Source organism: Microcoleus sp. PH2017_09_SFU_O_A (assembly GCF_020738625.1).
Taxonomy (GTDB): domain Bacteria; phylum Cyanobacteriota; class Cyanobacteriia; order Cyanobacteriales; family Microcoleaceae; genus Microcoleus.
In genome coordinates, this window is record NZ_JAEQCF010000001.1 from 115,343 (window position 1) to 156,152 (window position 40,810).

At 46.4% G+C, this 40,810-nt stretch carries 37 protein-coding genes and 1 tRNA gene (2 of these 38 cut by a window edge); 19 read left to right on the forward strand and 19 right to left on the reverse strand.

What is annotated here, in order from left to right; genetic code table 11:
• Positions 1–22, reverse strand: partial view of a hypothetical protein gene (locus tag JGK16_RS00535; protein ID WP_293189211.1) — the beginning only. It extends 4,016 nt beyond the left edge of the window; only the first 22 of its 4,038 coding nucleotides appear in the window; the start codon lies at positions 20–22; the stop codon falls past the left edge of the window.
• Positions 1–195: the 5' portion of a hypothetical protein gene (locus tag JGK16_RS00540; protein ID WP_293176582.1), read on the reverse strand. The gene continues 12 nt to the left of window position 1, outside the view; the window shows 195 of its 207 coding nt (coding positions 1–195); its start codon is at positions 193–195; its stop codon lies beyond the left edge, outside the window. Before JGK16_RS00540 ends, JGK16_RS00535 begins: the two co-directional genes overlap by 34 nt.
• Before the next feature lie 22 nt (positions 196–217).
• Positions 218–757, reverse strand: a complete 540-nt coding sequence (locus tag JGK16_RS00545; RefSeq protein WP_293176754.1) for a redoxin domain-containing protein — start codon at positions 755–757, stop codon at positions 218–220.
• 131 nt (positions 758–888) lie between these two features.
• A complete protein-coding gene (locus JGK16_RS00550; protein ID WP_293176580.1) occupies positions 889–1,488 on the reverse strand; it encodes a peroxiredoxin in 600 nt (199 codons plus the stop codon).
• Positions 1,489–1,615: 127 nt separating this feature from the next.
• A tRNA-Met gene (locus JGK16_RS00555) sits at positions 1,616–1,688 on the reverse strand.
• Between the two features lie 138 nt (positions 1,689–1,826).
• Entirely contained in the window at positions 1,827–4,250 is a 2,424-nt protein-coding gene (locus tag JGK16_RS00560; RefSeq protein WP_293189213.1) for a peptidoglycan DD-metalloendopeptidase family protein, read from the reverse strand.
• Positions 4,251–4,841: 591 nt separating this feature from the next.
• Positions 4,842–5,303: a tRNA (cytidine(34)-2'-O)-methyltransferase gene (locus tag JGK16_RS00565; protein WP_293145927.1), complete on the reverse strand. Its 462-nt coding sequence runs from the start codon at positions 5,301–5,303 to the stop codon at positions 4,842–4,844.
• A 241-nt stretch (positions 5,304–5,544) separates the two neighbouring features.
• The gene (gene gshA, locus JGK16_RS00570; protein ID WP_293176576.1) at positions 5,545–6,696 is read right to left on the reverse strand and encodes a glutamate--cysteine ligase; all 1,152 of its coding nucleotides are present in this window, start codon (positions 6,694–6,696) and stop codon (positions 5,545–5,547) included.
• 61 nt (positions 6,697–6,757) lie between these two features.
• A complete protein-coding gene (locus JGK16_RS00575; protein WP_293176574.1) occupies positions 6,758–7,075 on the reverse strand; it encodes a hypothetical protein in 318 nt (105 codons plus the stop codon).
• 370 nt (positions 7,076–7,445) lie between these two features.
• On the reverse strand, positions 7,446–8,261 hold the full coding sequence (locus JGK16_RS00580) for a cobyrinic acid a,c-diamide synthase (RefSeq protein ID WP_293176572.1): 816 nt from the start codon (positions 8,259–8,261) through the stop codon (positions 7,446–7,448).
• A 175-nt stretch (positions 8,262–8,436) separates the two neighbouring features.
• On the opposite strand from JGK16_RS00580, the gene JGK16_RS00585 reads away from it, so the two are divergent.
• From JGK16_RS00585 to JGK16_RS00645, 13 genes are all read left to right on the forward strand, one after another.
• The gene (locus JGK16_RS00585) at positions 8,437–8,607 is read left to right on the forward strand and encodes a hypothetical protein (protein WP_293202689.1); all 171 of its coding nucleotides are present in this window, start codon (positions 8,437–8,439) and stop codon (positions 8,605–8,607) included.
• Complete coding sequence (locus JGK16_RS00590; protein ID WP_293176570.1) at positions 8,579–8,893, forward strand: Mo-dependent nitrogenase C-terminal domain-containing protein; 315 nt, start codon at positions 8,579–8,581, stop codon at positions 8,891–8,893. The genes JGK16_RS00585 and JGK16_RS00590 overlap by 29 nt, the downstream gene beginning before the upstream one ends.
• Before the next feature lie 388 nt (positions 8,894–9,281).
• Entirely contained in the window at positions 9,282–10,145 is an 864-nt protein-coding gene (locus JGK16_RS00595) for an Npun_R2479 family HD domain-containing metalloprotein (RefSeq protein ID WP_293176568.1), read from the forward strand.
• Positions 10,146–10,363: 218 nt separating this feature from the next.
• On the forward strand, positions 10,364–11,269 hold the full coding sequence (locus JGK16_RS00600) for an Rpn family recombination-promoting nuclease/putative transposase (RefSeq protein WP_293189215.1): 906 nt from the start codon (positions 10,364–10,366) through the stop codon (positions 11,267–11,269).
• Between the two features lie 252 nt (positions 11,270–11,521).
• On the forward strand, positions 11,522–13,447 hold the full coding sequence (locus JGK16_RS00605; protein WP_293176564.1) for an alpha-amylase family glycosyl hydrolase: 1,926 nt from the start codon (positions 11,522–11,524) through the stop codon (positions 13,445–13,447).
• A gap of 286 nt (positions 13,448–13,733) precedes the next feature.
• Complete coding sequence (locus JGK16_RS00610; RefSeq protein WP_293176562.1) at positions 13,734–14,618, forward strand: inositol monophosphatase family protein; 885 nt, start codon at positions 13,734–13,736, stop codon at positions 14,616–14,618.
• A gap of 531 nt (positions 14,619–15,149) precedes the next feature.
• Entirely contained in the window at positions 15,150–15,830 is a 681-nt protein-coding gene (locus JGK16_RS00615; RefSeq protein WP_293145897.1) for a Crp/Fnr family transcriptional regulator, read from the forward strand.
• Positions 15,827–17,725 carry a M61 family metallopeptidase gene (locus JGK16_RS00620; protein ID WP_293176560.1) on the forward strand — a complete coding sequence of 633 codons (1,899 nt, stop codon included), beginning with the start codon at positions 15,827–15,829 and terminating at the stop codon, positions 17,723–17,725. The genes JGK16_RS00615 and JGK16_RS00620 overlap by 4 nt, the downstream gene beginning before the upstream one ends.
• A gap of 287 nt (positions 17,726–18,012) precedes the next feature.
• Positions 18,013–18,486 (forward strand): TerB family tellurite resistance protein, encoded by a 474-nt coding sequence (locus JGK16_RS00625; protein ID WP_293189217.1) that lies wholly within the window; start codon positions 18,013–18,015, stop codon positions 18,484–18,486.
• 641 nt (positions 18,487–19,127) lie between these two features.
• Complete coding sequence (locus JGK16_RS00630; RefSeq protein ID WP_293189219.1) at positions 19,128–20,207, forward strand: glycosyltransferase family 4 protein; 1,080 nt, start codon at positions 19,128–19,130, stop codon at positions 20,205–20,207.
• A gap of 43 nt (positions 20,208–20,250) precedes the next feature.
• Positions 20,251–21,012 carry a type I methionyl aminopeptidase gene (gene map / locus JGK16_RS00635; protein WP_293176554.1) on the forward strand — a complete coding sequence of 254 codons (762 nt, stop codon included), beginning with the start codon at positions 20,251–20,253 and terminating at the stop codon, positions 21,010–21,012.
• A gap of 324 nt (positions 21,013–21,336) precedes the next feature.
• The gene (locus JGK16_RS00640) at positions 21,337–22,233 is read left to right on the forward strand and encodes an LD-carboxypeptidase (RefSeq protein ID WP_366517150.1); all 897 of its coding nucleotides are present in this window, start codon (positions 21,337–21,339) and stop codon (positions 22,231–22,233) included.
• A 329-nt stretch (positions 22,234–22,562) separates the two neighbouring features.
• The gene (locus JGK16_RS00645; RefSeq protein WP_293189221.1) at positions 22,563–23,363 is read left to right on the forward strand and encodes a hypothetical protein; all 801 of its coding nucleotides are present in this window, start codon (positions 22,563–22,565) and stop codon (positions 23,361–23,363) included.
• 406 nt (positions 23,364–23,769) lie between these two features.
• Here JGK16_RS00645 and JGK16_RS00650 read toward each other — a convergent pair whose 3' ends face one another.
• A complete protein-coding gene (locus JGK16_RS00650) occupies positions 23,770–23,973 on the reverse strand; it encodes a hypothetical protein (protein WP_293189223.1) in 204 nt (67 codons plus the stop codon).
• Positions 23,974–24,243: 270 nt separating this feature from the next.
• On the reverse strand, positions 24,244–24,552 hold the full coding sequence (locus JGK16_RS00655) for a hypothetical protein (protein ID WP_293185476.1): 309 nt from the start codon (positions 24,550–24,552) through the stop codon (positions 24,244–24,246).
• A gap of 51 nt (positions 24,553–24,603) precedes the next feature.
• Between JGK16_RS00655 and hemE the strand changes: the two genes are divergently transcribed.
• The 3 genes from hemE to JGK16_RS00670 all read left to right on the forward strand — a co-directional run bounded on the left by hemE (position 24,604) and on the right by JGK16_RS00670 (position 29,093).
• Positions 24,604–25,668 carry a uroporphyrinogen decarboxylase gene (gene hemE / locus JGK16_RS00660; RefSeq protein ID WP_293189225.1) on the forward strand — a complete coding sequence of 355 codons (1,065 nt, stop codon included), beginning with the start codon at positions 24,604–24,606 and terminating at the stop codon, positions 25,666–25,668.
• 479 nt (positions 25,669–26,147) lie between these two features.
• The gene (locus JGK16_RS00665; protein ID WP_293185478.1) at positions 26,148–27,110 is read left to right on the forward strand and encodes an NAD(P)-dependent oxidoreductase; all 963 of its coding nucleotides are present in this window, start codon (positions 26,148–26,150) and stop codon (positions 27,108–27,110) included.
• A 390-nt stretch (positions 27,111–27,500) separates the two neighbouring features.
• Positions 27,501–29,093 carry a B12-binding domain-containing radical SAM protein gene (locus tag JGK16_RS00670; RefSeq protein ID WP_293189227.1) on the forward strand — a complete coding sequence of 531 codons (1,593 nt, stop codon included), beginning with the start codon at positions 27,501–27,503 and terminating at the stop codon, positions 29,091–29,093.
• A 98-nt stretch (positions 29,094–29,191) separates the two neighbouring features.
• Here the strand turns inward: JGK16_RS00670 and JGK16_RS00675 are convergent, their stop codons facing one another.
• The 5 genes from JGK16_RS00675 to JGK16_RS00695 all read right to left on the reverse strand — a co-directional run bounded on the left by JGK16_RS00675 (position 29,192) and on the right by JGK16_RS00695 (position 36,512).
• Entirely contained in the window at positions 29,192–30,613 is a 1,422-nt protein-coding gene (locus JGK16_RS00675) for a hypothetical protein (protein ID WP_293189229.1), read from the reverse strand.
• 2 nt (positions 30,614–30,615) lie between these two features.
• A complete protein-coding gene (locus tag JGK16_RS00680) occupies positions 30,616–32,364 on the reverse strand; it encodes a hypothetical protein (RefSeq protein ID WP_293189231.1) in 1,749 nt (582 codons plus the stop codon).
• Positions 32,365–33,242: 878 nt separating this feature from the next.
• Positions 33,243–35,108, reverse strand: coding sequence for an ATP-dependent zinc metalloprotease FtsH4 (gene ftsH4 / locus JGK16_RS00685; protein ID WP_293189233.1), 1,866 nt, complete (start codon positions 35,106–35,108; stop codon positions 33,243–33,245).
• Between the two features lie 325 nt (positions 35,109–35,433).
• Complete coding sequence (locus JGK16_RS00690; RefSeq protein ID WP_293189235.1) at positions 35,434–36,279, reverse strand: M48 family metalloprotease; 846 nt, start codon at positions 36,277–36,279, stop codon at positions 35,434–35,436.
• The gene (locus JGK16_RS00695) at positions 36,276–36,512 is read right to left on the reverse strand and encodes a hypothetical protein (protein ID WP_293185494.1); all 237 of its coding nucleotides are present in this window, start codon (positions 36,510–36,512) and stop codon (positions 36,276–36,278) included. Before JGK16_RS00695 ends, JGK16_RS00690 begins: the two co-directional genes overlap by 4 nt.
• Positions 36,513–36,561: 49 nt before the next feature.
• On the opposite strand from JGK16_RS00695, the gene JGK16_RS00700 reads away from it, so the two are divergent.
• The 3 genes from JGK16_RS00700 to JGK16_RS00710 all read left to right on the forward strand — a co-directional run bounded on the left by JGK16_RS00700 (position 36,562) and on the right by JGK16_RS00710 (position 39,032).
• The gene (locus tag JGK16_RS00700) at positions 36,562–37,926 is read left to right on the forward strand and encodes an ATP-binding protein (protein ID WP_293185496.1); all 1,365 of its coding nucleotides are present in this window, start codon (positions 36,562–36,564) and stop codon (positions 37,924–37,926) included.
• A 171-nt stretch (positions 37,927–38,097) separates the two neighbouring features.
• A complete protein-coding gene (locus JGK16_RS00705; RefSeq protein ID WP_293189237.1) occupies positions 38,098–38,679 on the forward strand; it encodes a hypothetical protein in 582 nt (193 codons plus the stop codon).
• Between the two features lie 152 nt (positions 38,680–38,831).
• A complete protein-coding gene (locus JGK16_RS00710) occupies positions 38,832–39,032 on the forward strand; it encodes a hypothetical protein (protein WP_293185499.1) in 201 nt (66 codons plus the stop codon).
• A gap of 26 nt (positions 39,033–39,058) precedes the next feature.
• Here the strand turns inward: JGK16_RS00710 and JGK16_RS00715 are convergent, their stop codons facing one another.
• Positions 39,059–40,255, reverse strand: a complete 1,197-nt coding sequence (locus JGK16_RS00715; RefSeq protein ID WP_293189239.1) for a GNAT family N-acetyltransferase — start codon at positions 40,253–40,255, stop codon at positions 39,059–39,061.
• Positions 40,256–40,372: 117 nt separating this feature from the next.
• Positions 40,373–40,810, reverse strand: a 438-nt coding sequence (locus tag JGK16_RS00720; protein WP_293189241.1) for a dihydrofolate reductase family protein, incomplete at its 5' end; no start/stop codon positions are given.

The following is a 40,810-nucleotide window of genomic DNA, read 5'->3' on the forward strand; positions in this document are numbered from 1 at the left end:
ATCGACCTTTAGGAGACGACATCGGCTTAAACTGCTACTAGCTACATTCCAGCTATAGCCTAGATTTCTGCCGATCGAACATCCGAGTATTCCGCCCTGAAAATTGGCACAATAAGTATCGATCGCAAAACCCAAAAATAACCGCGTACATCTGCGTGTATCTGCGGTTAAAAACTCCAAATTAGGAGACAGCATTGGAGCCAGAATTGCCGTGTTCTTACTTATTGATAGATTTCAGCAAAGTTTCCACACTAGCATTGTGGTCTATGAACGAAAACAAATGTTTAAATAGGAGTTTGCCCTCTGCATCCAAAACAAACTGAGCCGGCAAAGGAGCACCCAAAGCCTGACCGGTTTTATAGGCCCGAAACACTCTTACGCTTGGATCGGACAGCAGAGGCATTTTCAAGCCTAAATCTCTGACAACTATTTGGCTTTGCCTGTCGTCGGTGCTGGTTACCATCAATAATTCTATATTGCGATCGGCAAACTGTTCCCACTTTTCATTCAAAGCTTTAATGTGAGGAAAACAGAAAGGGCAATATTGCTTTTCAGTAAAAATCCGCGTAAAAGCCAGAACTACCGGCTTATCGCCCCGATAATTCGACAGCCGCACTAATTTGCCATTATTAATATCCGGCAATTCAAAATCTGGTGTCCTCTGTCCCAGCTTCAGAACATTAGTCGCGGGAACAGGCAATAAATTTTGGAAAAACCGCTGATTTAACAAGCCGCTAAAATCAGTAGAAGTCAGCATATTTGCTAATTTGGGAATGGGGAATTGAGCATTGGGCAATGGGCGAAGCGAAGCGGAGGGATTGGGCATTGCACCGAAAGTTTCGAGGGCGGGCACTCACAGGCGCCGCCCTACAACTCAAAACGATCGAGTTAGACAGCAGCAAAGAATACTTTCGACTTAACTGGATCGGGTGTCATGGTTTTGTCACCGGGCTGCCAGCCAGCGGGACAAACTTCATCGGGGTGAGACTGAACGTGTTGGATAGCTTGCAGAGTGCGGAGAGTTTCGTCTACGTTGCGGCCGAAGGCAAGGTTGTTGATAGTAGAGTGTTGGATGATGCCTTCTTTGTCGATGATGAACAGACCTCTGAGGGCAATACCTGCTTCTGGGTCGAGGACGTTGTAGTCGGAACTGATGGTTTTTTTGAGGTCAGCAACTAAAGGATAGTTGAGGTCGCCGACACCGCCGGATTTGCGGTCTGATTGTATCCAAGCAAGGTGAGAGAATTCGCTGTCAACGGAGACGCCGAGGATTTCGGTATCGATTTTTTTGAAGTCCTCATGGCGATCGCTAAATGCTGTAATCTCTGTGGGGCACACAAAGGTGAAGTCCAAGGGGTAGAAGAACAGGACTACATACTTTTTGCCTTTATAGTCTGACAGTTTAACTGTCTTGAATTCCTGATCCACTACGGCTGTTGCTGCGAAATCGGGTGCAGCTTGACCAACCCGGAGGCATTCACTTGTCATAGATTTTGTTTCCTTTTTTACGAACTGTTACAAATATATCATACTCATAACGACTACAAGTATGTTCTCGGCAAGTCTAAAAAATCACGCTCTCAAAATAGAGAGCGTGATTTTTTCCATTAAATTATGGCTCAGGCGGGATTTGAACCTGCGACCTTGGGCTTATGAGTCCCCTGCGCTAACCACTGCGCCACTGAGCCAAACTTACTTCACGATTTACCATCGTAGCACGGTAGGTGGAAGTATGTCTGTATTCCCAACAACCGAATTTCTAATACCTTCCGATCTAAGTTATGAGTTTTGGTAATGATTCAAAACCCATAACTTGAGACCAGTCGTTATCGAGAAGCACTGGACGTATCGTTAGGCAGAAAAGCCATTGGATTGACAGCACCCTGTCCGGCGGGATGGATTTCAAAGTGCAAGTGCGGCCCGGTACTGAAGCCGGTGCTGCCCATTTCTGCAATCTGTTCGCCGCGATCGACCTGCTGACCCTTTTTAACCAAAATTCGGTTGTTGTGGGCGTAGATCGTTTCTGATCCGTCTGGATGGGTAATTTCCACCAGATAGCCGTACCCTCCGTCATTCCACTCTGCATAGGTAACCACCCCGCTGTCGGCGGCCACAATTGGCGTGCCGATCGGCCCTGCAATATCAATTCCCTTGTGCATCCGTCCCCAGCGCCAGCCGTAGCCAGAAGTGAGAACGCCCTTAGCCGGCCAAATCAATCCGTTAGCCGACTGCTGTTTGCCGCCGCCGTTAGGCAGATAAGTATCAGCGCCCGAAAGTGGAGGCAGTTCTGGAGAAACCATGCGTCCCAAAGACGGGTTGCTCAGGGGGTCATAACCCTCGGAACCCAAAGGAGCAGTTGCTACCACCGGCCGTTCTTGAGTAGAGGTAGGCGTTAGGTTGATCGGTTGCAGTTCGGCTGCACGAGCGGGATCGAAACGCTCTTGCTGCTGTTTCTGAACTTCCTGGGACCACCCTCTCGACGGCGGTCTGCCGATTTCATTCTGCACCGCTCCAGCGTATTCGGGGGTGTAGAGGTCGGGATTGACGCTTGGGAGTTCTTCAGACGGGTTGGAGGCGAGTTTCGCTTCTGGGCCCTCAGTTGGAGCCAGGGAAACCGCATTTGCCCCGATCGAATTGCGCTCGGCGCGATATTCCTCTCGCAGTCTGACAACTTCTGCTCTCAAGCGTTCGGAATAAGGGTTGAGAGCGGTAGCGGTGGGTAGATCCTCCGCATTCGACTCAATTACAGCGTTCGTGGGAGCGGGATTTAAACCCTGGGCGCTAACATTTTGCAAACCGAAAGGCTGCGGGTATGCAGCAGCGAGGTTGGTAGCAGTTGCACTTGCTGGCTGGGGCAGGGCGCTGGTGTCAACGGCACCTGTAAATGTTGGTTCGCCTTGAAGTTCCAGCTTTCTGTTGTCGCTAATGGTTTGAGAAACTTGAGTTAGCGGAATGCTGTTAATTTTGGGAACCATCGGCGCTGAAATATTGTTCAGACCTTCCAAGTTCGCCAAGGGAGAGACAACGGCCACTTTTGGGGCGGGTGCTGCAACGCCAGCACTGGTTATTTCCGAGGTAGACGAACTGGGGTTCAAAGATGCGGGAACCGAAGTCGCCGACCAGACAGATGTAGAGTTAGAGGCAGAATCAGATGCTGCCGCCTGCACCGCTGGATTATTTGACCGAACGTTGGGAATTTTCAGCCGTTGATTGACATTCAGCAAGTTGGGATTGCCCAGCTTGTTGATGGCGATCAGCTCTTTGGGCGATACCCGGTAATTAGAGGCGATCGCATCTAACGTATCTCCCGGGCGCACGTTATAGAGCCCCTGGGCTGGCCCTGCGCTACTGCCTGCTGGGGACACTACCACAGCGGAGGGCAAACTAGGTGTTGCGAGAGACTGTTCAATGGACTCCAACGATCGATCGGGCGATGCTGCTTGACCCACCGAGGCATTGGGAATTACAGGTGTGGCCCTGAGGTCAGGAATTGCTGGCGAGGTGGCATATTCCGGGGATGCCAGCGTCGGTACAGCAGGTGTAGATGAATTTGGTCCCACCTCAGAGTCCAACAGGGGCCGACCTGATGCTGTAGTGCGGTTTTCCTGTTTTTTCAAACTGTCGATCGCCCCGTCTGCGTTCGGGCTGTCGATCGAGCTTTGCGTCGGTACAGTCGTCGCCATATCTGGCGCTTCCGTTGACTGACCGTACTGGGCTGCACTATCCAACGACTCGGAGCCAGTTAGATTTAATTTTTGTTCTGGATTGACTGTGGCAGTATTGCCAGGGTTCTCTTGTGGCGAGGCTTCTAGAGCCTCCGGAATTCTGAGTTCTTGGCCGACTTGGAGTGCGGTATCGGGTTTGATGCCGTTGGCAGTTGCTAGTGCCTTCGGTTCAATTTCATAGTCCCGAGACAGATCCCAAAGGGTTTGTCCCTGCTGAACCTTAACCCCTGCCTGTTCGGCTGAGGAGCCGTCAACTTGTCCGGTGGTAGCGGGCCCGTTGGTCGATACAGGCTTTAATTCAACGGTCGATTCTGCTGTCGGTGTGAGTTCAGACGCGCGAGCGCTGTCTCCGTTTCTCGGCAGCAGGATGCCAGAAGCACCTACCGATATTGCCAGCCCGATCGTGGCGAGAGAGCGAAAGGAGCCTGTGCTGAGCGTTGTCTGCTTGGACGGTTCCGCAGAACCGTCTCTGTCGATTTCACTAGCCTGAACAGGCTTATTTTTTTGGGGATATGTTCGTTTCAAAAAAACGACCTCCTACTGAGAAGCGCTAACTGTCCTTGGAAACACTCAAGGGATTGCATGATGCTGAATTTAAATCAACAACCAAAAATATTCTGATTGTTGAAAGCGATCGTGCTTAGGCAAGATTACCTTGCTTTTTTAATTTAGACAAGCTCGAACCGTAATAATTTTTTAAATTCTCGGTCAAACCCGCTGCAATTACACCCCACAAGCCTTACACCGCAATAGTTGGAACGAATACATAAAATATCCGTTCCCGCACAGGCTAAGACTCTCACCTATTGTCCGACTCTATGCTAATTTCCGGACAACCTACAACCGTATATTCACTAGATATCAATAGCCTTCAGGCACAATCAGGCGATCCCTGGCGCCTTAAATCGCTGAAATCCTCTGTTTTTGTGGCTACATCCTCGCAGCGACTAATTTGGTATTACTGATAACAATCTGTTTTTGGATGAATAAAATATATTAATCTCCGCTATCTAGATTTTCACCGCTTTGATACAAATTTCTTATATTTAAAGCGAAAGTTGGTTGTACCCGACAGCTATTAAATATCTATATATGTATGTATCTGTCGATCGCGATTTATCCGAGTTCGCCCAACTGTCGTTTAGCCTCAAATAAACCTACAGCGGCGCTGACAGAGAGATTCAAACTCCTGACTCCAGGCTGGCTCATGGGAATAAAAACTGTGGCATCGCAGGCATCCAAGACCAATTTAGGAATGCCGACAGTTTCTGAGCCAAACATCAACCAGTCGCTGGGCTGAAATTGGAATTGGGTATAACTGCATCGTCCACCAGTGCTGAATCCGATCGTTCGCCCTCCTCGCTCCTGCTGAAATATCTCAAAAGCAGCTAAGTCTTCGTGACAGTGGAGATTGACATAGGGCCAATAATCTAAGCCGGCCCTTTTCAGGTAGCGATCGCTAATTTCAAACCCCAGCGGGCCGACTAAATGTAATGTCGTGCCTGTGGCAGCGCAAGTGCGGGCGATATTGCCAGTATTCGGGGGAATTTGCGGGTGAATCAAGACAAGTTGGGGCATGAAGCTTTAAACAGTTGACAGTTGACAGTTGACCTGGGACAGTTGACAGCCCCCATCGCCCCAAGGATAGCAATGGTTTCAGCGATTAAACACGTCTTGGCAGTTGCTATCAAAGCAAAAAATACAGCTATTGGCACATTTAGAAATCTACCCAAAGGTAGATACTATTCATAGCTTTTATTTATAACAGGTGCCGGCTGCCATTGATTAAATATTCTGATTTGTTTTGCACTGCTACTGTTCAAGCGACTAACTGGCCGCACAAATTGTCTTCCAGCTCCCATTCCTGGTGAGCCATGCCATCAATCCCTTGCAGAATAATCGTGCGCGCATCCAAACCGCCCTCATACAGTTTCAACCACTGTTGGGCGGTGTTGCCTTCCCGGAGAATCTTTTTGAGCGGCGAGAGAAAGCAACTAAAGCCACGTTTTTTGGCGATCGGCCAGACTTCCTGGTAAATTTCCTCAATCCAATCTCGCGCCAAAATCTTTCTGCCGTCTTGCCAGTGAGTGAGTTCGGCATCCAAACTTTGCCGGGATGCAGCAATTTCGTTGGCGTCGGTGAGGGCAACTAAGTCTTGATTGCGGGTGGCGGCCGGTAAGGTGCTGAGTGCTAAGGGGTCTAAGCCGGGGTCTTCCATCATCTGCCAAATACGAGCTTCTAGCAAGGCAGTGATGGCCAACAAAGCCAGAGGATTGACTTCAAGATCGCAAATTCTCAATTCGAGGCGGTTGAGACAGTAGGGGCGACGATCGCCATTTGGCCGCACAGCAGACCACAAATGGCGGACGTTTTGCATACTGCCGAGTTCTAGCTGTTCTTCAGTCCACTGGATGTAATGCTTGTGACTTTCAAACAGGGGGACGATCGCGGGAGTTTTGGGAAACAAACCCCACCGGGTAGAATGATAGCCCGTGACTTCGCCGTCGAGGAACGGGGAAGAAGCGCTCAATGCCAAGTATAGCGGTGCTTCGACGCGGGCGAGGCGGATGGCGCGCATCAGCATTTCTGGTTCGGAGATGCCGATGTTGATGTGAATGCTGGCAGTGACGACTTTGGTGCCGTAGGTTTGCTCGATGTAGGTGTGATAGGGGTTGTTGGGATCCGATCGGTAAAATCGATCGCTCCCACCGAGAGATAGCGTACTTCCCGGGAGCAAGGTATAGTCGCCCAACTGTTTGAGATACTCGCGCAGCCGGACTCGCGGCTTGACTAGGGCGCACAGCAGGCGATCGTAGCTGCACAGCGGGGCCGTCGTGTACTCCACATTGCGACTATCAGGCTCCCGCACAAATCCCTCTAGATCGGCGACTATGCGATCGGAGAGACCGACAACCTCACCTTCGGGCGTGCCGGTATACATTTCTACTTCAAAGCCTTTTGATAGCAGCACGTTTGTTCCTCAGCTAAGTTGAGTGCTAATTTCTAGTATCCCAAAAATTGAGCTGTTCGTACTATCTGCCACAAGGCAGAGTTAAAATTTTTGGAGGCTGGGACTGAAACCGGGTATTTGGGCGCCAGCTTTGTTTGAGCGTTTGTGTGTTAGTTGCGGCACCCAAAGCGGCAAATGCTGGCACCGCCAAGAGTTTCCGAGGCGGTTTTCGGGTGTCAAAGGCTGTTTGTGCGATCGCCTTTGTGTTTGATGCGGCATTCGGGGCGCGATCGTACTTATCGTAAACAGAACCCACCCTTACCACAGACAGAAGTGAGAAAGCACTGCATTCTTCCCTCTTCGCTGTTCCTTCTTCCCTCTTCTTTCTGTCACAGGTCAACTATCAACTGTCAACTATTTCAAGATAACTTTATTCATCCGAGACTCAAGCAAAATCCGCTTAACCTCAATCCGGTAGTCGTATTTTTTGCACTGTGAGTAGGCGCGAGAGCGACAGGAATTTTAGGAATATTTCTGGCTATTCCGTTAGCGGGAGTGATAGTTAGCTGGTTTGAAATTGAACAAACGCAAGCGTAAGGCCAATTGATAAAGCCGTCCCATTTTAGAGAAAGTCAGGCTGAACAACCGGTTTTAAACTGCAAACTAGAAGTCCGATGCTCCAAAAACTATCCTGGGCGCAACGCGAAACTAAAAGTAAAGAGAAAAAGCAACCTAGGGTTTACGCGGAGCATACACTTTACTGCGTAGAGTCAATTCATAAATTGCAAGTCAGTAGGAAATCTTGCTTCTTCTGGTTGGGGATCGTAAATGTAATCGCAGTCAAAGCGCATAGCTTGAGAGTGGCGGCTGATCGAAAATCCGCAGTGAGTCACCATTTCTGTAGTAAAAGTAGCCATGACTAACTCGATAAGTTTTGTGTAAGAAATGTTAGGCTGTTGAACGTAATAAGCGCGTCTAGCAAAAAAGATTCTCTCATCTTTCGGTACAATTATGGCATTAATTTTGTGTGCGTGTTGAATTGGCTTGATATAGCTTTCAATAAACTGCGACTGATTTTTTTGAAGTCTGGCTAATCTTTCGTGTTGCAACCAACTCATTTGAAACACAATTTTAATAAATTCAAAACCCAAAATGTAGTTAAAAACATTATTCCGTTCTTCTGTACTCAATACGAAACGCAGTGCAGATTCTAAATATTGGTCTGTTTCCCGGAGCGCTTGTTGAGATGAGTGGATATAAAATTGTTTGATGTAGCTTCTTAAATCAGATTCGTTTAATTCTTTTTTGACTCGGAATCTGATTAAATACTCTTTAACTCGGTGTAGAGTATCTACATCTTCAAACATTTTTGAGACTAAGCCGTCGGCTGTGTACTCATCTAAAAATTTGGCTTGAAAATCGGGAGTAGATGCACACAATATGTAGGAGAGGGACAAAACGTAGCGTCGCTGGTTCCAAGGCAAGCTTTCTGCCCACTCCTTAACTTCTACAGGGAGTTTTTCCAGCACGGTATCTGTGTGGGGACGTTGAGAAAGGTCGGCATATTTATATTTTTGTTTAATCATTGCCTGAAACCTTGTATTAGTTAATTGACCGGGTAATATATGGCAGGTAAGTACAGTAAAGTAGAGGCCGGCAGTTACCACTTATGTAATTTTTTTATATACCTCTAAGGATACAGGATTTAGCGGGTAAAGGCGGTGATCTGTCTCACATTTTTGCGGACTTACTATCACAACTATGAACTTTATATATCACATTTTTGGGCCGCGAGTGTCACAGGAAATAATTATTCACGTCACTGGGATAACGGTGGGTTTGGTTGATGATGTAATCAGGGTGATTTATAACTTTTTGTTAATCCGGATTACTGAGGAAAATCATGAACTCGACTACAAGTATTTTACCTAAAAATCAGTGCCGATACTTAAGTTTTGGCCAGATCCTCGTTCAACCAGTGCGACACTGGTTTGATAGCATTGCAGTGGGCGATCGGCAAATAGCTAAGTGGTTGTGCCAAGTTATACCCGCACGGTGTCCTTTTGAGAGAAATATCCAGTTATTCGGACACCATTTTTTCCACATACCCCCGATGTGCAAGCTAAATCCTGTATATGAAGAATTAGTGGGGTTGCGTTTTCGCTCGCTGTCGTTTTTGGCTGATGTATCCGGGGAAGATGTAACGCCGTACTGCTGATTGAGGGGTTTCATACCTCGATCGCCGATCGATCGACCGTAGTGCATCTAGATTGTCTATGATAGTCGATGGAGAGGGGGAGAGACCTATAACAGCTTCGCTCTTCGGGTAAACAGGGGGAGAGCATTTGAGGCGTTTTAATTAGGCATTGAAATATACAATTTAAATGCTGTAGAGCTTATCAATTATTTATGGGTGCAGCACTATGCCAATTGTTCGATCGCCAATTTAGACCACAATCGTTAATATCAGTGGATGCTTTGGATGCTTTTAAATTACAGCGGGCTTCCATCATTACGGTCAAGTCAACAATAATATCAAACCGTAGCAGCGAAAACAACAGATATAACAATAATTTAACAAATTACTTTGCCTAATGGAAGTGAATATGTTTAACGCAACAGAACTGCTAATTAACGATTTTGTAAATCGGCTAATTGAAGGCTACCGGCACACCTACGGTGGCTTCAAATCTGACTATGGCGAAATTATTGCTTGGGTAGCCGATATGGCTTTGGAAAATATTGCTAATAGCGATGCTCTTTACCACAATGTGGAACACACTATTTTAGTGACATTGGTGGGACAAGAGATTCTGCGCGGGAAGCACATCCGCGAGGGCGGTGTTTCCTGCGAACATTGGCTGCATTTCCACATTGCTTTGCTGTGTCACGATATCGGGTATGTCAAGGGTGTTTGTCGGCAAGATAGAACAGATTTAGGAGTGTATGCGACGGGAATAGGTGACACGAATTTAACGCTACCGAGAGGGGCGACTGATGCGAGTTTGACCCCTTATCATGTCGATCGGGGAAAGATGTTTGTTGAGGAACGCTTTGGGGGTCACAGACTGATTGATGCCAACCTGGTTAAGCAGAATATTGAGTTAACTCGTTTCCCGGTTCCTCGGGATGAAGACTATCAAGATACTGTGAATTATCCGGGTTTGGTGCGGGCGGCGGATTTAATTGGTCAGTTGAGCGATCCGCGATATTTGCAAAAGGTGACTGCGCTGTTTTATGAATTTGAGGAGACTGGTCAAAATCAGGTGTTGAAGTATCGCAATCCGGCGGATTTGCGGGAGGGGTATCCTAAGTTTTATTGGAATGTGGTTTATCGGTATGTCAAGGATGCGATCGGCTATTTAGAATTGACGCAACAGGGGAAACAAATTGTTGCTAATCTGAACGCAAATGTGTTTCGGGTGGAGCATTCTGAGGCGGGAGTTGAGGAGGTGGCTTCTGTTAGTTAGGCTTGGAGTTGACTTGGGGCGGGCGCTCTGGTTGCTGATCCGAGCGAAAGGGCGATCGTCCTATTTAATGTTAAGCTTGTGAACTGTGCTCGATTGGGCGATCGCCATATAGTAAAATATAGCTATACCCACAGCCGCCAGCAAATTTTAAAATATTTTGATTGTCATTGCTCGATAGATTGACTCGTTCAATTCTTAAGAAATAGAGAAAAATCACCATGAGATTCATTAACCCCAAAACCGATTTCGCCTTCAAAAAAATATTCGGTGGCAAGGAAAGCAAACCAATATTGATCAGCTTTCTCAATGCCCTAATTTACAAAGGCCATCCCACCATCACCGATTTAGAAATTATCGATCCGTATTTACCATCAAGAGTCTCATATCTTAAAGAGTCTTACCTGGATGTCAAAGCAAAGCTTGCATTAGGTCAAACTGTAATTATCGAAATGCAAGTTTTAAATGTGGCATCTTTTGCGAAGCGGGTGATTTATAATGCTGCAAAAACTTACTCTACTCAACTGATTCGCGGTGAAGGTTACTTTAACTTAAAACCTGTAATTGCTTTGACCATTACAGATTTTGAAATGTTTGAAAACGACCGAGAAGTAATTTCTCACTTTGTGTTCAAGGAGAAAAAGCGTTTATTTGAGTATCCAGATCCAGGGATGGAAATGATATTTATTGAATTGCCGAAATTCAACAAACAATTGGATCAGTTGGAAACTTTGACTGACAAGTGGGTTTATTTTATGAAAAATGCCCCCAGTTTGGAAGTAGTACCGTCAACAATGGAAAATGTCTCGGAAATACAACAAGCTTTTGCGATTGCTAATGAAACTAACTTGAATCCTGAAGAGTTGAAAGATTTAGAAGATCGCGAGAGGTATATTATGGATCAGCAGGGAATCTTGCGAAAGGGAATTCAAGAAGGCAGAGAAGAAGGACTCGCACAAGGGCGAGAAGAAGGCAGAGAAGAAGGCAGAGAAGAAGGACTCGCGCTAGGAATGAGAGAAAAGGCTCTGGAAATTGCTAGGCAACTTCTCAATGTGCTTGACAATCAAACTATTAGTCAAACTACTGGTTTGAGTGTAGAAGATATCGAAAATTTGCGGGAGGAATAGGAAGGAAGGACTGAAGTCCTCACTACAAACTACATCAAATTGGTTTGTAGTGAGGACTTCAGTCCTCATCCAACGAGAGAGGACTGAAGTCATCACTATGAACCTATAGACGACTCTGCCATCTGTCTAGAGGAAGATTTTATTAAACGAGTAAATTACGTATTATGCTGTAAAAGTCAGGCAGAGGGAAAAGCTATCTCCGACTCTCACTCCCAATAGCTGACCAATCTTACAGTATAAAAAATAAATCTCATGACACCAGTCACTCCCAATCAAACTTCATCTCAATACGAAACTACCCAATCTGAAGAAAAAATTGACTCTCTGGTAGAAGAAGTTAAGCCAGAAACCGAACTCGATTTAGAATTCCTGTACACCAGAGATATTGAATTCCGCCAAGAAACAATTTATTTCATTGTAGTCGATCGCTTCCACGACGGCGACTCCGCAAATAATGCAGGCCCAAACCCAGAACTTTACGATCCAGAAGGCAAAGATTGGGGCAAATATTGGGGCGGCGACTTGCAGGGAGTTATCGACAAACTCGACTACTTAAAAGATATGGGTGTTACAGCAGTTTGGCTGACTCCGCTTTTTGAGCAAGTAGAAGCATTATTTGTCGAACAAGCTGCGATTCACGGCTACTGGACAAAAGATTTTAAACGACTAAATCCCCGATTTATTGCTAAAGGTGATAATCCTTCTGTCAACCAAACACAAGAAACTAAAGATACCGTATTTGACAAATTAGTAGACGAGTTGCACCAGCGAAAAATGAAACTGGTGCTCGATATTGTCTGCAATCACAGCAACCCGGATTTTAGTGGCAAAAAAGGGGAACTCTACGATGATGGTGTCAAAATAGCTGACTTTAACGATGACAAAGATAACTGGTATCACCATTATGGAGAAGTCCAAAATTGGGAAGATGAATGGCAAGTTCAAAACTGCGAACTGTCTGGCTTGGCTACTTTCAATGAAAACAATATTGCCTATCGCAGTTACATTAAGTCAGCAATTAAACAGTGGCTAGATAGAGGTGTTGATGCTTTGCGGGTTGATACAGTTAAGCATATGCCGATCTGGTTTTGGCAAGAGTTTACTGCGGATATTTTGACACATAGACCTGATGTTTTCATCTTTGGGGAATGGATTTACAGCGATCCTAGAAATGACCTTTCTGTGGAATTTGTCAATGAGTCGGGGATGACTATTTTAGATTTTGGGCTGTGCGTGGCAATTCGAGAAGTATTGGGACAGGGTGCGGAAGCCGGATTTCAGTTAATTCAGGATGTGCTGAATTTGGATCACCGCTATTACGGGGCGACGGAGTTGATTACTTTTATTGACAACCACGATATGCCGCGGTTTCAGTCGTTGAATGCCGATCGACAAATGCTCCGGTTGGCGATAAATTTAATCATGACAAGTCGTGGCATTCCGTGCCTTTATTACGGTACTGAACAGTACCTGCACGATGATACAGAAGGGGGAAATGACCCTTACAACCGCCCGATGATGGAAAAGTGGGATACTGATTCGCCGATTTACCGCGATGTGCGGTTGCTGTCTGGGTTGCGGCGGCTGAATCCTGCTATTTCGATGGGGAGTCAGTGGCAAAAATATCTAACTGCTGATGTTTATTGTTACGTCCGCCGCTATCGCGATTCTGTGGTGTTTGTGGCGATGAATCGGGGCGATTCTGTGACTGTTGAAGCGGTTGATACGGAGTTGCCGGATGGAGAGCATACGGAGGTTTTATCGCGCCGCAAGTTTGAAGTTAAAGACGGGATGCTGTATAATTTGGAGTTGGGCGATCGCGAAGTAATGATTTTTAGCCGCGTGGGAGAGCGAGTTAAGGGGAAAACTATTGTGCGGGCTCAGCTTAACAGTGTTAAAAGTCAGCCTGGGGAAAGAATTGTGGTGGTTGGAGATTGTCCTGAATTGGGGAATTGGGATATTAGTAAGGCTTACCCGCTGGAGTATATCAATACTAATACTTGGTTTGGGGAAATTCCTTTTAATGAAAGTGCGGGGAAGTTGATTTCTTATAAGTATGCGCTGCTGCGGGAAGGAAGGTCGCCGCTGCGAGAAAATTTGGTTTGTCGGCGCTGGGTTTTGGCTTCGGAAGGGACTGTGAAATGGCGCGATAAGTGGGTTTCGGGACGGGAGTCTTGACAGTTGACAGTTGACAGTTGACAGTTGACAGTTGACAGTTTGGAAATTTTAACAATATCAATGCAACCGGAAACGATAGATTATTGATTGTTGACTGTTGGGAAATTTGAATAATACCCATGCAACCGGAAACGATATGAGTAGGGTGCGCCGAAGAGCATCTGATCGCCATAAGTAGTGCGTCAAATTAATTTTTGCGCCTAGGGCTGACACCCGGGCGCCAATCTTGTAAGAGTCAAAAATAGTCACAGGGGTCGATCGCTCGATTCCAATGACTTAAGCTTTTATGCTGAAGTTAGCTGAAGCATTTATGTTTAACCTGATGTATATTTCTCCAGAGCAAGACCAAAAAATTCGCTACATCATCCGAGAGTGCGGTCAAGAAGCCCACAAGCTTGCAGCGGAACCTTTTGAAGTTTCCGAGAAAGGCCCAGATGACTACGTGACGAGTATCGATCGCTACTTAGACGGACAACTATCAGCAGCATTTAGCGCTTTGTTTCCTGAAGATGGCAGGATCACGGAGGAAAACACGTCCTCCAGAGCAGCTTACCAGGCAAATTACCAGCGCCTCTGGTGCATCGATCCCCTCGACGGGACGGAGGGATTTATTCAGGGAAAACAGCACTACGCTGTGATGGTGGGGCTGCTGTTGGAGGGGGAACCGGTGGCCGGCTGGATCTACGCCCCGGCTTTTGACCAAATGTATTTTGGCGGTAAAGATTGGGGATTGTTCCAAACTGTGGGAACCTCTTCGCCGCAGCCGATCGGCCTTTGCAAACCCCCCGCTCCGACACCGTTCAATTGTAAAATTATTCTCGGCGACAGAGACCAGAAAAACTATGCCGGGGCGATCGCCCAAAGCATCCCAGGAGTAGAATTTTACTCGCTGGGAAGCTTTGGCTTAAAAGTTATGGAAATCATACAAGGTCGAGCCGGTTTGTACCTGTATTTCAACGGTAGAGTTAAAGTGTGGGATACCGCCGGCCCTCTGGCCCTAGCAAAGGCAGCCGGATTGGTCTGTTGCGACTTGCAAGGTCAACCGCTGAGGTGGACGGCAGACGCCATAGAGCCGGAGTCTCTGGCCCACACGCAGTCGATCGCGATCGGCTGGCCGGATTATATAGAAGCTCTGTTGGGGAAAGTTCAACAGGCAGTGGGACGCCTGTAAACCCGTTTAAGATTGAAAAATCTGCCCATAATTTTAGGTGAAGCGGGCCCCTGTACCCTGATTGGAGAATTGGGTTTTAAACCCCATAGTTCTAGGACAGCTTTGCATTAAAATTGAAATGTCTACAGGCTCAAGACACGTTGAAACAGCTACGGTGAGAGCGCACCTAGACAGCTAGAGGGGCAATGGTTGACTCCAACCCTGAAGGCATACAAGCATTTGACTTGTGAGGAAAACAAAAAGTCAACCTAGGGCATTGGGAGACTTAAAACGAACGTGGAGACTGAGTGAGACTTGCTTCTTGCAAGCATTAGTCTGTGAAGCGTTAAGGAATCCTCTCTCATTCAGGAAGAGGAGGTATGTCAAAGGAGCTATGAGACGAAGTAAGTTTCGCCTGTGTCTGAGATTTGCGTCTCGTTCGCTTTGTGTCAATCTTATGTAGCAGCAACAGATTGTTTGTTTTCTCAAACAGCGATCGTTCCCTAGCTATTGGGTGTCGCCTAATCTAATTTCCCACCTCCGCGAGTTTGCATGAAGACAGAAGCTTTCAGTGAGCTGTTCCCTCTATTTAAGGGTGCTAACCCAGAAACCTTGGGAGGGCTGCTATCCAATGCCGTTAAGCATGAGTATCCCCCAGGCCGAGCTGTGGTGATGGAGGATTCTTGGGGTAACGCAATTTATTTTGTTGTGTCGGGCTGGGTCAAAGTCCGCCGCCTGTCAAACGATCGAGCTGTATCAATGGCTATTTTAGGACGGGGAGCTTTCTTCGGCGAAATGGCCATTCTTGATGAATCTCCCCGATCGAATGACGTACTTGCTCTATCGCCCGTGCGGCTGATCAGTGTCACGGCTCAGCGATTTATCCAAACCCTGTTTAAAGATCCGCAATTGCATCACCGGATGCTGCAACTGATGGTGCGGCGCCTGCGCCAAACCAATCTCCGCTCTCAACTCCAGAACCGCCAGCCAGCGGTTAAACTAGCAAATACTTTAGTTGAGCTGGGAGAAAACTACGGTCAGAAAACTGCTGAGGGCAGAGATATCTTCAATATCCCTTATGAAGATTTAGCTGACGTGACAGGTATCGCCCTAGATGAAACCAGCAAAATTATGGAAAAACTAGATAGTAAAGGCTGGATCAAAATCGATCCAGAGCACCAAACTATCCATTTGATCAACCTCAAGCACTTGATGAATTTGGCAAGTCAATGACCGATGTCACTTATGAGGATACCTCGTCCGCTGCCGATCGCGCGATCGGACAACTAACAGCACCGACCATTCACTATTCGGTGGCGATGCCCAATCCTGAATCCCACCTGTTTGAAGTGACTTTGCGCGTGCAAGGTTGGTCGGAGCCGGTGCTGGATTTAAAAATGCCTGTCTGGACTCCCGGTTCTTACTTGGTTCGAGAGTACGCCCGCCACCTGCAAGATTTTCGATCGCTAGGAGGCGATCGAGCTTTACTTTGGCGCAAGATTAGCAAAAATCACTGGCAAATCGAGACAAATTCAGTGTCAGATGTCACGGTTTGCTACCGGATTTTTGCCAACGAACTGACAGTACGAACCAATCATTTAGACTCGACTCACGGTTATTTTAATCCAGCGGCTCTGTGCTTTTTCTTGCCCGGTTTTGAGCGCAACTGCTATACGGTGACAGTGGTGCCACCGCAGCCGGAATGGCGCACAGTTACTACTTTGCCGCCTGTTTCTGGGGAAGATTTTACTTTCGCTGCTGCGGATTTTGACACCCTTGTCGATAGTCCTTTTGAGATTGGCTGTCACGAGTCCTACGATTTTGAAGTGATGGGAAAACCCCATCAGCTTGTAGTTTGGGGACAAGGCAATTTAGAACCAGAACGGGCAATTCAAGATATCAAGAAAGTCATTGAGGTAGAAGCAGAAATGTTCGGCGGTTTGCCTTACGACCGCTATGTGTTTTTGTTGCATTTGTCTGGCTCTGGTTTTGGCGGATTGGAACACAAGGATAGTTGCACTCTTAACTATTCGCGTTTTGGTTTTCGGAACAAGGACAAGTACGAACGGTTCATTCAATTGGTGGCTCACGAGTTTTTTCACCTCTGGAATGTCAAGCGCATTCGACCGAAAGCTCTCGAAATATTTGACTACGAACAAGAGAATTATACTCCTTCTTTATGGTTCTCTGAAGGCACGACCAGTTATTACGATTTGCTAATTCCTTTTCGAGCGGGTCTCTATGGCGTGAAAGGTTATTTCCAAAATCTTGCCAAAGAAATCACTCGCTTGCAGACGACTCCGGGGCGGAACGTGCAGCCTGCGAGCGAGTCGAGTTGGGATGCTTGGATTAAACTTTATCGGAGGGATGCTAATAGCGATAATTCGCAGATTTCCTATTATTTGAAAGGGGAATTAGTTTCGTTTCTGCTGGATTTGTTGATTCGAGCTAAACACGGCAACGCGCGATCGCTCGACGATGTGATGCGTTTGATGTGGCAGCAGTTTGGCGGTTGTTCTCCTGAAAATGAAGATTTTGACCAGAAGTCGGGAACAGAGGCAAAGCCTGCGTATCTGACATCAAATGGTAAGTTAAATGCTCGCTCGCGGACGGCAGAAATAGGCTTTACTCCCGAAGAGTTGCAAAGTGCGATCGAGTCTGTAGCCGGCATGGATTTGAGTGACTTTTTTGCGCGCTATGTAGACGGCACAGAAGAGTTGCCTTATAACGAATATCTGGAACCTTTCGGGCTACAAATTTGGGTAGATGAAAGCGAGCAAACGCCTCGGATGGGTTGGACGTTGGGAGCGGAAAACGGGCGGCAAATGGTTAAATTTGTCGAAGCAGGATCTCCGGCACAATTGGCCGGAATTGACGCTGGAGACGAGTTGCTGGCGATCGCAGGTTTTCGAGTAAATGCCGAACAAGTGGCAGAGAGGCTGAAAGACTATCAGCCGGGGGACACGGTAGAAGTGACAGTTTTTCATCAAGACGAACTGCGGACTTGTTCTGTTACTCTCGCCCAGCCGCGCCCCGGCCGTTATTCGATCGTACCAGTCGATCGGCCAAGCACTATTCAGAAACAAAACTTTACTGGATGGCTGGGTGTTCCTCTGTCGAATTTGTGACATCATTGTTAGTAGTTAGTTGTTATTTGTTACTTGTTACTTGTTGGTTGTTATTTGTTAGTTTTAATAACCAATAAGATTGTGTCCGGTTAATTACCTATCATAAATTTTGTACTGAGAGCGCTCGTCCTCACTGCAAAACTATAGGCCAATCGGGAAGGACTCAAGTCCTTACTAAAAAAGACTTTTATGATGGTTGTCTCACCGGATATGACATAAAAAATCAGCAATAACCAGTAACAAATAACTCATAACAAATAACCCATTAGCAATCACCAATTTTAATTATGCAAACCCCACCTCCTCCATCAATTACGCCTCGCCAGATGAACCTGCTGCGAATCGTTTCCTCTATGGCCTGGGCTGATGGCGAACTCGCAACAGAAGAAGTTAATTTAATGCTCGATCGCTTTTGTCGTTTGTTTGCCGCAGATGACGACGCCCAACAAATGCAACAGGAACTGCGGGATTACATCATGCAAAATATTCCCCTTGATGAGTTGATTCACCAACTAGAAACTCAAGAGGAAAAAGAATTAGTCTTGCAACTCGGCTATGAAGTGATTGCATCTAGTTCTCGCACTCCCGACGAACCAAACATTAACTCTGACGAAGCCGCAGCTTATCAAAAATTAGTGCAGTTGCTGAATCTTCCAGAAGATGCAGTCAAGCGTATTGAAGCAGAATCATCGGCGACACATACTTCGGAGGGAATTATAGAGAAGATAGCTCACAAATTAGAACAGTTCATCAAACGCTAGTTTGCGACTGGCGCGCGGCTGATTCCTGGTTGATTCCTGTATTTCTCGTTACTAAACCTGAAATTTTTAAGAGCAACCGGGAATAATTCGCCATAGGTAAGTCTTTTTTACTTAATACTTTTGGACTGGGTAATATAGCCCTTCTCAGATAGGTGAGGTACGTTGTTGGGCTTCAGCCCTCTTCGTTTGGGCTTCAGCCCTCTTCGTTTAAGCGGTTATATAAGCAGTCAGTCATACCTCATCTTTCTGATAAATGCTATACAATTTTTCCCAAATAATGTAACCTAACAATTGTTGTGCAAGAGTGTTAGGGAAAGTTGTTGATTCTCCCGGATGTGTAAGATCAAATCCGGCTGTACCAGAATGATTAAACCGCAGAGGGCGCAGAGGACACAGAGGGAGAAAATAGAGAGAGGTACTCATGGGTATAGGGCATAGGGCATAGGGCATAGGGCATACCTCACTTTTTTTGAGAAAGGCCATATCATCTTCGGGTAAAGATCGATCTTATGATTGTTGAGAATATTCTCAAGTAAGTGACTAATAACTAATAAGCAATAACCAATAACTAATAACTAATAACTAATAACTAATAACCAATAACTAATAACTAATAACTAATAACCAATAACTAATAACTAATGACTAATAACTCTTTAAAATTATTGTTCCTATCAACTTCTGTAGGTCAACTCGGTTCGGGGTTGGGCGGCGGAGTCGAACTTACAGTCTTCAACATTGCTAAAGAATTGCAGCGTCGAGGTCATAAAATAACAGTTGTAGCGCCGGCAGGTTCAGTCTTAGAATCAATTCCAGTCATCGAAATCGCGGGGGATTTGCAAGTAACTGCCCAAACACAAGATTACCACGATCCGATTGTGATGCCTGCCGATTCTGTGCTGGCAAATATGTGGGAATACGCTCGCCAAGTTCAGGATGATTGGGATCTGATTGTTAATTTTGCCTACGATTGGTTGCCTTTTTATTTGACGCCATTTTTTAACACTCCGATCGCACATTTTATCAGTATGGGCTCCATGTCGCGATCGTTCGATCGCATCGCCGGACAAATCGCCGTCAAATTTCCCGGTACGCTGGGAGTTTGCACCCTTACCCAAGCCCAAACCTTTGCCTTTGCTAGCGAGTGCGAGTTGGTGGGAAACGGCGGCATCGATTTATCGCTGTACGACTTTTGCAGCCAACCGGAACCAAAATTAGCTTGGCTGGGCCGCATTGCCCCGGAAAAAGGCTTAGAAGATGCTGTGGCGGCTGCAAAAATTACAGGCATTCCCCTAAAAATTATGGGCAAAATGCAAGATGAGGATTATTGGCACAAAATTTGTACAGATTACCCGGATGCTCCGGTAGAATATTTAGGGTTTCTGACAACAACCAAAATGCAAGAACAAGTCCGCCAGTGCCGAGCATTGTTGATGACGCCGCGCTGGGTGGAAGCTTTCGGAAATGTGGCGATCGAGGCTTTAGCGTGCGGTGTGCCTGTGATTGCTTACGAGCGCGGGGGGCCGGCGGAAATTGTGCGAGACGGGCTGACGGGCTTTTTAGTGGAACCTGATAGTGTAAATGGCTTGGTAAGTGCGATCGACCGTTTAGACAAAATTGACCGCAGTGCTTGCCGGCGACAAGCAGAGGTAGAATACAATTTAGGAGCCGCGGGCGATCTTTTTGAACGCTGGTTCAAGTCTATTGTAAAATTGAGTTAAATAAACTCTTAATTGACCACAACAAAAGACCACAAAAATAACTATGGCAACTGAACGTTTAGTGCTTTTATCGAGCAGAGAAATCGAAAAAATGCGTCAAGCTGGCAGCTTAGCAGCTCAGCTTCTTCTGCATCTCGAACCAATGATTAAACCGGGTGTCAGCACTCTGGCAATTAACGACGAAGCGGAACGCTGGACTTTAGCCCACGGTGCAAAAAGTGCTCCGTTAGGTTATAAAGGATTTCCGAAATCTCTGTGTGCTAGTGTCAATGAAGTTGTCTGTCACGGCATCCCGAATGCAAAACAAATTCTCAGAAAAGGTGACATTATTAACATTGATGTAACGCCTTTAGTTGATGGCTATCACGGCGATACTTCTAAAACTTTTTTTGTTGGGGAACCTTCACCTGTAGCTAAAAGGTTAGTTGAAGTAACTGAGGAATGTCTCAGAAGAGGAATTGCGGAAGTTAAGCCTGGTGCTCGTACCGGTGATATCGGTGCGGCGATTCAAGAATATGCTGAAGCGCAGGGTTTTTCGGTGGTGCGAAATTTTGCGGGACACGGCGTGCATCGCGTTTTTCACACGGAACCGGAAATTTTGCATTACGGTAAGCGGGGGACGGGAAAGAAGCTCAGACAAGGTATGGTTTTTACGATCGAGCCGATGATTAATGAGGGTACTTGGGATGTGGAAATTTTGGCGGATGGTTGGACTGCTATCACTAAGGATAAAAAGCTTTCGGCTCAGTTTGAACACACTCTGGCTGTGACTGATTCTGGGGTGGAAATTCTGACTTTGCCGTAGGTATGAAAGGTGGAATTCCGCCGAATCGAATTCGGAATTAGGTACGTAGTTGCGCTTCAGCGCTCTTAGTATTATATACGGAAAGAGCAATCCTAAATCATTTTCAAGCTCGGGAAATTATCAAATCCTTGCTATAAAATGAGTTTAGCAAGACGAGAGGTAGTCGTACCTTGAAACTTAGATAGGATTACTATATTTACGAAAAGAGCGCTGAAGCGCAACTACGTACCTTTGAGCGCTGAAGCGCAACTACGTACCTTTGAGCGCTGAAGCGCAACTACGTACCTTTGAGCGCTGAAGCGCAAATGGCTGCAACCGGGAGATTTGCTGCGGGCGATCGCACCTAGCGGCGCGCTGCGAGAATTGACTAATTTTGAACGCGGTTTGGAAATTTGGAAATCCCGCGGCTATCGAGTTGAATTAACACCGGGTTTTGCCGATCGCGCTGGCTACTTGGCCGGTTCCGACGAAAACCGCGTCCGACAGCTCGCAGATGCCCTCAGTGACCCGGATTGTCGCGGTATTCTGTGTGTTCGAGGCGGTTTCGGCAGCACTCGACTTTTGGAAAAAGGTAAGGTGGGCGATCGGGCTAATTCCGGGTTTCCTACTCCCGATTCCCATGCGCCGAAATGGTTGATCGGCTTTTCCGATATTACGGCTTTGCTGTGGAATGACGACAAATTGGGGATTTGGGGCGTTCATGGGCCGCTGCTGACGACTTTGGGCGCGGAACCGGATTGGTCTGTCGATCGACTTTTTGACTGCGTAGAAGGCCGTCCGTTACAATCTTTGCAAGGTAAGGGATGGGCTGGTGGAAAGGCTTCTGGGCGGTTGTTTCCGGCGAATCTGACGGTGGCTACTCATTTGCTCTCCACCCCTTATCAACCGGATTTGACTGGTGCTATTCTCGCATTTGAGGATGTTTCGGAGGCTCCTTACAGGGTCGATCGGATGTTGACTCAGTGGCGGATGGCGGGGGCTTTTGCGGGGGTGCGGGGGATTGCTTTGGGACGGTTTAGTCGCTGCGAGGTTGGCCCGGATAGTCCTAGTTTTACTATAGAAGAGGTTTTGCGCGATCGGCTCTTTGACTTAAATATTCCCATTGTCTCGGATTTACCGTTTGGCCATGAAGGGGTTAACGCTGCTTTACCGATGGGAATTGAGGCGAGTCTCGATGCTGAATCGGGATTGCTGATTTGTGGGGATACATCGCAACTTTAGATGCGGCATCAACGTCTGTAAGTTGGTAGGGTGCGTCAGGGAGAAATTATTAGTCTGTGATTAAAACACTCAGCCCTGACGCACCGTACAGTTGGTAGTCAGTTGGTAGAGTGCGTCAGGGAGAAATTATTAGTTGGTAGGGTGCGTCAGGGGAAAAATAATTAGTCTGTGATTAAAACACTCAGCCCTGACGCACCCTACGATAATTCCTAAATAGTCCAGTTGGGTGAGGTTAACACGGTTGGCATAAATTAGATTTAAAATAGAGTGTGTATGCAAATGTCGGCGCCAACAAGGCAAAAAGATTTTAAAACTTTTGAGAGGTTGATATGAAAGCACACAACTTGTTAAACAGTATTGCTGCCGCAGTCCTAGTTACCGGATTGGCACTTACGGCGATTCCGTCAAGTGCGGTTGCCGAATCGATACAAAATAACGATCGCATAGATGGAGTAATCCGCCGCACTTCCCCGATTTACCGTTTCCGAAATATGTGGACGCCCGGAACTCCGACGGAAGAATTGCGCGGTCAAGAATATACTTTCACTGCGCGGGAAGGCGATAACATTCAAGTGTTTTTAGATACGGATAGAAGTCGCGGTTTTACTCCCGTTATGGTACTATTTTACGGGAACAACAAGCAAGTCGCTTTTACCCAAGACCGTTCTTTTAATTATGTGATTCCCCGCAGTGGCGATTACAAGCTTTTGGTGTTAGCGAAAGATGCTGCGAGGGGCGGTAGCTACACGGTGGAAGTTGCGGGAATTGATGGCGGCGACAGACGTGCTAGTAATAATAGATGGGATGACAGAAGCGATAGGGGCCGTAACAGCAGCAGCTACGATGGAGAACGGATTTTGCGTGATGATTTTGGCTTAAATCCGATCGACTGTCGCCTCAGACGTACTATGGTAAGAGTAAGATTTGACGATACCGGGAGAGACGGGACTTATTGCGCTGTACCGACTAGGGCTGTTCCGGCGGGCGATTATTATTACAATTCGCGGACTAGGGATTTAGATTCGGCGAGGGCGGATGATGGTAGATTCGATCGATCTAATGATAATAGCAGGTTCGATCGTCCCGATCAATGTCGCGTATCTGTAGGCGGAGTGTGTGTGACTAGGTAAGCCCGAAAAAATCATCTTTTCCGAGGAATTGTAAGGGCGGGTTCACCCTGATTTGTAACTCAAATCAACAATATCTATAAACCCGCCCCCACCCAACTAGATAAGCCCGAAAAAATCATCTTTTCCGAGGAATTGTAGGGGCGGGCTCACCCGGATGTGTAACTCAAATCAACAATATTTATAAACCTGCCCCAACCCAACCAACCAACTCTGATTGGGGACAAGTTTTTCTGGTTCTGCGATCGGTGGGGGCGGGTTTTTGAGTCCGTCGATTTCATTGTATATTTGGGTGAACCCGCCCCTACAAATCTTGGTATTTTAGATGTAATTTTGTATTCGTGAATCAGTTGCTGCTTACCAGCTAAAATTTGTGAGGCAATTAATTCAGTTCCAAAAATAATGGATACTATTGATATTTAAGGCTTCCGTTTTCATTGTATTCAAGTTCATGATACTTGCCACCTAAACCTAAATCATGTAAGCACCTCTGGTAGTTTTTGGGGCCCATATCAAAAGCATTAGTCTGATTCAATCTTGCCCATTCAGCTACTTTGAGCTGGCTAGTTACCCCTGAAGCATCAGCTACGGTTTTGACAATCCAATCAAACATCTTTATTTACTCTTTAAGTTCGTATAATTTAATTATATTCCTATTGATTTTTTTGGGTCAAGTTTCCATTCAATTATTTTCCCCAGCGAGTGGGGAGATTTGCAAGGGTTCCCAAAATTATCCGTCAAAACTCCTTCAACCCCGCAGAAAAACTCGCTGAAACCCTTGCCCAGCAATGCTGCGAGGGTTAGAACGAAACAGCGTATTTTCAGCCATTTTCCCGACCCCTCGCAAACTACCACAGTTCGATCGCAAATCAAGCTCTACCAATTAATGAATTAATTCAGTCCAGAAAACAGAAGCGCTGAAAAAATAGATGCGGAGATTGCTTTCATAAGAGATCGCTTCGCTAACGTTCCTCGCAATGACAGATAGTGCCTCGCAATGATAGATAGTAGGGAATTTACCCATCAAACCCAAAGAAACCGGGTTTTTTTGCGAATCTGCCGACTGCGACGAAGAATTATCGCCAAAAACCCGGTTTCTGAGCCCCGCGTCAGTCCGAATACACATACAGACATCAGACAATAGCTGCTGCGGGCCGATCGCCGAATTTTCGATCGAAAAGGACGATCGCACAGTGGTAAGCTACCAAAGACATTAAAAGATCTAAATTCGAGAAAAGTTAAGATGTCATCATTAAATGAAGTTCCCTTGCTGTTGCGGGCAGCCCGCGGCGAAACCCTAGACCGCCCGCCCGTGTGGATGATGCGCCAAGCCGGTCGCTACATGAAAGCCTATCGAGATTTGCGAGAAAAGTATCCCTCCTTTCGCGAACGTTCCGAAATTCCCGAAGTTGCGATCGAAGTTTCCCTTCAGCCGTGGCGCGCGTTTCAACCCGACGGCGTAATTTTATTTTCCGATATCGTCACCCCCATGCCCGGTTTGGGCATCGACATGGACATCGCCGAAGGTAAAGGCCCGATTATCCACGCACCCATCCGCACTCAGCAGCAAATCGACAACCTGCAACCGCTGAACCCGGAAGAAAGTTTGCCCTTTATCAAAACAATCCTCAAATCCCTGCGCGCGGAAGTTGGCAACAAATCCACCGTGCTCGGTTTTGTCGGCGCGCCCTGGACTTTAGCAGCCTACGCCGTTGAGGGCAAAGGTTCTAAGGATTATGCCGTCATCAAAAACATGGCATTTTCCGATCCAACTTTACTACATCAATTGCTCTCGAAATTTGCAGATGCGATCGCAGTTTACGTGCGCTATCAAATCGACTGCGGCGCCCAAGTAGTGCAAATGTTCGACTCCTGGGCCGGCCAACTGTCCCCGCAGGATTACGACACCTTCGCTCTACCATACCAAAAACAGGTATTCGAGCAAGTCAAAAAAACCCATCCCGACACACCGCTAATCCTATTAGTCACAGGTAGCGGCGGCCTTCTCGAACGCATGGCTACATCCGGCGCAGATATCGTCAGCGTCGATTGGACGGTTGATATGGCCGACGCGCGCAAGCGTTTGGGCCCCAACATGAACGTTCAGGGAAATCTCGATCCCGGCGTATTGTTTGGTTCTCAACCGTTTATTCGCGATCGAATTCTTGATACAATTCGCAAAGCGGGCGATCGCGGACACATCCTCAATTTAGGACACGGCGTATTGCCGGGAACCCCCGAAGATAACGTGCGTTTCTTCTTTGAAACCGCCAAACAAGCCGACAAATTGCTCGCAGTTACCGCTTAAATTTGACAGGAATTCAAACCCCAAAAACCTCATTCTCCAAAATCCGTAGGGGCGGGTTCACCAACAACCTTAAAAGTTGCAAACAGGTGAAATAAACCCGCCCCCACTACTTAAATTTGACAGGAATTCAAACCCCAAAAACCCGTAGGGGCGGGTTCACCAACAACCTTAAAAGTTGCAAACAGGCTAAATAAACCCGCCCCCACCCCACCGAAAATCCCTGTTAACTACTGGTAACGAATAGAATCCGGAGATCCCCCCTAACCCCCCTTAAGAAGGGGGGAACAAGAGCATTCAAAACCTCGGTTTTTAAGACGGGACAAGTATTCTCAAAGTCCCCCTTATTAAGGGGGATTTAGGGGGATCAAACCTCAACTGTCACCCAAATCTATGGCCGACTAAAGCCTCAAATTCAAACCAATAACTCCCCCTCTCCCCCTCTCCCTCTCTCCCCACCTCCCCCCCTTCCCCTTCTGCAAATGACAAAAAAAATTTTCATAACGGGTGCAAGTGGCTGTATCGGTCACTACATGGCCGAAACCTTGATTCAACAGACAAACCACGAACTCTACCTATTAGTTCGCAACCCCGATAAGCTAAAATTTGACTGGAAAGCGCGATCGGGCATCAATATCATACAAGGCGACATGAAAGATATCGATCGCCATTCCGAACTGCTGCAAACAATAGACGTAGCAATTTTAGCAGCCACAGCTTGGGGAGGAACCCAAGAAGTTTTTGATGTCAACGTCACCAAAACTCTGCGCCTCATTCAACTACTTTCGCCCCAGACTTGCGAACAAGTAATATACTTTTCAACCGCCAGCATTCTCGGTAGAGATAACAACTTACTCAAAGAAGCCGGAGAACTGGGGACAGATTATGTTCGCTCCAAATACGATTGCATGACGCAATTATCAACGTTAACAAACGTGCCTCCAATTACCGCACTTTACCCAACCTTAGTATTAGGAGGAGATGCCGAAAAACCAGTTTCTCACCTATCATCCGGTTTGCCGCTTGTCGCCAAATGGATTGGTTTGATTCGCTGGCTGAAAGCAGATGGCAGTTTTCACTTCATCCACGGTGCAGACATTGCCACAGTAGTTAATTACTTAGTCGAACATCCGTCCGATTCCGAAGAACCGCGACATTTTGTACTCGGAAATCCGGCGATTACCGCGAACGAAGTTGTCGAACAAGCTTGCAAGTATTTGCATACAAAAATATTTTTTCGGATTACTCTGTCACCTTGGCTTGCCGATTTCTTTATTTGGTTGTTCCGAATTCAGATGGCTGCTTGGGATAGATTTTGTATCAGCTACCGCCATTTTACCTATCAAAATCTGGTCAATCCCGAAAGCATTGGATTGCCGAGTTACTGCGGCACAGTTGCTGATATGTTAAGAACTAGCGGAATTCCAGATAAAAATACAAAGTAGTCCGTACACTCCGCACCAATAATCGGACAGGCTAGAAGCCCATCCCACAATCTTTCTTGTGGGATGGGCTTCTAGCCCGTCCCTAATTCTTTATCCTATTCAACTCTACTATTTCAAATTCTTTTTTGCCTGATTCGGGCACTTTTGAAGCGATTATCGTCAATCAATGGTGAGATACGATAAGATATCAACATTTGCCAACTATAACAGGGAACTGCAAGCTAAAAATTGCGCCCATTATCTTTGTGTTAGGGGGTGTCGCCCCTTTCTAGATAGTCGATCGCGGGCAAGATCGTAATTTTAGCCTTAACATTAAATATTGAGAGTCGATCGAACTCTCAAACGCCAGCCAGATCGCAAGTCTTTTAGTGATGTGAGGTTTAACATACTATGCGAGTGCTTCTAGTTTACCCCCTGTTCCCGAAAACATTCTGGTCTTATGAGAAAATCCTAGAATTAGTCGATCGCAAAGTGCTGCTTCCACCGCTGGGTTTGGTCACAGTAGCAGCCATTCTACCCCAAGAATGGGAATTCAAGTTAGTCGATCGTAACATCCGACAAATCACCGAAGCAGAATGGGAATGGGCAGAGCTCGTTATTCTGTCAGCGATGATTGTCCAAAAAGAAGACTTGCTAGACATCATCCGCGAAGCCAAGCGGCGCGGTAAATCCGTAGCTTGTGGCGGCCCCTACCCAACTTCCGTACCCGAAGAGCCCCAAGCAGCCGGCATCGATTACCTGATTCTCGACGAAGGCGAAATCACCCTACCGATGTTCGTCGAAGCCATCGCGCGCGGTGAAAAAAGTGGAATTTATCGATCGGACGGCGTAAAACCCGATGTTACCACAACCCCTGTTCCCCGCTTCGACCTGCTGGAATTAGACAGCTACGACTCAATGTCGATTCAATTTTCCCGAGGCTGTCCCTTCCAGTGCGAATTCTGCGACATCATCGTCCTCTACGGGCGCAAACCCCGCACCAAAGAACCCCAACAATTAATAGCAGAACTAGACTGTCTCTACAACCTAGGTTGGCGGCGCGGCGTCTTCATGGTAGACGACAACTTTATCGGCAACAAACGCAGTGTCAAACTATTGCTAAAAGACTTAGAAGTCTGGCAAATAGAACACAAATTCCCCTTCAACTTCAACACAGAAGCATCCATCGACTTAGCCCAAGACCAAGAATTGATGGACATGATGGTGAAATGTCATTTCAACGCCGTATTCCTAGGAATTGAAACCCCCGACGAAGAAAGCTTGCAAATGACCAAAAAATTCCAAAATACTCGCAACTCCCTGATAGAATCAGTAGAATTAATTGCCAAATCAGGTTTGCGAGTAATGGCCGGATTCATCATCGGATTCGACGGCGAAAAACCGGGCGCAGGCCAACGCATCGTCAACTTCGCCGAAGCAGCAGCAATTCCCAGTACAACCTTTGGAATGCTGCAAGCTTTACCGCACACTGCATTATCGCACCGACTAGCAAAAGAAGGCAGATTGCGCGACAAATCCGGCAACTTGAATCAGACTACATTGATGAACTTCATTCCGACGCGGCCGCTAGAAGACATCGCGAGAGAATATGTTCAAGCATTTTCTGACGTGTACGATGCTGAGAAATATTTAGACCGCACCTACCGCCACTTCTTGATGTTAGGTGCACCTACAGCAAATATACCATCAAGAATCCCCAGTTGGATCGACTTGCGAGCACTGCTAACCGTAGTTTGGCGCCAAGGAGTCAAGCGTTCAACTCGCTGGAAGTTCTGGCATCATTTGTTCAGCATTCTCAAACGCAATCCTGCCGTTTGGGATCACTATTTAACAGTGTGCGCCCACAACGAGCATTTCCTGGAATACCGCCAAATTGTGCGGGATGAAATCGAGGCTCAATTAGCCGAGTTTTTGGCTAATGAGTCTCAGACAGTGTATCAACAACCTGTTGCTACTGAGGAAAAGGAAGTGCAAGTGGTTTAGGGTTGAAGAATTCAACCGAATAGCCAGATATCCGACTTATTTAATTAAGAAGTCGGATATCTAAAAGAAGAGCATTTTACGGCGAAACTGTAGTCTAACTAATTAAGTAGCGCGATCGCAGTCAAACCCCATTGATTTTTCTTTTTATCAAACCTTTTGACAACAGCAAGATTAACTGTTTGATCATTTTGCAACTGAGAAGCTAATTCATGAGGAACATGAACATCCTCTACAAACCCAAAACCCTTTTGATGCAAGCGAAACCGACCTGTTTTACAAGACATACTATCAAATAGTTTGCCCGATTCGCGTTTCTCAACAGCAACCACCGTTAGCCGATCGCCATTCTCATCAACAGTCACTATCACCGGCGCGCCCATTAGTAGATTTAAATTCTTCAGCATTCCTCGTTCTGGACTAACAACTTCTTCAGATACACTATCAGAATGCAATCCAAACTTGAGCATCATCTTGCCAGTTTTTGCTGTAAACGAGCCGAGGTAGTTAGCATTCAATTGCGGGCAATTTTGCCAAATCACCTTTTCGGCATCAGCAGCTATATTTTCTAACACTTCCTCTGCGTTAGATATATTTCCAGCACCAGCATACCAACTAGCAGTCAAGAGATTACGGAGCGATTGGGGGATTTTCCATTTGTTACTGTTACGAACATTAAAAGCTCGATCGGCAGCCCATTTAGCCACTTTCCATTGTCCTTTATTTGCTGCGAGTCGGCTGAGATCCTCAAAAACGCCAACACCAAAATTTTCATCCCTGCAAGTCAAACACGCTTTTGCACAAAGTGCCAATGCTAGTGTAGGATCAGAGGTTTCCACGACTTTAGCTAATGCGTGCCACGCCCAGTAATCGCTACGCTTCTGCTTCACAAAGGAAACCAGAAGTTTTTGAGCTTCTGTCGATCGCCCCAAACGATTTAGCAATAAAGCCTTGCGATAATTTAGCCATTCCGGTTTTTGAACTTTGGCGCGATCAAGTGCAACATCGATCAATGTAATGGCAAAATTTTGTAATTCTGTTGCATCAAGATAATCTTGAACAGTCAATTCACAAGCAATCTTTCCTACTTCTCTTGCTGTTTTCTCAACCAGCGAATCAAAAACTTTACCATCATTAGCAGTAGAAACCTGAAAGTCTTCCGCTTGAAAACTATCAACACCAGCCCATTTTAGGAACTTTGGTAAAAACTTGATTTGCTTTGGAAATCGTAGAATTTGGGATAGCAAACGACTAAATAGCAAATCCGGTCGATTCAGCTTGAGTTTGTAATATTCTCCCAATATTTCCTTGATCTGGCTGACAGACGACTCTGTATCTATGGATTCAGATTGATTAGCTGTATCTACCAGTTTTTTTACTTTGTCGTAGAGAACCCAACCAACACTGCTAGCCAGAAATTTGTCGTTTGGATGCTGTTTTAGCAGTTCGTACCCTCTGGAATAAGCTTCATCTATCTGTCCAGCTTTTCTCAAATTTTTGATTTCTTCTGTTAAATTCGACATTTTTATAACTCCAGTGCGAGGTGAACTAATTCTACAACTTGTACATTTGTGTATCCGATCGGGAAAACTTGCGTCACAAAACCATCTCCATCGTAGAAAACTTGCATTTTGAGAGCGCCCATGTCTGATTTGAGATAGTAAATTTCGTGATAATCATGGTGTTCAATTCCCTGAATTACTATTTTGTGTGGGTCGAGTTTGGCTTTAATTAGATCGTGAACTGTTTGCTGAAATTCATTTCCTAATCGCAGTTTTGATGTGATAGCATCCACAACGACAGTGGCAAATTCCATCGGCTCAGATTTCACAGTTTCAATTCGCGTCACCTGAAATTTGCCATTATAATGCAAGCGAAGAGAACACATTTCTGTATCGTCTTCTGAGCTAAAACCATAAACTTCCTGATAACTATTATGCTTGTATGAAATTACCTGAATTCTATGAAATGTAAGACTTTCCGCGATATGCAAGTAAAGATTTTTTAAAGGTTTTTCCAGGATAGGGAAAGCCGAAATATTTGCATTACCTGATTCTGAATCAGGGTCAAATGCAATGATATCCTTGAAAACAACAGAATCTAGCTTGCCTTGACTGCCGTTCCAAGTTGCTTTAAAAAATGGTGTAATCGAGGGAAAATTCAGGATAAAAAGTCGATTTTGAACTACAGAAAACAAGGTATAAACCAATCGAAAATAAGTGGCATTTGTTTGTCCCTGGCCAGTCTCCATATTCGCGATCGCAGTTTTAAACTTCTGCCCCTGGGCGCGATGCAGAGTCAGCGCGTAACCAAACCTCAGACGCGCTGCGTTTAAGTACGGATCGTTGCGTAGAAACTTTGCTTCGCTAGAATTGTCCGATTCGTCTGATTCTCTTACCTGTTTCTGCTGTTGTCTAAATTTGCTAATTGCTGAAACCCGCAGAGCTACAAGTGTGTCCTTGTCAAATTCTGGTTTGTCCGCATATAAATAATCGCTCAAGCAGAGGAACTCGACCTCTTTACCGTTCTCAAGTAGCCGCACTCTAATCCGCAAAAAATTTATCTGAATTGGCTGTTCGCGTCCTTTCAGCGGTTGGATTAAGGGTGTATTGGGATTAACTTCTATGACTTCAGCAAAAGAGTTATTTGATATATAAGTTTGCTCTAGCTTTTGTTCATCTACTTCGACAGGACTATTGTGGATATGTACAATATCACCTGCAACGATCTCTTTACCTCGACCAAAAAACTCTTGTCTAACCTGATGATTAATGCGGTTAACCAATTCGTTGGTGAAAACTATAAACTTGGTAAATCGGGAATCTTCCAGGAATACAGCTTTCGATATCTCCTGTTGGCGATCGCGATCGACTATTTGGATGCAATTCGAGTCATCGGCGATCGCTCTGAGCTGATTAAATCTGCTAAAATGTATGCTTTGAGCGATTTTTTGACAATTTTTGACAAACAAATTTTGCTGTTGGTCTGGAAGTATAAACTCAAGATTGATGCGATCGATCTCACCGTCTATCGCAGCCTGCAATCGCTCGTAACACAGTGCAGATTCATCTGTTTTGCCTCTCGTTAGCTGAAACGGATCGCCCAGAAAAATCACCTGTCTTTGAGTCTTTTCAATTTCCGTATATTCCAAAAAATCCGTGAGAAGTTTCCCACTACCGTAACGAAAAACATCAGTTTCAAACTGTGAATCGGATATCAGGTGGGCCTCACCGACGATGTAAACCTGTTGCTCTGTATCCTGATTTTTGTTCAATCCATAGATCAGCTGCTCCTTCTCTACTTTATAGTTTTTTGTGAAGATATGCGAGTAAATACTCTTTGACTCTACTGGATAAAGAGACGCAATTTTACTATTAGGAGCAAGAACAGAGTAATTTCGGCTTAAGGATATAGATGTATCGACCATAGCTTTTTGTAGAAGATGCAGGCCAGTTCCAATCATGCCAGTAACGATTAAAATCTTCTTTGAGGAACCTAAAAATTCCTCAACGCGAGCGAATACAGATTCTAGAGACTCAGGTAACTCAAGTTTAGCCATAGCTCAATGACGATTAACTTTACTAGCCGAATATTCTCACAGGTTGAGTAGCACTAGCAATAGTTTTCAGGAAAAAGCTGTTTTTCTCAGTAATTCAGTAACCATCTCAATTTTTTTGTAGCCTATGTTACATGGAACTATCGGATTATTTGTGGCGGGCAAAAGTGCGGAGGTTCCCGCAATCCTAAGAGCTGTAAACCTTAGCTGCGAGACAAATCCGGCGTTCCGACTCGCATCGGAACGGCAGGTTGATCGGCATAGGAGTTACCTCGGAGCGCGCGGTGTCCGTTGATACTGGTTGGTCGGGCAAACGGCTGAACTCACCCGCATACTAAAAAACGCAGATGATTTAGAATCATCTGCGTTCATATGCGGTTTAATTAAACAGGAATTACGCACTGCGAATAAAGAAACCGGGTTTTTTACCGAATCTGTCGCTTACAGCGCGTCTTCTCGCAAAAACCCGGTTTCTGGGATTCCACTCCGAATAAAGAAACCGGGTTTTTTCCGAATCTCTCGGCTACAGCCAATTATTCTGGTAAAAACCCGGTTTCTGGACCCTCATGGGCAAGTCCGACTCAACCCTGTGAAACTCAAGCCGCAACCTGATCTAAAGGCCGCACTTCAGCCAGTAATTTGTGCAAAGCCTCACCTTCAACTACTTCAGTTTCCAACAGCTTCTGCGTGATTGTTTCCAACAATTCCCGATTAGTTTTCAGAATATCCAAAGCTTGCTGATGTGCAGTTTCGACAATTTCTTTGACTTCTTGGTCGATCGCCTCAGCAGTCTGGGCACTCACCGCACGGCGCGCATTTCCCATACCATCGCCGAGGAACGATTGTTGAGCGCGATCGTACGCTAGAGGCCCCAACACCTTGCTCATCCCGTAAGTTGTCACCATCCTTTCCGCTAAATCAGTCGCCCTTTGCAAGTCATTTGAAGCGCCGGTAGTGATGCTACCAAACACGACTTCCTCAGCCGATCGCCCGCCAAGCAGTGTAGCAATTTGCCCGCGCAACTCCGATTCATCCAACAAGAAACGGTCTTCAGTCGGTAATTGCAACGTGTAACCCAATGCAGCCATACCGCGCGGGACGATCGAGATTTTCGCCACTTCGCCGCCGCCAGTCATCACAGCGCCAACCATGGCGTGCCCGACTTCGTGGTAAGCCACAATCTTTTTCTCTTTTTCGTTGAGCACCCGGCTTTTCTTTTCCAAGCCAGCTACAACGCGCTCAAACGCTTCATAAAAGTCTTCTTGCGCTACAGTGAGACGCTTGTTGCGGGCAGCTAGCAAGGCAGCTTCATTGACCAAATTTGCCAAGTCTGCGCCCGAAAAACCGGGGGTACGAGTGGCGACTGCCTTCAAGTCAATATCCGGGCCCAACTTCACTTTTTGAGAGTGAATGTTCAAAATTGCTTCGCGGCCGGATAAGTCCGGGCGATCGACTAAAACTTGGCGATCGAAACGGCCTGGGCGCAACAAAGCAGCATCCAAACTTTCCGGGCGGTTAGTTGCAGCCAGCACAATTACCGTAGTATTGCCCGCAGCAAAACCGTCCATTTCAGTTAATAGTTGATTGAGAGTTTGTTCACGCTCATCATTGCCGCCGAATGCCGCATTTGTGCTACGAGATTTGCCGATCGCATCCAATTCATCGATGAAAATAATACAAGGAGCCTGTTTCTTAGCCTGCTCAAATAAATCTCGGACTCTCGCAGAACCAACACCGACAAACAGTTCGACAAACTCCGAACCAGAGATGCTAAAAAACGGCACACCAGCTTCACCAGCCACTGCTTTTGCTAACAGAGTTTTGCCAGTTCCCGGCGGCCCGACTAACAGCACGCCCTTCGGAATTCGCGCGCCAATTGCCGTGAATCTGTCGGGAGTTTTCAGGAACTCAACAACTTCGACTAATTCAGTTTTAGCTTCCTCTACTCCGGCGACATCAGCAAAAGTAATTTTCGCAGATTCGCCTTCTACGTAGACCTTAGCCTTGCTTTTGCCGATCGACAGCGCGCCCTGTGGCCCGCCACCGCCCCGGTTCATGAAAAATTGAAATATTGCTACAAAAATCAGTGGCGGAACGACCCAGCTTAAAACACTGCCGATCCAGCCATTTTTAGAAGGCGGAGTTGCCGCAAATTCAACGCCTTTTTCTTGCAAAAGTTTAGGCAGTTCCAGGTCAAAAATTGGCGTAGTTGACAAAACTTGTCCTGGTTTGTCGCCTTCGCCTTTGAGTTGGTAGCGGATTTCATTTTGACCTACCGAAGCTCTGACTACATCTTGTTCTTGGACTTGATGGACGAACAAACTGTAAGGCACTTGGGGAATTTGTGGCCCTAACAAATTGGGCAAAAAGATGTTTGCTAGCAGAAACAAGCTTGATAGCAATAACACGATATTGCTGATTTGGCGAAAACGAGGGGGTTGGGGCTGGTCTTTAATTGCCATTGATAAGTGTCATCCTTTTAGTTAATTTTGTTTTATTCATATATTTTGCCATCAAAAGTGCGCGGAGTGCTAAGCGGATTTCCTCACTTGATTAGTCGGTTAACCGGGCTGCACTGATTGGGCATGAAAAACGAACCGTGAAGACGCGAAGAACACGAAGGAAGAGCAGAAAGTTATAGTTATAAATTATTGGTTGATAGTTAATGAATGGTTTTTACTTCAGAATCCCTTTAAGATTCTCTCGCTCTTTTCTTGCTTCGCGCCCTACCCTACGGGAACGGCTTCGCCGAACGTGTCTTCGCGGTTCGATATATTAGAATTATGGCTAACCGCCCGAGACATTCTTAGCAAACTCTTCGCGTCCAGAAACTAAATTAGCTGGAACACCGTTAGGGAAATTTTGGGCGATTAAAGCTTGCAACTTTTCAACTCGATTCTCAGGATTTGGGTGAGAACTCAAAAACTCCGGCGGCGCTTCGCCCTGCCTCGCAGAACCGAGAATTTGCATCACCTCAACAATACCTCTAGGATCGTAACCCGCTTCGGTCATAAAGCGAAAACCGAGGCGATCGCTCTCAAGTTCATCTGCTCTACCGTACCGCAAACCAACAACTTGATTGACAGCTTGAGCAATTAATGCTGCTTGTTGTCCGCCACCGCGATCGTCAGTAGTCGCCACCCCAACCGCCGTTACCAAAGACCTGCCCAACTGCTGTTTTGCAAGGTGTTCCGCAGCGTGTCGCCCCACAACGTGACCGCTTTCGTGCCCCAGTACAGCCGCCAACTGAGCCTCTGAATTCAGCAGCCGCATCAGTCCGGCGGTAATGAAAACTTGTCCCCCGGGGAGAGCAAAAGCATTGACAGTTTTGGAGTCTCGCAGCAGGTGGAATTCAAACGGATAACCGGCTTTTTTCGCCTCTGAACCGTTGACAACTCGTTCTCCTACTCGATCGACATATTGTTGAATACTCTGGCCCGGATAAAGCCCGCCGTATTGAGCCGCCATTTTGTCTCGCGCCTCCAATCCCAAAACTACCTCTTGGCGGGGAGAAAGCTGCACCCGCTGTTTCTCTCCAGTGACGGGATTTTGTACGCTGCTGGTAAAATAGGTGATAGCCCCAAAAAATGCCATTAATAAGCCGATCGCGAATCGGAATAAAAATCTACTCACAGGCGTTTACCTAAAAAGTTTAGCCTGTACGCTACCAGAGAGACAGCTACCTCCACATCTATCTGAAGTATCAACAATGAAAATTGGTTCGTAGTGAGGACTTTAGTCCGCATTTTTCCGAGGACTAAAGTCCTGACTACGAACCGTTTTGAGTGCGGGTAATTTACCAATTCCCAATTACTAATTCCCAATTCCCAATTCCCAATTACCAATTCCCAATTCCCAATTCCCAATTACCAATTCCCAATTCCCAATTACCAATTACCAATTACCAAATTTCCCATGTTTCAAACTACTCGCCGCCGCCTTGCTATTTGGTATACTGCCGTTACTGCTGTATTGTTACTTGTATTCGCCACTGGTTTCTATTTCTACGTTCGCAATACTTTGATCGATCGCATTGACGACACTCTCAATCACGTTGTAGAAATAGTAGAGCGAACTCTCGCGATCGAACCGGTAACTTCCCCGAGTAAGGGTGCTAAAACTAAGTTGCAAGTTAATATTCAAACGAGTTTTCGAGATAGCAGCGACGCAGTAGAAGACGACCACATCGATCTAGAATGGTTCAGTCCTACGGGCGAGTTGCTGTGGTCTACTTTGTCGGAACCGCTGAATGTTCCGATTCGCGCTAACCGCACGGGCGAAACGGTTTGGATAATTAATAATAAGTTGCAGCCGGATCAAAACTATTCTCTCAGACAAGTTACGCAGCGTGTGGAAATCGGCCGCCAAGTTTTGGGATATTTGCGAGTCAGCCATCCTTGGTTTGAAGTGACAAAACCGATCCGACAATTAATTTTTGATTTGATTTTGGGCGCGAGTTTAACTTTAATTTGTGTGGCGGCTATTGGCTGGTTGCTGTCGGGATTGGCGATCGCACCTGTGAGAGAATCTTACAGTCGTCTTAAACAGTTTACTGCCGATGCTTCCCACGAACTCAGAAATCCGATCGCCACTATTCAAACAAATGTCCAAGTAGCCTTGGCAGAACCGGACATCGAACCGCAGCAACACCAACAGCTACAGGTTATCGAACGCCTGACGCGCCGTTTGGGGCGGTTGGTTGACGATTTGCTATTTTTGGCCAGACAAGACAGCGGAATCGTGCAGCAGCAGTGGGTTGATGTTCCTCTCGATGCTTTGTTGATGGAGGTAATTGAAGAACAAATGGCGATCGCCCTTACCCAAAAAATCTCTCTCTGTTTGGAAATAATCGATTCGCCCGACACTGAAAATAACTTTACAGTTTTAGGCGACTGGGATCAACTAGCGCGACTGTTTACCAATCTTGTCAGCAACGCCGTGCAGTACACGCCATCGGGTGGGGAAATTGAAGTAGAATTGCAGTTGGCAGCTAAAAACAAAAGAAATTCGTCGGCGATCAATTCTGCACTGCAAATCAAAGTCACAGACACCGGCATGGGGATTGCCCCGGAAGCGCTACCGCATTTGTTCGATCGATTTTACCGCGCCGATCCCGCCCGCACCCACCGCAGCGCCGCCGGTTCTGGTTTAGGATTAGCCATAGCCAAAGCCATTGTCGAAAACCACCGCGGCCAAATCCGGATTGACAGCCAAGTCGATCGGGGAACCGCTGTTACCGTCACCATCCCCGCCCACAAATCAGCAGAAATCCGCCTCTAAACCTCTCTTCCTCTGTGCCCTCTGCGCCCTCTGCGGTTGATCCAAAAAATCTATCCCTCAAACCCTGATTCTTTCTACCTTGCGCCCAAACCCAGCTATTAAAATTCAATTCGGGCATAGATTAACATAAACTTTGTTGGAAATCTCGATCGAACTCGTGAGGAGTTATTTATGTTTCGCCACAATCTACCGTTCAAAAAAATCAGCTTGCTAGCAGCCACCTGCGGCGGTTTACTCGTCAGTCTCGCAACACTTGGACAAGCCGGCGGCCCCCCGCCCCAACCAGGAAAACCCGTATCCCAACCCGCAGCCACTCCCGCACCTGGAAAGCCTGTCAGCGAACCGAGTCCCGCTGCGAGTCCCAGCCCCGCTGCGAGTCCCAAGCCCAGCGGGATGCCCGCCACACCCCAAGATGCCCCCGCCCGATTCCCGATGCCAAGTGCGCGAGTTACGCCGATGGAGGGCATGGTAGTAATTAAACTCGTGAATACCACCAATGCCGTCATCAATTATCAAGTCATTGGTGTTACTCCACCGCGCACTCTGGGCGAACAATCGGAAATTTTACTGAAAAACATCAAAGTACCAATCACCTTCACTTACCAGCGCCCAGACGGCGGATTGCTGTTGGTGCGCCCGCAAGCAACCGCTACGCCGGGAATGTTGCAAGTCAGCTTTGGCGCAACAACAGACTTGGGCGTTGATACAAAATCGATGGAAATTCAGGAAGATGGCAAGGTAATTTTGAATTAAGTTGACTGGTTGACGGTTGACGGTTGACGGCAAAAGAGGAGACGGCATTGCCGTTTCCCTACCTTGAAATAATCATTAATATTCCATAACAGATGTAACCATCGCCCGATTAATTGTAGGGAAACGGCACTGCCGTATCCTGATTTCAGGTAATGGTAAAATCAACCGAATTGGATGATAAAGTTGCCCTCAGTGCGATCGAATATAACCATCAATCGCACGGCAGAAGAGGAGACGGCGATGCCGTTTCCCTACCCCAAAATAATCCATCAAACTCAATGACATCTGTAATCATCGCCCGATTGATTGTAGGGAAACGGCACTGCCGTGTCCTGATTTTTGCCGTGTCCTAATTTCTACCTAATTTCTGCCGTATCTTTCAATCAGCTAGTGACAAAGGAGGTAACTTAGTAAAAGGTAAATCCTCATTAACTGCATCAATTTCTTCCTGTTCTCTTTCATTAATTTGACCGATATAAGACTTAAGAATTTGCGCCAGACGGTTGTTATAAAATCGGTGCAAACTATAATTTGGCGTAGCTGGAAAGCCGCGCCGTTTTTTGTGCCGCCCGCCCGCACCCGGATCGAAGGTTTGGATACCCCGATCGATCGCCCATTCGATCGGTGTATAGTAACAAGCATCGAAGTGTAGGCAGTCAATTTCCTGCAAACTGCCCCAATAGCGCCCGTACATTCGATCGCCCTTATACAGACAAAAAGACATTCCCATCGGCTGTCTCTCGTCTTCCTTATCATAGGCGGCGACAAATAAAACGCGATCGCGATAATTGTCGTGCAACTGTTCAAAAAATCGCTTCGTCAAATACTTGCTTCCCCACCAGCCAAACTTGTCGCAAGTATTCTCATAAAAAGCATACATTTGCCCAAACATCGCCTGGGGAATTTCATCACCAGTCAAAGTTTTCACCAACAAACCTGCTGTTTCCACAGCCTTGCGTTCGCGCTTGATATTGCGGCGCTGGTTGGCATTAAATGCGCCTAGATAGTTGTCAAAATTTTGATAGCTTTGATTTTGCCAAATATAGCTGTGGTGCAGCCAAGCGCTAAAACCGTGTTGTTCCATTCTTGTGCGCCAGACAGGATCGACATACAGGAAATTGCAACCGGAGATATTGTGGCGATCGCAAAAATGGTCGATCGCACTTACCATTATGCCAGTTAACTCATCTTCATCTTCCCCCGGCGCAATCAAAAAACGATACCCTTCCGCCGGAGTAAACGGCGTCATTCCCATCAATTTCGGATAGTATTCAATACCCAAACGTTGAGCTAAATCGGCCCATTGATTATCGAATACAAATTCGCCGTAACTGTGACTTTTGACATAAAGCGGCGCACAAGCAATCAACTCTTTGTCTCGCCAGACAGTCAAGTGATGCGGTAGCCAACCGTTTTTACCTGTCGCGCTACCGGAAGTTTCGAGATTATTCAGCCAATCCCATTCGAGAAAAGGCGTTTTTAGCGGCATCGCCAAGGCATCCCACGATGATTGCGGGATGTCTGCTAGTTTGCTAATCCAGGCTACAGAATATTGAGGTTTCGGCTGTTTCAGCATAGGGAGATTTGAACGTAGAGCGATCGAACTTTATTTAACTTAATACAATTTCCCCTGCTTGTGTAATTACTCGCCACAGGCAAGATGCCTGTGCCACAAATGTTGTGGGGTGGGCTTCTAGCCCGCCCCAACTCTATAATGCAAAAACACCTCACCTCCCACCTGTTTTACCGCCAAAAGCTCCAATTTCGGTGCTAAATCCGCTAAAAAACCCTTTCCCTCCACAGGTGTCGGTGCATCCACGCCACCCAAAATTAGCGGGCATACCGTCAGCCAGAGCTCGTCTATCAAGCCCGCAGCGAGCACAGACGCGACGAGTTTTCCGCCTCCCAAAATTGCCAAACGTTTGATACCGAGGGTTTCTAGCTGTTGAAACGCATCAATCCAATCGATTTCTCCCTCGATGGTGTTGGTTGTTAAAGTGCGATCGAACTTACCGATTGCACCATTTTCAAGAACAGGCAAGATGCCTGTTCCACAAGACAATTCATCTATTGTGGAACGGGCTTCTAGCCCGTGCTCAGCAACAGGCAAGATGCCTGTTCCACAAGACAA

Coding starts and splice junctions, on each gene's coding strand:
- JGK16_RS00590 (WP_293176570.1), top strand. CDS start 8,579: ATGAACTCGACTACAAGTATTTTACCTAAAAATCAGTGCCGATACTTA.
- JGK16_RS00700 (WP_293185496.1), top strand. CDS start 36,562: ATGTTTCAAACTACTCGCCGCCGCCTTGCTATTTGGTATACTGCCGTT.
- JGK16_RS00620 (WP_293176560.1), top strand. CDS start 15,827: ATGACCGATGTCACTTATGAGGATACCTCGTCCGCTGCCGATCGCGCG.
- ftsH4 (WP_293189233.1), bottom strand. CDS start 35,108: ATGGCAATTAAAGACCAGCCCCAACCCCCTCGTTTTCGCCAAATCAGC.
- JGK16_RS00600 (WP_293189215.1), top strand. CDS start 10,364: ATGAGATTCATTAACCCCAAAACCGATTTCGCCTTCAAAAAAATATTC.
- JGK16_RS00665 (WP_293185478.1), top strand. CDS start 26,148: ATGACAAAAAAAATTTTCATAACGGGTGCAAGTGGCTGTATCGGTCAC.
- JGK16_RS00625 (WP_293189217.1), top strand. CDS start 18,013: ATGCAAACCCCACCTCCTCCATCAATTACGCCTCGCCAGATGAACCTG.
- JGK16_RS00585 (WP_293202689.1), top strand. CDS start 8,437: ATGAACTTTATATATCACATTTTTGGGCCGCGAGTGTCACAGGAAATA.
- JGK16_RS00645 (WP_293189221.1), top strand. CDS start 22,563: ATGAAAGCACACAACTTGTTAAACAGTATTGCTGCCGCAGTCCTAGTT.
- JGK16_RS00605 (WP_293176564.1), top strand. CDS start 11,522: ATGACACCAGTCACTCCCAATCAAACTTCATCTCAATACGAAACTACC.
- JGK16_RS00650 (WP_293189223.1), bottom strand. CDS start 23,973: ATGTTTGATTGGATTGTCAAAACCGTAGCTGATGCTTCAGGGGTAACT.
- JGK16_RS00705 (WP_293189237.1), top strand. CDS start 38,098: ATGTTTCGCCACAATCTACCGTTCAAAAAAATCAGCTTGCTAGCAGCC.
- JGK16_RS00595 (WP_293176568.1), top strand. CDS start 9,282: ATGTTTAACGCAACAGAACTGCTAATTAACGATTTTGTAAATCGGCTA.
- hemE (WP_293189225.1), top strand. CDS start 24,604: ATGTCATCATTAAATGAAGTTCCCTTGCTGTTGCGGGCAGCCCGCGGC.
- JGK16_RS00565 (WP_293145927.1), bottom strand. CDS start 5,303: ATGCCCCAACTTGTCTTGATTCACCCGCAAATTCCCCCGAATACTGGC.
- JGK16_RS00675 (WP_293189229.1), bottom strand. CDS start 30,613: ATGTCGAATTTAACAGAAGAAATCAAAAATTTGAGAAAAGCTGGACAG.
- map (WP_293176554.1), top strand. CDS start 20,251: ATGGCAACTGAACGTTTAGTGCTTTTATCGAGCAGAGAAATCGAAAAA.
- JGK16_RS00630 (WP_293189219.1), top strand. CDS start 19,128: ATGACTAATAACTCTTTAAAATTATTGTTCCTATCAACTTCTGTAGGT.
- JGK16_RS00545 (WP_293176754.1), bottom strand. CDS start 757: ATGCTGACTTCTACTGATTTTAGCGGCTTGTTAAATCAGCGGTTTTTC.
- JGK16_RS00670 (WP_293189227.1), top strand. CDS start 27,501: ATGCGAGTGCTTCTAGTTTACCCCCTGTTCCCGAAAACATTCTGGTCT.
- JGK16_RS00710 (WP_293185499.1), top strand. CDS start 38,832: ATGGTAAAATCAACCGAATTGGATGATAAAGTTGCCCTCAGTGCGATC.
- JGK16_RS00580 (WP_293176572.1), bottom strand. CDS start 8,261: ATGATTAAACAAAAATATAAATATGCCGACCTTTCTCAACGTCCCCAC.
- JGK16_RS00610 (WP_293176562.1), top strand. CDS start 13,734: ATGCTGAAGTTAGCTGAAGCATTTATGTTTAACCTGATGTATATTTCT.
- JGK16_RS00715 (WP_293189239.1), bottom strand. CDS start 40,255: ATGCTGAAACAGCCGAAACCTCAATATTCTGTAGCCTGGATTAGCAAA.
- JGK16_RS00615 (WP_293145897.1), top strand. CDS start 15,150: ATGAAGACAGAAGCTTTCAGTGAGCTGTTCCCTCTATTTAAGGGTGCT.
- JGK16_RS00550 (WP_293176580.1), bottom strand. CDS start 1,488: ATGACAAGTGAATGCCTCCGGGTTGGTCAAGCTGCACCCGATTTCGCA.